The following is a 53571-nucleotide window of genomic DNA, read 5'->3' as shown; positions in this document are numbered from 1 at the left end:
CGGTGAGCTCAGAGACAGACGCGGACACGCCCTTCATTGCATCCTGCAGCGCCTTTTGCTGCGCCAATGCCTGGGCGTTGATCGAATCCCGCTCACGCTGGACAGCAGCCTGCAACGCGGAGAATGCGGACTTGGCAACGTCAACCGCTGACATCCCCATCGTGCCCATGACCGCGCCGACCGAATTGGCCAGACCAGCAAATCCGTCCTGGATGCCCAGCAGTGCCGCATAGGCACGCTGACCGGCCTCGGTCGTCAAATCCAGAGAATCCATGATTCCCCGGAACGCGGCCTTCATCTGGTCAGCGTTGTTGGTGACCGCCGGCATGACCAGCCCGACACTCTCGAACACGCGACCCAGGGATTCGATCTGCAGGGCCTGTTTTTCGGCTTCCGTGTAGTAGTTGTCGATGTACGACGCCTGCAGCTGCTGCAGATTCTGCAACCCCCCAGTGAGCTGGATGATGCTCATGTAGGTGTCGAGCGACTGGTTTTTCAGATTCTCGAAGGGCAGCAGCTCCATCGCTGCAGACAATGCCTGCGCGCCGACAATCATGTCATTGATCGTCGCAGCGAGCGTAGCTACACCGGTCTCGTCCAGGCTGCGGATGTCGATGCCGTCCAGCGCCGCGTTGATGGCCCTGGGCATCTCTGCGGCAGCCGCTTGAAACGCTTCCAACATCGTCATCTGCAGGTCAACCTGCAGGCGGGGCAGCACCGGCGCATCCGACCAGCCGCCGTAGCCGAACTGGGTGTCGTCCGAGCTGTGCGGGATGCCGATTTCGCGCCACTGACCGTTCACCAGGACAGCCCCGCCCGAAGATACCCCGTCACCCTTGCCGGTCTGCGAGATATCCGTGCGGGCGCGCAGGCTTTCCAAAGTGGCGTTGACGCCCAGCAGGTTGAAGGTGTTCTCGATCCCGGTGATGGCCGCCCGGGTCATGTCCTCGATGGACGAGTAAAACGCCTCGGATTGCTCGTCTTCGTTGTGTTTGCGGTACAGATCGAGTTCGCCGGTCATCTCGTAGACCGTGCTCTTACCGTGGCGGGTCTGGGGTTCACCGCCGAACATAGAATCCGCAAAGCTGCCAATCAGCCCACCGACAGCCGTGCCGATTCCCGGCATGATATAAGTGCCGATAGCCTGGCCGATGGCGCTGCCGTACTGGCCCTGGATGGCGCTGTAAATGGCGCTGCCATAGCCCAGGATTTGCCCGCCGTACTCGCCCAGGAACTGCCCGGCCTGGGTGCCGCCTGATCCGCCCTGCCCCATAAACGCCGCCGCCTGCGCATCCGTCAGCGCCCCGGTATAGGCGCCACTGCTCAAGCCATAGCCCACGCCGAAATCATTGCCGAACTGCATCATGGACGTGCTGTTTGTCCAGCTGCCCACGCGGCTGATGCCATCGCCCAGGTACTGGCCAATCGAGCTGCCGCCGCCGGGCATGTCGAAGCCCCCGCCCTGCTGCCCCGGCTGCTGATACCCCAGCAGACCGCCCAGCTGCTGCGTGACCATGCCCTGTAGGGCGCCCATCACCGGCTGCACCAGGATTTTCAACGTCAGCGCCTTGAAAATCGACTTGATCAGATCGCGCCCGGACTTGCCGCCCTCGAATAGGGCGTCGGTCAAGGACTGGCCCACCTGGTCGAAGATTTGGCCGATATCCTGCTGCCACTGATTCCATGCAGCCTTTTGTTTCTCCTGAATCTCGGTCTGTTCCAGGGCGACGACGCTGCGCTGGTGGGCCTCGATCAGGTGTTCCAGCGCGGCGATTTTGTCCTTGTCCGTGCCGATGGACTGGGCCGTGGCCAGCTCCGACTGCAACTGCGCAACAGTCAGCCGCTCGACCTGAACCTTGGTCAGCCCGAATTGCCGCGCCAGCTTCTCGTTCTGCCGTGCCTCGTCGTAGGCTGATTTCACCGCCGCGACAGATAGATCAAGCTGCTTTTTCTGCGAAGCAGCCAACATTTGCGATTGTTTAAGCTCGCTTTCGCCTGCTTTCAGTGTGGCAAGCATGACCGTGACCACATCGCGCTGAGATGCAGACAGCTTGAGTTTGCCGCTCGCAAGCTCTTGCGTGATCTTGATCGCCAGCTTGTCCGCTTCAGATGCTTTGTCGCCGGTGGCAATTTCCAGGCGCTGCTGTTCGATCTTGGTTTGTATGGAGGCGATTAGGGTTTGGTATGCGGAGTTCGCCTTTCCTATACCAGCGGGCGGCTCCACTGGAGGCAAGGTCAGATCCAAAAGCGCAACCGCATCAGAGGTGATGTGGATCGTGTTTATCGCCCGGATCGCCGCTTGCTCATACTTATTTCCCTGAAAATTTAATAACCCCTCAAGGGCCGTATTAAATCTCCGTATTTCAGCCTCTCTGGACTTAAGAGCATCCTGGTATTCTTGTTCCAGTTTGGCGGACTGCTCAGGTGCCACCATCTTGCTAATTGCATCTGGTCGGGCCAACCAGGCAAGCGCAACCTTGGTATCCGCAATCACGGCATTAAAGGCATAAATAACAGTACCAATCGAACGAACAACCAGCGCCGCAACATCAGCCACACGAGCCAGGCCCACCATTAGCGCGTCAGTCCATGTCTTAGCCGAGGTATCGCCGGTCAAGTCCTTGATGCCCTGCCACAGGTTGGCCACCTCGGCTTTCAGTTCGTCGGTTACTTTCTTTGCGTCGCCGTATATCTCGTCCCAAACGACGCCGAACGCTCGGGCAGAATCGGCCATCGCGTCGATTACTGGCTGCACGAAACCAAGTTGGTCGCTGAATGCCAAAGCCGCACCGGCGGCCACAGACAGGAGTTTGACAAGCTGCATGCCAGGAATAGCCAACATCGCTGCAGAAAGCGACCACAAGGCGCGCACAGCGGTAGGAATTGCAGTAGCGGCTATAAACAGCAGTGCACGCCCGATGCCGTCAATGTTATTGGCAAGGGCCATTATTCCGGCAGTGAGCGAGCTGACAACACCACTTGCCTGGGCCTGGGTACCGACAAACTCCATGACGGCATTGCGCAACACCGTCATTGCGCCGCTGATCGTGTACATCTCCTTGGCCTGGGTGCGCAGAGATTCCAGGTATGCCGAATCGGATAGGGAATCGGCCAGCACAGAGGCCGTGAGTTTCCCTTGCGCTGCCAGATCCTTCAGGGCGCCGAACGGCACGCCAATAGCATCAGCCACACGACGCATCACATTGGGCGATGCCTCCATCATCGTGCGGAATTCGTCGCCGTCCAGCTTGCCTTTACCGAAGGCCTGGGAAAGCTGCTGCATGGCGCTGGTGGTTTCCGCCACCGATGCCCCGTTGACCTTCAGGGCCAAGGCGACGGTCTCTGTGATATCCGCTATTTTCTGCTGCTGGATGCCGGTATCGCGCAGATTGTTTGAGAATCGTGCGTAGGCTGTGGCCACCCCCTCGATATTGGCCTGGGATGTGGTCGCTATTCGCCGGACATCAGACATTGCCTGCGCCAACTCAGCTTGGCTGCGCGTGGCATTCTTCAATTGCCCATGCAGGTTGATATAGGCGTCCGTCAGTTGCTGTGCTTGTCGCACCAATACGCCGAGGCCAACACCGACCCCAAGCGTACTGAGCGCGCGCTGCACCATGTCGATGTTGCGGCGCATGCTGGACATCGAGCGCTCAACAACGCCTTGGGCGCTACGCATATCGGTACGCAGGCGCGCGATGTTGGCAAGCAGCTCAATCTCAAGAGAGGCAACTTTCATGGATCACCAATAAAAGAGGCCCAGAGCAAAAGCGCTGGACCAGGAATGAAAAAGCCACCCGAAGGTGGCGATATTGCGGATTTGAAAGGTCGTTTAGTTGCTAAACCTTTCTTGGCACTTCAGGTACTGCTGACTCGAAAAATCCTTTATCAAGATATTGCGGCCTTCCTCTGTTTGCATCTGGGGAACCTCATAGGCTTCAAGCGTCATCGGGACAGTGAATTCTGATACAGGGCCATCGTTCTTTGCTCGTTCCATTGCCTCACGAACAGGCATACCCAGTTGCCTTAGCGTCATTACGCTGCCCGCAATCTTTGAAAAGCTCTGGCATGCTTCCAACACCATTACCCTTCGCTCTACATCTGTCTGGGCTATCGCTGACGGTGCAACCAAAACACCCAATGTCGCCAAGATCAAGTTGCGCCAAAAATACAGCCCGACCGTTTGTTTTCTCATGCCGCACCCTCCAATTACGCTCTGTAACTGAAGGGTACTGCAATCACCCCCGCAGCGCCTCCTTCATCCGCTTTGCGGCCACTGCCCGTTGATCTGGCTCATCGACTGGCTCAGGCCGCCACGGTATAGGGCAAGATGGCTGCTTGGCGTCTTCCAGCATGCCGAGATAGACCTTTGATAGGTCATGCAGCATGTGATTTTCCCAAGCAGACAGCTCAATGCCCTTTAACCGCTGCCACGCCTCGATCTCGGTGTATGAAAGCGGGACTGCCCCCATACCACCGAAACCGACAGGCCCCACATCGAAAAGCCATGTGACGAGATAACCAGCATCACAGGGCGGATGTTCCAAGTCCTCGATGCTGTCGCCAATTTCCTCACGGCGAGACATTGGCCGCACAACCGCCCCACGCTTGGTTTTCTGCAGCGCAGGGCGTTCGGGGGCCGCATCAAGCCAAGCGATGAAGCGGACGTATGTCCTTAATTCGTCTCCGAGTTCTTCGTAAAATTTGCGGCGTCGTGGACAAAGGCGTGGACCTGGTCAGCAATAAAGCGCAGCGTCGCGTCGCCATAGACCGCTCGGGCCAGCGCGTCGCCTTCCAGCTTGTCATATTCCAGGTTCTCGAAACGGTCCGTGATCGCCACCAGGAAATCGACACGCCATTCCTTTTGGTCCGCGTTTTTCTTCTTGCCACGCCGACCGGTCACGCTTTCAAGGACGCGCCGGCTGTTTTTGGTCTCAGCCGCTTCAAATTGCTTGCTGCCGGGGCCGTACAGGTGGACCTGAACGGGCTTTTCCTTTTTCGCGTCGGCATAGATCGGATCATCGTTTGCGTCGCACAGGTGCAAGACGGCGGTGGGGATCAGGGCAAGTTTACGGATATCCATGATATTTTTCCTTGTGATTGGGAAGAAAAAGCCCCTGGGGATCAGTCCAGGGGCCGGGGCTACAACGAGCACCAAAAGCGGTGCAGGGTTATTCAGGCAAGAACTCGGCGGTAACGGTTACATCGCCGGTCACGTTGACATCGGTGCGGGGATTGGCTTTGACGCCATCGGACCACTGATCAAACACAAAACCGAGATCAGCGACGGCAGCCACAGCAGAACCAGCCCCGCCTTCGTTGACTGTCTGCGGGGATACGCCGATCAGGGAGCCGTCAGCGCCAGCCGTATAGGTCAGCGTGAACGAGACGGGGGAATCAGGCCCGGCCTCGACCACGCCGACACCGTCTTTGCTGGTGGTGATTTCCAGATCCATGCTGGCACCCAGAACAGTGTCCACAGTGGAGGCTTGTTTTTGATACGACATCACCAGCGCCGGGAAGTAATCCTTGCTGCCATCCGGGTAGGTGACGCAGAAGCTGTATTCATCGTCTGAGTTCAGCGCCTGCTTGGCCAGGATTTGACCGGCATCATCGTCATCCAGCAGCATCTGGATGGACTTGGTGCCTTCGTTGAAAGACCCCTTGAATTTACGCGTTCCGCGCGTGGCGAGAATGTTGGCGGTCACGGCCTGGTAGACCCGGCCATGCGTGCCAGCGTCTGTAATTTCACCAATGGGGGTGTAGTTCAGGGCACCATAGCCGACGGCATCATACGTCGCCGGTTTTTGTGCGGAAAGGCCGATCTGTGTACCGGCTGCGGTAGAGGCTGCCATGTGTGGCTCCTAAAAGAAAAAGCCACCCGAAGGTGGCAGACGTAAAAACAAGGTTGGTTGAGTTACTGCAAATAGGTCACGTGGTAATCACGCGACCGGATGAAAATCTGTGGCTTGGGTATTTCCAGATCTGGCCCAACAGTGCTGGGCACGATGGATTGAACATTCAGGTCAGCAATCAGCCCGCGCGTGTTCGGTAGGGCGCGGTGCACAAGGTCCATGACTGCATCGAGGCTCGGATAAGTGGCCGCGTACACGGTTACCTGAATGCGTTCGCGCACCAGGCGCTGAGGCTCATGCATGCCCAGCGTGTTCTGCGGGATACCAGAAACTGTGGTGATGCCGATGGCCGGCAGCGCAACTTCCAGCGGCACCGCGCCAATGAAGACGCGTGCGGCAGGCACAGCAGTCGTCAGGATGGCATTGCCCGCCAGCAGGCTGCGAATCACAGGCACGGCGCTCATTGATCACCTACCTCAGGGGCGTCAGGCGTGCTGATGCCTTCCTTGGTCAGACGCTTGCGAATCTGGTTGCCAATTGCCTGAATGGCTTCGCCGGTTTTCTCATCGACAGCAGGCCGCATAAATGGTTTCGGTGCGGCGCCAGGGTGAAGCACCGATGCGCCAGCAAATCTGCCATCGATCACCAGGCTGCCGCGCGCGACCATTTTGTTGACTGTGCCCACGCTGACCTTTTTCGGGCCTCTGCGCGTCTTGCGTGTGGGTTTCGCTTCTTCGCTGACCTTGATGAAGTGCTGGGCGGTGCCAAATTCCACCATGTGGGCATAAAACGCGTTCACTTTCACGCTGGCCGCCACCTGGCCGCCCTTGGCGCTGCCGCTGACTCTCACGCTTTTGGCCAGGTCGCCAGACACGTTGCGGACATTCTCCTGGGCCGCCTTTTTGATGGCGTTGGCCCCCTGGCGTAGGGCAGAGCGCATGATGTTGCGCTCGACCTTTGCGGGCAGGGTGTCCAGAAATTTCTGCAGTTCAGCGCCGCCCTTGAAAGCATTCAGTGATGTGGCCATTACGCACCCCCCTGGGTTGAATATTCTTCGCACATGATCTCGATCCCCTGGCGGTTGCCCAGAATGGCCGGGCCGCCGATGATCTGCAGTGTGCGGTCGTCGGCGCCATGGACGATGACGCGCATGGCCGAGGTAATGCCAGGCCGGTAGCGAAATCGGACACGCGTGCGGTTGGCGGCAATCGCAAAGCCCTGCTCGACCGATTCAGCCCTGCTTGGTAGTGAATCTTGGACGTTGGCCGCGATGCGGGAATGGACAGCCACCCACGCGGCGGGCTGCGGGCCGTACTTGGGGTCAATAACGACGGTTTCAGCCTCAATGCTGATGCGATCGCGTAGGGTGCCGATGTTCATAGGTAAACCCGATAAGCATCTAGCAGCCGGTCTATACCCGGAATACTCGACACAGAAACGCCAGTCACGACCGCCTGACGATGCTCATAGAGCGTGCCAATCCGAATCAGCATCCAGGATTTGATGGCCTGCGGCACGTCTGACGCGGACGCATAGCCAGCCTGGTACCGGATCAGCACAGAACTGACTTGATCGCGAGCCTGCGGCCAGCTTGTGCCAAACGCAGGCACAAGACTGGCTGCCTGGCCATGATCATTGACGGCGTAAGCACTGCTATCCAACACCTGCATTACGCCACCACCATCAACATAAGAAACGCTTGTGACTGATGTGAGCGGCGGGCGTGGTAGCTGGATTTCAGGCGCAAAATCATCCAGCGAAAGCTCCAGCGTTTGCGGCATGAGCGCGCGGCCGGTCATATGCTCCGCGCCTTGGCGGGCAGCCACGATCAGCGACGTTATAAGCGCGTTCTCGTCGTTGCCGTCTACTCGCAGATGCAGCTTGGCCTCTGTGAGCGTGACAGGCTCAGTGGCGGGCGGCGTAATGACTTTTAGCGACATTCGATAGTCTCAAATGATGGGGCGACCCGAGAGCCGCCCCTGTTGCTTTAGACCGTTCCAGCCAGCGACAAGTCGCCCTTGACGATCACCGCGCCAGCGGCAATCGAGGTGCCGCTGTTCTTGGTGATGACCACGCGCACGTAGCGCTTGCCGCCGCGATAGCCGACCGCATACGAGGTGTCAGCCGTCAGGGTGGCAGGGAAGGCGCCCAGCAGGTCGTCCCCGCTGGCAGCGGCATCGCCGGACAGGTCGGAAGCATCGCCGTGGCGCAGGCTGATGGTGTAGTCACCGGAGCCAACGATGGCGCCCGTGTTCACGATGACCGTGGCAGAGCCAGCGCCCTGCAGGTCGATGATGGCTGCGTCTGCCTTGGTGGCAGCGTGCACCGCAGGAGCCAGGGCGGACACAACTGCGATGTTGTTTTTCAGATCGCTCATGATCTATCCTTTATCAAAAGAATCGAAAGGCCCCGAAGGGCCATTCCATTAGGCTGAGAACTTCAGGAACTTGACCGCCTCGAAGTTGATCGCGCCGCCGCCCGTGCGCTTCGTGGAGTAGAAGCGGATATAGGGTTTCGCGGTGTACGGATCGCGCAGAGTCCGCACGCCGATGCGGTCAACGATGGTGTACGCTTCCTTGAAGTCGCCAAACGCCAGGGACAGGGAGCCCGTGCCGATGGCAGGAATGTACTGATCAATGCGGGCGGCATAGCCAAGCAGGCGGTCAGGCTGGCCGGCTTGCAGGCTGGGCTCCCACAGGTAGCGGTCGTCGCTCGTGCCGGTCTTGAGCTTGCGGATCTTGGTGCGAACTTCGCGCCGCATGGCGAAGGTGGCGTTTTGCAGGTACTGGTCCTTAAACGCTCCAATCATGTCCTGCAGTGGGTCAATCTTCGTGGTGTGAAAATCGCCATTTGCGCCGGTCAGGACATGCTCGAACGTGCCCCATGCGCGGGAATCGTCAGAGGTTGCCGCAGTGGGATATGCAGCCAAGCCGCGAGGCTTGCCTACACCGTCGCCAGTCCAGAATGCCGAACCTTCGACGCGGGCGAACTTGTCACCAACCTTGTCAGCCAGCCATGCCTCGACGTTCGTAGCGGAGTCGTCAATCAGCTTCTGGGTGACCTTGGGCTGGGCGTACATTTCGTGAGCCTCGATCCGGTACTTGCCAACTTGCGGCGTATCGGTATCGTTGCGGGCTCCCATTTCCGAGACCCACCCGGCGTCGGCTTCGTCGTTATCAACAATGCCTTCCAGTGCGTCGGTGCTGATGGACAGCACGGTAGCCAATTGACGCATAGTGGATTGCTCGTACACCTTCTTAACCATGCGGCCAACAGTGGTAGGAGGAAGCAGATAGCCGCCGTCAGGATCGGAGCCTGCGGACATGGCCTTACGCTCGTCAGCCGAGAGGCGTTCGATATCGCCGTGGCGAATCAGGCTGAAAAATGCCGACTTGTACTGCGCGTACTGGTCAACAGAAATTTCAGCCGGGATGGCGCGGCCCTTGCTCTGGAAATCAGCGCGAAGCATGGCGTTCCAGCTCTTGGCCTCGGCTTCCAAGTCCTCGCGCTCCTTGTTGCCAGCGCCGGGACGCTGCGAAGCCAGGACGAACTTGTCGAAGTCGGCCTTCAATTCGGCCAGCTTGTCCATGTCCTCGCTGATTTTCGCCAGCTTGGTTTCCAGATCGCCAACAGCCTTACCGTCCGCCTTAGCGGCAATCAGCTCGTCGTTGGTTTTCTTGAATTGCTCCCAGGCGGTGCCCTGGTCTTCGATCACTTTCTTCAGTTCGATCAGATCCATTTGTAGCTCCAATAAAAAAGCCGCCTCAGGGGGCGGCATGCGGTTTGTGACGCTGGTATCAGCGCGGAATAGCTGCGTCTCGGCGTTTGACGGCCTCGAACAGGTCTGCCAACTCTGAACTGCCAGCGTCCCGCATGGCAATCAGGCTTTTAAAGCCCTGGTTGATAACAATCTGGGCTTCACTTCTCGATAGCCCAGCGTCTCGCGTGAGCAATCGTTCAAAATCTCGTTCCGTGAAATCCCCCTTGACCGAGGAAACGCGCGCTTTGCCGTTCATCGGGCGCGTGACCGGGGAAATCTCGATCAGATCAATGCGTTTTAGACGCCGCCGGGGTTCATCAGCATTGGTGCGCGGCTCCCATTCCTTGGCGATATAGCCAATGCTCATGCCATCGATTGCGGGGCGCGGACTCATTTTCATGAGCGTGTACATTTCACGACCGCGCGGCGTGTCGGCAAGCTGCCCTTCCACCTTCAGCCCGTGCCCGTCTTCAGCCAGGTCCGTCCACACGCCGATGGGAGTCATATCTTCGGCGCTCATTTGCCAGCCGCCATGTTGCGACAACATGGCTGGCCAGGATTGGCTGCCGGCCTTCACATCGGCCAGGAACTTTGAAAATGCGCCAGGCTCGATCAGGTCGCCGCCTGCATCCACGTTGCCAAATACGGCACCATAACCAGAAAAGGACATCGTGGATGCTCCTGCCTCATCCGGCGCGAATTTCAGCTCAAGTAGGTTGCACGTCAAGCTCTGCATGTTGATTTTCCTTGGGTGTATTGGTTGTGACTGGCAGCACAGCAGCGCTGCCGCCCATGGGATTCAGGTCTTCCAGGTCGCGCACTTCGTCCTGGGTCATCCAGGCCGGACTGCCACCTGAACCAAGCGCCCTGGCGTGTGCCTCAAAACGCTCTTTGTGTGACCCGCGCATGAGGCCCGCCCCAATAAATTTCACGAAATAGCCGTCATCACACTCTTTATCGGTCAATAACTGGCACTCTGCCGACTGCCCGATGCGCTCATACCACGGGTCCAGTGTGTGCACCTTGTGGGCCAGGAACATCTGCTCAGAACTGGCGTAAGTGGCCGCCTTGTCGTAATAGCCCACCATGATTGGCATGACGCGCAGCGCCCGGCACACTTCTTCGATTTGATGCTTGCGGGTTTCGAGCAGCTGCGCATCGATCCCCGTCATGCTCATTGGATAAAACTTGGCATTTCGATCAAGCAGCCGTGTGCGCCCAAGGTTCGCAATACCATCAAACTCCTTGTCCAGCCAACCCCGCAGCTGCTGGTACTGGGTGGGGTCAAGCTTGCCGTCAACCGAGTAGATGCCCGCCAGCGCCGCCCCAGATTGCTGCATTTTGGCGTGAGAGCCTTCTGTTGCCATGGCCAAGCCAATCGCTTCACGCGCCAGCTTGATAATATCCATGCCCATCACGCCGTCCCAGCTGGGTCCGCGCCAATGCCAGATGGCCGCCTGCGGGAACGCATGCCGCTTGCCATTGGGTGCTGTCACGATATAGGACAGGCTGTAATCGTCGTTTTGCGTGATTTCGACAGGTGCCGTGATGGGGATCAGCTCGCGAATATCACCCCGGATATCACGATTCACAAATGCAATGGCCGTGCCAGTCAGAGCGCAATGGATGGCCATGGTTTCACGCAACTCAAAGCTGGTCATCCAGCTATTGGGTTTGCGGTGCAGAACCCGATACAGCGGATGATCTATGGCTGGCAATTTCTTGTCGCCTTGCTGACGGTATAGCTTGAAGGGTACCTGGGCAATGCCTTCAGAGATGACGCGCACACAAGCCAGGACTGTGGTGACTTCCAGCGCGTTCTTGTGGTTGACCGATGCACCGCTTTTGGTTCCCATCCACCCCCCAAGCGCACGAAACAGGTCAAGCGAACTGCGTACGGAGTCGCCATTACTCGTTTTGCGCTCTGCTACGGACCGGGCAAGCAAACCCATTATTTACCCACCACGCGAGCGCACATAACGCCCGCAGCAAGGGCCAACAAGCCAGCAACCAAATAACCGGCAGGCTCGTAAATGAGCCACGCGCCATAGGAAACGCCAGCAGATCCAGCCAGCATGAGCGCATCAGGCAAAAGCGATGCAAGAAATTTCATTGCGTGGTCTCCCAAAAGGATTTCCCTTCGTCCTCAACCAGGCCGCCCGTGGCAAAAAATGCCATGCCAAGCGCCTGTATACCGTCTATCCGGCCCGTGGCCTTGTGTTTGTCGAACTTGCGATTGCCTGCCGGGTCCTTGGTGATCACGGCGTTGGCTGCGCACATGGTCAGCACCGGGTGATTGCCGTGAGCGATTCGACCATTCAATAGCTCTGATTCCAGCGTATCGATGGCTGGGCTCATGTCCTTGAATCCCTGGCCGCACTCGATCAGCGGCAGATCAATATCGATCCGCCCAAACTCTTTCTTCAGAAAATCAATGCGCCAGCGGTCAAAGGCAATGGACTGCACGTTCAGGCCCGCCAATATCTCAGCAATAGCAGGAGCCACAAACTCGTAATCGACGGTCGCGCCAGGCGTGGCGTTGATAAGCCCTTGCCTTACCCATAAATCGTAGGGCTGCCGGTCCTGCTTGGCCCGCTCATGCAAGCCGCCTTCGGGTGTCCAAAAGTGCGGCACCACATGCCAAACGCCATCCATCCTTCCAATCACCACCAGCGCCGTTAAGTCCTTGCGCGCTGACAAATCCAGACCAGCCCATACCGGCGCATCCCCAAAATCAAACACTTCAACGCCGCACGCATCCCAGACCGACTTGGACACGAACGGTGCCACAACCGATACCCGCTGATTCAGGTACAGGTTGCGAAACGTGTTTTCCGCACTGGGCATGCGCGCCGCCTGCTTGGCCATTTCCTCAAGGTCGCGCAGCGACCGAAAAAGACCAAGCGCCGGGTTGGCATCTTGCCAAGCCTTTCTGTCCATCACATCGGCGTTTTGCTTGGCCGCGTAAACGTGACTGACGATATGCGGGTCCTGGGACTTCTCAGCGTCATCCAGCCAAATACTGAACAGATCGGCATCGCTGGCCGCCTGGGTGCTGATCACGATCAGCAGTGGGTCTTCGTATGCTCCCTGGCTTGTGATAATCGCATCGATAAAATCATCCTGCGGTCCCTTCACTTGCCCGGTTTCGTCCAAAATGGCCAGCACAGGCGAACCGCCGTGTGCCGTCTTGGCTTCTGCTGATAGCGCTTGGTACTCGGTGCCCATGGGCAGCCCAAACAATTGCTTCTTGCTGGGTACGATACGCACCAGATCAGACAGTTCCTGCGAAAGCTGCACCGTCTTGGATGCGTACTTGAAAACCTGCCCGGCCTGGTCTCTGGACAGCGCACCGCTCTGTATGTGCGCGTTCTTCTTCGCCTCTGGCCCCACCAGATGCACCAGCACAATAAAACCAATGGTGGCGGTCTTGGCGTTCTTGCGCGCCTTGGACAAATAGGCCCGACGCGTGCCGTGCGGATTGTCGTACAGCGAGTAAAAAAACTTCTCCTGGAATGGGGCAAGTTTTACGCTTTGGCCAACCAGGTCGCCTTCAGGCACTTTGCAATACCGTTCTATAAAAAGCATGTTGCGTTCGGCGCGCGTGAGCTTTTCGGTGGGCCGACCGCGCCACTTGCGTAGCCTTGGCCTGGGTCCGCATTTAATCGGGCTGCTGGTTGCCACTACTTAACTACCCGAAGCCCTGGGATCAGATCAGCATCCGCTGAGTCGCTTGCATTTTTCGCCTCCGATTCGTTCTTCAATGCCTTGACTGCATCTTCGGATTTACCGACCGTCGCCTCGGCGTGAACGTGCAGCATGCGAGATAACGCCATGGCGCGACGGGTCAGGGTCTCCAGCAGCGTGTGCTTCGGATTGATGATCGGCGTGCCGCGCTCGTTCTTGACGATATCGCCATCGATGCCAATCTCTTTTTGGATGCGCTCGATGTCGGCTTTGGTGCGCGCCAGGTTGGCGGCATTCTCCAGATCGGCGCCGTTCCAGGTGTCCCTCGCGCGTGCGCGCACGATGGAGTCCCAAAAGGGCTGATCACCATCACGCAGAGCAATGTGATCAGGCGGCACAATGGGGCCAGCAGCGGCAGCTTGGGCGGCCTTCACGGCAGCTGTCACACTGTCTGATCGAATTCGTTTCATCGGTTTATTTTCGGTTAGCGCTCAAAGAATGGGTCAGGGGCGGTCTTGGGTTTCGAGCGCTCCAGACTTTTCACCCCCCGGGGTCATTTATTCCAGTGATGCTTCGGGTCCAGCGGCTGGCCGGTCTCGTCGCCGCCGATCCTGACGCCCCTGGCTTCTTCCCTGGCGATGGTGCTGTCGTGGTGGGGCTTGCATACTGCTGCCCAGTTGGATTCATCCCAGAACAGTTTCTGGTCACCCTGGTGCGGGATTACGTGATTGACGACTGTTGCAGCCTCTACCCTGCCGTCCTCTTGGCAATAGATGCACAGTGGATGGTCTTGCAGGTATCGGTCTCGCGCCTTGCGCCATGCTGCGGTGTAGCCGCGCTCATGGGCTGATCGCTTATCAGTGCGCCAGCTGGGTGTACGCAGCCTGGCCATCACACGCCACCGGCGCGCAACCCGCCCGGCGCCGCAATGCGCTTTCGTGTCCAGTCGCTGGCCATCAAGCCCAGCTTGGCCAGGGCAATGAAGAACTTATCCCACTCGCCATCGAAGACCGCGACCCGTTCATCAGTATTGAGCATTGCGGTTTCGTGTTCGATGTACGTCTCTGCATGATCCAGTTGGCCATTCAGATCGGCCACGGTGTCACGCATTTGCTTGACGGTCTCGGCATCCATGCCCAGCTGCTCAGCGTGGTAAATCTTGCGCAGGGCCAGGGCGGTAAGGTCGGCTTGCTTCATGACTTACCCCTGACCGCCCGGTTGAACGGTGCTGAACTTGACGGCATTCGAGAGGCCACCGCCGAAACCCTGCTGGGTCAAGTGCTGATCAATCCGTTCCAGCAATTCCACAATCCGATCCAGGCGTGGGTCGGGCTGCCATTGCAATGCTTCACCCTGGGCGGGCAGATCGGTCACGGTGCTGGCGTGCTCGGAACTCATGGCGGCAAGCTGGCGCTTAATCGGTTCGCTGGCGTTCTCAAACGCGCGGACCATCATCGCCTCAAGGTCTTCGGACAGTTTCGGAAGGGCTGCCACCATATCAGACGCATCGACCGTGATCTTCAGGTCCTTGGCAGGGTTATGGATGCCAGCCTTCAGGGCGGCTTGAAAATGCATGGAGCGACGAAGGTCGGCAATCTCTGCCCGCAGTTCCTCCCAGCTCTTTGCCTCCCTGTTGCCAGCACCAGCCTTGGCCACCAACTCAAACTCGGACAGCGTTTCGAGATCCGTCAGCGAGACAGGCGCGCCCTCGATCACATCAGGGATGCCCGTGCATTCGATCACGGGCGGCTTCCCGGCCTCCATCTTCAGCACCAGTTTCGTGGTCCTGTCAGGAATACCCGGCAGCACACGCCGCAGCACGTTGAACAGGGCTGCGGCGGCGTTGGGGGCTTCAGTGTTGGGCATGGATGGCTCCAATGAAAAGCCCCGCGAATCCTGGGACTCAGCGGGGCAACGAGAAGGCAACAAAAAATCTTGTGCAAATAAGCGTTGTGTATGGTGTGTATTGTGTGTATAATACACACATGGACAGCAAGGAACTCACCAAGCTTCTTGAACGGTCTGGATGGATACTGAGGGGAGTTAAGGGCTCACACCACATTTACCACCACCCAGACCGCCCCGGACACATCAGCGTCCCACACCCTAAAAAGGATCTCGGCATAGGACTTGTGAACAAACTTCTAAAACAAGCTGGACTGAAGTGAAACACAGCCCCGGAGAAATCCGGGGCCTACCTAGCGCCAAATATGGAGTGAACCATGAAATACCCCATCGCCATTGAACCCGGCAGCGACACCCAGGCATGGGGGGTTGTTGTGCCTGATCTTCCCGGCTGCTACTCAGCCGCAGACGACGGAATCGACCAAGCCATAGAAAATGCCAAAGAAGCCATCGAAGCGTGGATTGAGACTGCTATGGATTCTGGTGAGCCAATACCCAAGCCCGGCGATATCGCCTCTCATCAGAACGACCCCGGCTTAAAGGGCTGGATATGGGCCATTGCTGAAATCAATCCTGCCGTCCTCGATGAGACTGCAGAGCGGATAAATATCACCCTCCCTCGGCGCGTTCTCAAGCGTCTGGATGATCGGGCCCGCGCTGCTGGCGAAAGTCGGAGCGGCTTCATTGCTCATCTGGCTATGACGTCTTGACCTGGGGCGCGCTAGATCGTGTGCCCCATGCAGAAACGCAAAAACCCGCTCAATTTCTTGGGCGGGCTTTCTCTGGACGAACTTCTGCACTTGACAGATACTGCGTATTTTTACACTGTTTTTTTCAACAGTCAAGCGTTATTCGATAAAACCACCGCCGCGCAACACTTCTTCGGCCAGGGCGAATGCGGACACCTCGATACCCTGGGCCTGCGCTGGCTGCGATATCGTGCCGTCTTCCCGCTTAACCTCTGGCAATGCTTTGGGTCGCAGCAACCAGCCCAGGATCTTGCGCTTGCGGTTCGTGCAGGTGCCAAGCGGCATACCCAGGCTGGCGCCCACATCGGTCAGGGCAATCTTTTGGGCGCCGTATTCGCGCAACAACACCGCCGCCACATACCGCTGATCAACGTGTTCACGCGCAGGTAGCGCGTGGTACACGGCTTCACCGGCGACATCGGCAATTGCCGTGCGCCAGGTGGGATTGGTGCGCCAACCAGAACAGCAGTCGGCGCGGCATTCACAGCGCAGCTTGCTGGGCGCATACCGACATGCCAGCACCATCAGTTGCAGTGGCGTCAATCGTGCCTTCAGCATGGTCTCAGCCATCCCGATTTCAGCGGCACCATCCAGCCCAGCCAGGGGGCCAGGGTCGCCACGGCGTTTGTCGGCCATGCGCGCTGCCGGCGGACGGTCGCAAGACGCTCGGGCCGGGTCGAACAGAAACCGCAGCGCTTCCACTGCATGACGGAAAGGCGGGCGCTCGGTCATTGCTGCCCCCAGGGATAAATCGGCTGCGGCAGGCGCTGACCTTCTTCAATAGCGATCCAGCGGCGCAGGACGGCCACATCGGTTTGCGTGTGCTTCGAGCTCAATGCCCACCTTCCCAGCCAGTCTTCACGCTCTTGCCAAGCCATGCGCAGCAGGTGGCGCGCCAGCGCACGGTCCAGCACCGCCCGCTCATGAGCCAGCACCCCACCACAGCAGCGCCAGCATCGGCACGGCACATCCCCGGCGCCATGAGATTCGACCGTCGCAATGTGGCGGCGCACACCAGGGGCTACCTGAATCATCGGCTCCTCGATTTCATCCCAGATAGCGTCTGGATGGTCTGCGTAAGTCATGCGTTCTCCTTGTTCAACTTGTGTTGCCGTATCACTTCGTCTTCCAGATACTTCTGTGCTGCCTGGCCTCTGCGTTTGCCGATGCTGTCCAGCCAGGGCCTGCGTTCGGGCTTGGGCAGGCTCAGTACCCGCCTGGCTTCGCACTCTCGACGATGCTGTTCGACCGCTTCGGGCGAAATCGGCGCGAACACCCCATGTCTCTCCATAAACACCACCTCACCTAGTGCAGATACTTCACCCGAAGCCCCCCCCTACCCCCATTGAAAATTTGGGGATTGGAGAGGATTTCGGCTTCACCGCCCTTTCGGGCTCATCGACTTTGCGGCAGGACCGTTGCGACCCTTCCTGCCTCCCCCACGTCTCGATTCCAGCCAACGCCCAGGTCGTCACGGAGTTGCACCGCCGCCGCTTGCGCAGCTCGCCTGGTAACCCGTTTTGTGGAGCAACAGGGCTACGCTCCGTGTATCCGCCTCTGCCAGCCCATGCAGGCCCGTACATTTCCCCGGAGGCAAGGGTGCTGAGTGCTATGGCGACATGGCAATCCCTCGCAAGAGGTTCGCCAAGGCAAATACCCCGGCCTTCTGGTGATAGTCATTGGCGTCGGTGCCAACGTCTGGTGGCATCCCGTACGAACACCCAGCCTGACTGGCGTAACGCTCACTCACGCGGTTTTCGTCGTGATCTGCCACGACAAACTTAGGCCCTTGAATGCTGGCTGCTACGGTTCGGATATTGGCTGCTGAGAAGCACACAATCACCCTGGACTTGCGGTACATGGTGCGCAGTGCTGCCCGTATGGATAGGCCTGTTGCGTAGCCCTCGCACAACCAAGACTCAGGGCCGCTGCCTATGATGAATGCCGCATTCTTTGCAGCGCCGCCCGGCATGAATTTCTTGGTTCCATCGGCGTCGATCCATTGCAGGCTGACAATACGGCTATAGTTGCTGGCGTCCCGCATTGGGATGACAAGGCGACCATCAAAGTCGATCAGCCCAACATCTTCAGGGAATCCCTTCAGATCAAGATATGGGTGATGATCCGTGCGGCATTGGGCAACGATCTGCGCTGCCTCTTGCGCTTTTCTCTGTCGTCTGTGTGCCTCTTGGCGGGCAAGCGCTGCATCGCGCCTGCGGCGCTCGGCTTGGTCGCGCTCAGATATCCTGAGTCTTTCTGGGTCCTGTTCTCCATGGCCGCGATACCCATGCTGTCGCGCCAGTTTGAACAGGGACAAGATCGTTGTGCCGCCGTACGGCTTCACGCTTTTCCACACCGATCTGGCGTCAGCCGGGTTGTAGCCCTTCTCGTCTGACTGGCTCCACTTGTCCCAGATATCGAACCCGTCATTACCCAACTCGGATTTGACGGCCATCGCCATCAGCACCCAGGTCTCCCTGTTGTCGGCAGGTATGCATGCAATAGCAGCAGCAATATCGCTATGCATGTGCGGCCTTTTGCTTGGTTTTGTATTTTTTGATATCAGTCAGCACACGACGCTTCAGGGAGCTGCTGATTTCCTCTGGCGCTGTTTCTTGATACTGCCCATCAAAGAAATGCCCATACAGATTTCGGTATTGAGCTTGGGCAAACCTGCGCCCAGCCTCCAGGTCATCCTTTTTCCATGTCCTGGCCAGGCCACACAGCTGACGCCACACAGACGTCCTGTCTTGCAGGTACTTTGGTACTTTGGGGGCGGCGGGCTGCGCGTGCCCCACGGCCTCAAGTGTGCCAGGGACGTTTTCAACAAGATTGAGTCGGATGCGCTCTTTGCCGCAGCCCGGGCACACCTTTAAGCTGCGGGCAAACACATAGCCGCACGTACACGTCCAGTCTTCTTTTTCGCGCTCTGTGGGCTCCTTGCGCACGACGGAATCCCGCTTAATGCCATCCGCCAGCACAGACAGGCCGTTTTTGTAAATATCAGCGACGTCATCCTGGAAGCGCATGTAATTGCCGGAGTGATCCAGCCATAGCGCCCCTGTTTTCCCTGGCGACGTGCGCATCACGCGACCCATCTGTTGGATATGGCTAGACAGGCTTTTCCGATATGGGCGGGCGGAGATGCCGCACAGGATGTCCTGCACATCAAAGCCCTTGGTAAACACCTCGCAAGCCACTAAGCCCGTAATGACGCTATCGGGCTTTTTGAACTCATCAATCAAATCCTGGCGCTGCTCTCTGTCCCCGTCTTCGCCGGTCACTTGCTGGAAGTTGTAGCCGGCGGCATTGAACTGCCGACAAATTTCCTCGCCGTGCGCGACAGAGGCGGAAAAAACCAGCGTCTTCACAGGCCCGCCAAAGTGTTTTAGGGTTTTGTCCTGCCATTCGGCCACGATGTCACCCACGATCTGGATGCCGCGTGAAGTGACGTCCTCTTTTTTCCACTCGCCATCGGATGTGGATGCCCCGGACATATCAATGGGCTTGGCTGCATACGGAATCAGTCGCACCAACTCGCCAGCATCCAGCAGCTGGTCGGTGGTGCACACATTCACCAGATTGCTATATAGGTCACCCAGGCCCTTCTTGAAGGGCGTTGCAGACAGCCCAATGACCTTCATTTTTGGGCGCGACTTGATGATTTTCGAGACGAAGCTGCGCATGTCGTGGCATTCATCCACAATCAACAGATCAATCTCTGGAAAGGATTCTTGCTTCTCAAGGGTCTGCACTGAGCACACCTGAATGCGCTCGGCGCGGCGGCGGTGGTGGCCCGACATTTCGATGCCATGATCAATCCCGTAGCGAAAAAGAACCTTGCTGGTCTGATCCACCAGATTCACGCGATCCACGAAAATAGCTGCCCGCTTGCCGTTCTTGGCCGTCAAATCCAGTAAATGAGCCGCCACAATCGTCTTGCCGAACCCGGTTGGGGCCATCAGTATTTGTGTGCGATGCCCATCACGAAAGCCTTGGCGCAACGCCTCGACAGATGGCAGCTGGTAATCGCGTAGCCTCAAAATCTCAGGCATTGCCACCTCCTTGTTTGAGGGCTGCCAATTCCTTTTCCAGACGATCAATCTGACGTCCGGCTTTTTTAAGCTCCGACATGAGCTTGGCTTCGCTGGCCATCAAGTCGTCACGGCGCTGTTCCAATTGGGCGGCATAGGCTTGAGTCTTCTGGACCAGGGCATGCACCTCGGGGTCTACAGCAGTCAGCAGCGCCTTGTTTTCCGCTTCGATATCTTTGTTCAGTTCTTCCAGTGCGCGGTTGGCGTCTTCCAGGTTGGAAATGACGTCTCGCAATTCATCAATGATGGCTTGGTCTGCGCTCTTTTCTTGTGATGGCGATGCGGGCAATTTCGCTTGTGCGCGGTCGCCCGCTTGTTCCAGCCGTGTGGTGACGCGACGCCCTTCCTCCTGAACGCGTTCACGCCAATCAGCAACTTCTGCCTCGAACTCATCTTCAGGAACAGCGGCCAGTTTTTGGGAGCGACTGGATAGATCCTTGCTGATCCCTGCATCCGATAATGTCGGGATTTTCTGGCGGTCGTTGGTATCGACCGCCAGAGATTCACCGGATTCTGAGCGCCCCTGAAGCTGGCCGCGAGTGCCTTGGTTCATGCCTATTGCCTCTTTCTGCGCGGCAATCATTTCGCCAAGACGGCGCTCTGCGCGAATGCGAATTTCCGCCGCGTCGACCTCAAGCGATTTGTTTTTGGCCTGCATCGCGTAAATGCGCATAGCATCAGCCTTGTCACGAAGGTCTTTGACCTCATCGACCGCTTTGGCTTCAGCGAGAGCGTGGCGGGCAGCCTCATACTTAATAAGTGCCGTCATTCCGCCTCCGCCGGCAGATCAAAATACGAATCCGGCACCAGAAAGAAGGTTGACTCGTCCCAACGATCCCAGGACCAACCGCGCCCTTTCAGCCACGCAATGAATCCTTGATGCACCGGCCCGTCGTATTCGTCCGGGTCCGGGCAGCCCATCGCAAATATGGGCATCCCGCCCGGCATTTCAGGGCCATCATCACTGCCTGTCCAAATACCCTCGCTGCGCTCAAACCGCGGGGAGAATTCCCGCAACGGACGCATCCAGAGGGTCGGGAACACGATGCGCAACTCGTGCATCATCTGTTCGGTATCCAAGCGCGCATCAGCCATCAGAACTCCCCTTCGAGCTTGACGACAAAGGCGGAGTCGTTCAGCAGCCGGTGGCGCTCCTTTGGATCATCAGGCAGGCCCTCAGCAGGGCCGGCATATGTCACCACGGCCTCAGTGAAGTACGTCGTCTCTGCGCTGTTGAGGTTCTTCTTGATGCTCTCTTGCGCCCAGCCGTCACCGGGGCGTTTCTGCTTGGCCTGCACCCTTCCCCGCCACCGCTTACGACCGCGCCACTGCTGAAAGGACACCAGCAGCCAGCCCGCCAGCAGAGCCAGGAGCACTGCAACGATGAAGGCTGTAGGGATGGCCATCATGGTGGCGGCGAAGGCAAGGAAAAAGGTGGTGGTGGTCATGCGTCACCCTTTGGCAGGCCACCATCACCGCCTGCATTGGCGCGGGTTTCGGGGGATTTGCTATCGCCCAGGTGGCCACCTGTTTTGATATGCAGGGCGCGGCCCTCTCGAAGACCTTTCGAGTAGTTCAGTTCACTCTCGGCCACTCGCAGTGCTGCCTCCGCACGGGAAATAAGCACGAAGACAAGGACAAACAGGATGCAGACGGTGATGAAGGTCACCAAGTTGATACCGCTCATATCAGCAGTCCTCCGGGCCGATCTGGACCTTGCTGGGCCTGCCTTCCGCGTACACCTGCAGCGCATCGGCCTGACGCTGCAGCGCTGCTGCAATGGCCCGCTCCCCAGCAATGGCCGCGTCGAGTTCCGCATCTGTCATCTGGCAGGGCTGCTTATGGACGATTTCGCCAGAAGGCAGGCGCACTTTGTATGTGGGCCGCAGGAGGTTATCGAGGGGTGTGGGGTTAGGCATGGACTGATCCTTCCTGTTCGACGCCCGCCGCATACTCCGGCCAAATTTCATGCCAGTCGTCAGGCCTGAGGTCGCGACGGCTTACCGCGCCGTTTGTTGCGCGTTCAATGGGGATGCACCGCCCTATCGGCACCGGGCGTATGTGATGTGCCCACTGATGAATAAGCTGAGGATCGACGCCTATGGCCTTAGCCAGCCGGGTCTGCTCTCCATGCTTTATGTTGGTGTATTTGATTAGTTGCATAACCGAATATTAAGCATATCTCTTAATATCAGTCAAGCATTTGCTTTATGTTGTGCTTAATATTGATATTTTTAAGCAATACGCTGTATTATCTAGACATGAAAACGACCGCCGAAATCCGTCTGGATAATCTTGAGGCTCTCATCCAAGAAGCCGGAACAGCCACAGCCCTTGCGCAGATGTGCGGCTTGTCGCACATCTATCTAAGCCAAGTTAGGCGCCGAACTGCCGACGCGAAGACCGGCAACCCACGCAACATTGGCGAAAAGATGGCACGCGCCCTCGAATCGGGGACCGGCAAGCCAAAAGGCTGGATGGACACTCCACATGATGAGAGTCATCGCAGCGCATCGTCCCAGCCGCCCACTACCGACATCACCATCCACCAATATGATGCCGCTGGCTCAATGGGGCACGGCCTGGATCTACCTGACCAGCCGGGGGTGATCCAGAACCTACGTGTCAACAAAGAATGGCTGTCAAAGAACATCAGGGCCTACAGCGCGGCGAAGAACCTGTGCGTGGTAACCGGGTTCGGGGACTCCATGCAGCCCATGTTCAACCCAGGCGACCCGCTGCTGGTGGATCTAGGCGTCACATCCGTGGAATTCGATGCGGTGTACTTTTTTCGCGTGGACAACCTGGGGTACGTCAAGCGCCTGCAGCGCATCCCCACCGAAGATGGTCTGGTGATCCGGGCAATCTCTGAGAACAAGGATGCCTATGGGCCATTCGATATCACCGAAAAGATGGACTTCCATGTGATCGGGCGCGTGCTGAAGGTGTGGCGCAGTCAGGAGTTTTGAGTCCGCCGGCACAAGCGCGGGCAGTTTTATTTACTAAGTAACAAAACCTTATTATTAATGTGGATATGTGAGGAGAACCATGAAAAAGATCATCGCAGCCGTCGCGCTGACCATCTTCGGCATCACCGCTGTAGCGCCGGCCTGGGCACATGGCGGGCGTACCGACAAGAACGGATGCCACATGGACCGGAAGGCGGGGACGAGGCATTGCCACTGATAATACTAAAGAAAACGCACGCATTCACACCTTGCCAATAACTCGCCATATAACGTAAGGAAGCAAGAAAAATTGAGGGAAGAAAATCATGGCCGCAATACCCCAGAAAAAAGAAGGCACTCAACCCACAACCAAAAAGAGTGGTACTGACAACGTTAAAGGAACCTACACCCCTGAACTCGTGATAGCACTTTGTGGTCCAATTGGATCACCCATGCACGATGTAGCAGATACATTAGTGTCGCAATTAGCAAACTTTAACTATACATGCACACGCATCCGATTAAGCAAATACATCGAAGAACATGCCTCAAAGGCTGATTCTTCAATCGACACCACATCAGAGCATCTTAGAATAAGGTCTCTCATCGCTGCGGGCGACGCACTAAGAAAAAAATACGGCCACAGCGTGCTAGCACAGCTAGCTATACATAAGATTCGCATAGGACGAGAGAAGCACAAAAGGGAACTGAACCCAGATACACATTCCTACCCAACGCGCCGCGTCTGCCATATTATTGATTCAATAAAGAATCAGGATGAATTAGATCTTTTGCGGACGGTATATGGCGAAATGTTATTTGCCATTGGCGTTTTCTCGCCCATGGAACTTCGCGAACAGACACTTGCGGCTCGCGGGCTGCGCCGCAACGAGATTTTCAATCTAGTAGAAGAAGACTCCGGCGTCGGAAGCGATGAAGGGCAAACAGTACGGAAGACGTTCCCCCATTGCGACATGTTCTTACGGATTGAGAAACGCACTGACTCACATCTGGAAGAGCGCGTAGCGAGGTTTATCAATCTGATGTTGGGCGTCAAAGTCGTAACCCCTACCAGAAATGAATCCGCCATGTATGCCGCAGCCATGGCTTCGGCCAACTCAGCGTGTCTATCACGGCAAGTAGGCGCTTGCATAACAGACTCTGAAGGTAATGTCCTCAGCGTAGGCTGGAACGACGTTCCATCACCGCACGGAGGGCTATATGGAGATGTGCCGCCAGATAATGACTATCGCTGCTGGAACCATGGAGGGTTCTGTGCGAACGATCGAGAAAAAGACACCTTGGCTGGCGAAATTCTCAAAGCCCTAGGCAAGGTGATAGCGGTTGGGCAAGAGGAAGCCGCACGGAAAGCCATCATCAGTTCTACACGCCTGGGAAGTTTAATCGAGTTCTCCCGAGCGATCCATGCGGAGATGCATGCCATCATCAATGCAGGTCAAGCGGCAGGCAGCCGGCTTAAGGGAGGCAAGCTTTTTGTCACCACATATCCTTGTCACTCCTGCGCTCGGCACATCATCGCAGCAGGGATCTCGGAGGTGTATTTCATTGAACCCTATCGCAAGAGCCTGGCACTAAAACTACATAGTGATGCCATCACAGAAGACGAAAATGATACAGAAAAAGTTCGGATTTTGGCGTATGATGGCGTCGCTCCAGTACGCTTTCTATCGCTCTTTCGAGTCCCGCAGGACTCTAGGAAAGCCAACGGGCGGATGGTTGTGGTAGACAAGGCCAGAGTGCGGCCACGTACGCAAAAGAGCATGGAAGCTCTTGATGCGTTGGAGGCTTTAATCGCAGGCTCCTCCGACATAGAAGCACTCGTCGCCCCAGGAGGCATCCATGAATGACTCATACACCCAGTTGAAGCTAAATTTCGAGCCCGTTCAGACACGGGCCCAACACAACGAAGAACGGCCCGTGGTCAGAAAAGGCGCATCCTCCGGCAATGTTGTCCAGCTAAGAAACGTGCGGGACCAGCGTGAACGTGCCAAACAGATCGAAGACGAGCGCATGTTGATGGAAATGATCCGCGCACGGGTGGCACATCTTCAAGCCTGAGAACTATGCTGGCACATAGCCCTCTCCGGAGGGCTTTTTCATGCCCAGCGAACCCTCCATGGCAAAGCGGGTTTTGTCACACCCTCTCTGGACGCTTTACTGCCCCCCCGGCAAGCCGAGCGGATATAAACCCCTCATCCGCTAAAGAATGAATGATCCCGCGTATGAGGTAGCTACTAGATAGTCCAGCGTGATAGATCCGTGATCTCTCTGTGATCGGCACCAACATTCGGCTCTCCACAAGCTTGGCAATTCGGCGGGTTCGTTGTGGTGCTGTGAGGTCAGGGAGGGCCTCGGCCAGGTCTCCCGATTTCACTTGGCCTGTTTCTGAGGTTAAGACAACAGCCAGAATCCTTGCTTCTTCCGTTGTGATGTGCTCCCTGTCTAAGGCATACCGGATTGCTGGCTTGAAAATGCTGTCGATCAGGTAAGTGTAGTTGGTGAGCCTGTCAACTTTTTGCAGCTCCGTCAAAACACCTGCGAGCACGTAAGTACACCACTGCTCAAGACTTTCATCAGTTCCTTGATCTGCCACGCCTAGCATCTCGTAATATTTATCACGATCGTTACAAAACACCGCCGTTGGATTCAACAGTCGGCCGCCAGCTTTGACATTGAACCCATACTTCATCATAAGAGCATACGTCAGGAGGCGCACCACCCTCCCGTTGCCGTTTGAAAAAGGGTGAATCCATCCAAACCGATGGTGCGCCAAGGCGACCTTCATTAAGTCATACTTTTGAGGATCGTCCTTGTTGATGAAAGAAATGAGCTCTCCCATGTAGGATGGAACCAGCACAGACTCCGGAGGAAGGTGCTTGGACTGCGCAATCGACACAGCGCCCTTTCGATACGCGCCAGGTGTGCGATCCCCTTCTTGGTGAACGGGGAGGCCGCCAACCGTAAGTGAATGTAGCTCACGCACAAAGTGCTCTGTAACTTGCTCTCTCGGCCCTATCGTGTCCTCGATAAAGTCCATGGCGCTTTCGATGTTTTCTATCTCTTTTAAATGGTCTATGCCTCCTCTTTTCTCCGGGCTAAGCTTGTGATCAACGTAATCAGCCAATGTAGTGTGGTTGCCCTCAATTCGCGCTGACCCCAGGCTTTCCAGAATGTGAAAAATATCCTTCAACTGGAAGAAGATCGGGGCTGGCGTAGACCCGCCCACACGGTGGCGCCGTAGGTAGCTCAACTCCTCCAAGGTGTCCACTAAAGGTGAGTCAAATGATGGATTTAGGAGCCGGAGCTCATGATGGACAAATTTCGCCATATTGGCCTTTATTTACCAAAAAGTAAATGTAAAAGTGCAAAAAATGAGAAAATTTCTTTGTGAATCAATGGATTATAAACTCATTAAACGAAGTTTATCTACGCAGAGAAGTAAAATTATCTTCGCCTAACTTTTCTCATTTCTTCGCCGCACCGACTCGCTAACGCCACCCCCCCACCAGCCACCCGGACGACAGGCTTTAGCTTGCTAAATTCTGGTTCTAGGGGTTTACCCTAGAAATTCTATCAGTGCCCTTTTAGGGCACTTTCAGTCGCTCACCTTGCGCAAGGCATAGATAAGATGCTCATAAGGTTACTTGAAATAATTATGCATAATGCTTGACTTGATATAAAGCATTCGCTTAATATTCTTTCACTGATGCTCTATTCCAGACAATGGATAGAACAAAACCCCCAACAGCACAGGCTGAAGGGGGCCTCGCAAGACCGGCTGTTGACGCAGCCGCCCTTTATCGGACTTTTGGGAGATAACCATGTCCAAGAAGATCGCCCCTACACGGGGTGAGGGGATTTCTACGCCTCAGATCATAGCAGAAGCAACACAATCAGGGAATACCTTCTCTGTCGCCGCGTTCGCCAAAACGCTCGACACCAAGATCCTGGATCATGCGGTCGAACCCATGCAGACGGCCGTCGATGCTTTCAGCTGGATATCAACCTTGGCATCGATTGCCAAGCAAAAACACGTCGATGACAAAACCGTCGCCGTTAGTGATCTCCTGGAGATCATCTCGTACATCGCGGATGACATCGGAAACTTCACCGATTGTGAGCGCGAAATGCTCCGCGACGACCACCTCCCCCGCCTGCTGGCATCCCTGCCGAACGGGGGTGCGTCATGAATGCCCTCACCTTCACCCTGCCCGCCCTCATCGGCTCAGACCTGGGCGGCGGGATCTACGTAGGCCCGCACTTCCAGCCTGACGGGTCGGTGCGGCATCTGATCGCTGCAGCCGATTCCCTGGGCGATCACGCGTGGGAAGACGCCCGGGTCGCAGCCAGCAAATATTGCGGCGGCGGCCACGACGACTGGCGGCTGCCCACCAAGGATGAGATGACGGTCGCCCTGCTGAACATCCGTCACAGGTTCAATAAGACGGCCATCCATTGGACATCCACGGCCAACGCCGACGCCTGGGCCATGGACTTCGGGAGCGGCAGTGCGTGCGCCTGCCACCGCGACCGCAAGCTTCGCGTCCGCCCTTTCCGCATCCACCAGAACTTAGGTGCCGTGCGCGCCGAATACGTTGAGCTGCTTACCAGCCAAGCCACCAAAACAGACGCCTACGACGTGTATGTGAATCACAGCCAGCCCGCTATGGCCATGCTCGACCTGATCACTGGCAGCGGCGGGGATGAGGCTTTTTACTGCCTCACACAAGAGCGCCAGCAGGGCTATCTGCTGACCTTGCTCAATCACGTCACGGCCATGGATTTGACGCTTGCCGAAATTGGAGGGGTCAAGCCATGAGTAAGCCAACTACCCCCAAAGGCCCCGGCGCCTATCTGCACTGCATAGATGGCGTCGGCCTGGTAAAGCATGAAGATCTATGCACTCAGCCGCCTGTGGTGATTTCCGAATCAGCGCCAGTCATCAATCTGATCGACGCTGGCCTGACCAGGATATCCAGGGTGCAGTACATCCTCATGGCGCTCGCACAAGCAGATGATGGCGGCGACCAAACCGTCATGTACGGCCATCTGAACGGCATGCTGGACGAAGCGTACATGCTACTCAATACGGCGGGCATCCGCACGGGAGGCGAGTCATGACTATCGTCCCCCGCATCGAGCATGTCCACTGGCAGGGCAGCATCTACAGCACGAATTTCTACGGCGAACGCGAAGCCCTGGAGCGCTCGGACTTCCTGCGCCCCCTGTTGCCACCCGAAGGCCGGAGGTATATCAAGTACCGCCAGGCATTCCTTGACGGGGAGGCCGTCTCCAACCGCATCAATAGCTGCCACCGCAAGCACGGCGGCATCCTGGTTCGCGTCGGCTGGGCCACCTATAGCTGGGATTTGCCAATTCGCGTCCTGACCAAGGAAGAAATCATCGACCTGGCCCGCCGCGTCATGGCCGAAATCCAAGATCAACCCCAGGTCAACGCCGCCCCGGCCGACTGGCCATTCCCCGTCTGGAGGGCTGCAGCATGAATACCATCAAACTTTCCCTTCAGATCGCCATCGCAGAAAAGGCCGTCGAACTGTACCGCCTGGAGGAATCCTTGCGCTCGGCGTCCGCGGACTTGCGCAACGCCTGCAGCGAGTTTCGCCACAAGCACAACGGCGGCAACTACGTCCAGCGCGACAGCGACATGCACGAACAGATGCGCGAAGTCACGGGCTTGGAATTCGAGACCTACAACGAAGCCAAGCGCAACGTGCGCAACGCCAAACGTCGCCTGGATACCGCCATCCGGGCCTCCCTGGGCAAAGGAGTGCGGCCATGACGCTACCTGTCAAAGAGTATGCCAAGGCACTGGACTCCCTGGCCTTCATTTGCCTGCACGGCGACCGCCAGCAGCAGATTGAATCGGCAGCTGCTGCCCAGGAAATCCTGAAGATCGGCGGGCACCCCGTCAAACGCGCCCACATGCTGCGCTTCGATGTTCAGGTGCGCGCCGCCGACGGTCTGCACTGCTGGACCGCCATCACCCACAACAGCATCGACGCCCTGCTTGGCGCCCTTGAGAAATTCGAGGGTCAGCAGGTGGCTGTCACCGTCAAAGCGGAGGGTCGGAAATGATTACGAAAGAACGGATGAAGTACGAAGCGAACAGGGCGTTCGCCCTGGCCGAACTGATCGACACCACATACACCATCGCATTCAACTGCCTGAATGAGGGTGGAGATCATGAGGGTGAGCTACAGCGAGTCAAGGAATTGCTGTTCGCGGCTCACGAAGTGGCCAGCAGCGCAGCCAACGACCTTAGCGACCTGTTCGGCGAATGCGAGACATCGCAGGCCAATGACGCGGGCCTGGCGGAGGTGCAGTCATGATCCATCAAGACAACCAGCAGCTGCGTGAACTGCTTTCACTGCCGCCCATCCAGCCCAGCGCCAGCACGGCCATGGCCATCCCTGAAATGCCGCCCCAAGAGGTGGTGACAGGCGATCAAGAGATTGATACCGTCCTGTGGCTGCAGAAGGTGGTGGCCACCGGCAACCGGGGGCTGATCGACAAGGCCCTGGAAGCGGCCAAGCAGATCAAGACGCCCATGAAAGACCTGGGCATGCGATATGCCAACCATATTGCCAAAGCCACAGGGAATGCCTTTGGTGCGGCCTTTGCGTCCTTTGGCTTCGGTGAACTGGAGGATCAGGCAAAACGATCTATCCAGCGCGCCGCCCTCCGCCACGAAGCAATATCCCGATTCAGCACTGAGGAAGCGTTATTCGCGGAATTGCCTGCCGAACGCGCCTGCCGGCTGGCACTGAAGCGACTCAAGCGTGATGACTTCGGCATGTACGACGACGCCCACGCCCGAGCCCAGTTCGAGAAGCGCTCGGAACTGGTGCCCGGCACGATCAGCGACTGCCTGTACGCCATCGAGTTCTGGGGCCACCTGTACAGCCTTCGCAACGCGGTTGACTGGAATTTCAGCGATCTCCCTCGGGGCGCCTACGCGCACGAGTGCTATGCGTTCTTCATGCTGGCCGACATCCGGCCGCGCAGCCGAGAGGAAGCCATCGCAGCCTTCGAGCATGTGTTGGGCAGCAGCCGGGGAGACTGGGCCGAGACGGATTCTATCCTGCGCAATCTGGTGGTCAGCGGGTGGCGCGGCGCAGCAAAGGACTTTGCCAATCGTCTGATAAACGACTTGGCCTCCCTGGATGACTGCTACCTCAGCCGCGAAAGCGTGGAACGAGCGGTAGAGGACGTTGTTCAATCCTTCACCGCCGGTACAGCGCAGGAGGCAAGCCATGAAACGATCTGACCTGAACCACCTTCGCCGCCTGGTCGCCTGGGTGCGTGGCGCAATCGGCCAGGACCCGGCCGAGATGCAGAAGACCATGATCGACATCGCCGACAAGATCGGCCACATGGGGATCAGCGACGAGGGTAAAGCCCGACTGGTGGAAAGCTATCGCCGTGCCGAAGCCGTGCCGCAATACGTCCGGGATGCCGTCAAGATGCTGGATCGGTACGTTCGATCGTCTGGGCAAGGCGGCGGGCCGGAGAAGCCGCGCGCCGACGAGGAAACCCGCGTGGATACTGACGTCGACGGCGGGCCCGATCATGCAGGCGCGCCAACGCCGGATGGTTATGCCCTCTACCTTGGGTGCGCCCGAATGGGGTTGGCGGGGGCCAGTGGTGACCTGCAAAGCATGATCGGCTGGATGCGCCGACGCCAGGGCTGGCCCAGCGTCCTTATAGCGGGATGGATGGCTGGCGACATAGCAGACATGCTGGAGCGCCTGCAGGCGCCTGGGCAAGTTGCTGATGGTGCCAGCCTATCTGGATGGCAGCCCATTGAGACAGCACCGAAAGACGGCACGTGGATTCTCGCATGGCGGGGACCAGCCACAGGCGGCTACTGGGACCCTATGGTGATCGTCCGTTGGTACGAATGGGAAGACGACCCAGGGAACGGCACATGGGTATGGCCCGATGATCGCTATGACGTCTGGACACCAGAAGGCCAGCAAAGAGCTGACGCCATGCTGGGCGACGGGTCACTGTTTGAGGACAACGGCTTTACCCACTGGATGCCACTGCCCCAGCCACCGAAGGAGGGCGTCAGCCATGAATAACCCCAGCGACCACATCCGCCGCCACGGAGACGAGTATCTGTTCAGTCCGGCGGCAACCCTCTCTTTTGTCAGTGACGCGATCAACAGCCCTGACGCCACCGATGAGGGAAAAGTTCGCGCCTTCCGCATCATCGACGAGATGCTTAAGGAAGGCCGCGTCAAGCGGTTTCCACGAATCGACGTCTTGGAGACGGTGCTCCTGCGCCCATCCGATCCCAGGCGACGCCTAGAGGTGTGCGACAGCTTCGTCAAACACATCGGCAACGACGAGTACATGGCAGTGCTGGAACGCGCTGGTTTCACTTTTGACCAAGGGAGTCAGGCATGAGCCAAATCATCACTATCAACAATGTCGAGCTGCCGGTGGTCGAATACCGTGGGCAGCGTGTCGTAACCCTTGCCATGATCGACCAAGCGCATGAGCGCCCGAAAGACACGGCGCGCCGTAACTTTAATGAGAACCGCCGGCATTTCACTGAGGGGGAAGACTTCTTCCAAACAACGCCTTCCGAGCTGCGCGAGCATATCGTACGAGGAACGTCCGAAATCCCCGCCAATAAACTCGTTCCCTTGCAGGGGCGTGGCGTCACGCTTCTAACCGAATCGGGCTACCTGATGCTCGTCAAGAGCCTGCAGGACGATCTCGCATGGCAGGTTCAGCGCCAACTGGTGAACAATTACTTTCGCAGGGATACGGCAGCCCCAATAAAGAGGCCTTCTGCACCCACCAGCGTCCTACCCGGCCCAGCCCGCGAGTTCCGCGCAGCCCATGGCATTGCCAAGCTGATCGGGCTGAAGGGCAACCAAGCCACGCTGGCCGCCAACAAGGCGACCCTGCGGATCACCGGGCTGAACATGCTGCAGGCGCTGGATGCTGAGAAGCTGATCGCTGACGATACCGAACCGCACATGACCGTCACCGAGATCGGTTCGCGCTTTGGCAGAAGGGCGGCATTCATCAACGACCTGCTGATTGCAGAGGGCTATCAGACCCGCACTTCCTCCAAGATTCGCGGCAAAGTCCGCCACCGCTACACCCCGACAGACAAGGGCAAGCGGTACGCGGTGCTGGTCGATATGGACAAGGCCCACGTTGCGGGCAAGCCCATTCAGAACCTGGAGTGGAAGGCCTCGATCATGCCGCACCTGGCGCTGGCGCTGGGTGGGGAGGCGTCATGAAAACAGCAATGCTAAATGCCGCCACCATGCTTGCCGGACTTGCTGTGGGCTATGCCATGCATGCTGAGCCGGGTCCCCTGTTTATCTTCGGGTTGGTTTTGGTGGTCGCTGCGGGCACTTGTGGCCATGCAGTGCAGGAGGATCGATCATGACCCCGCAGAACCTGATGCGCATCGAAACCAGCCTGCGTGACCAGATGCTCAATCGCTTGGCCAGCCGGTGGCCCAAGGCTGCAGCCTACATCCCTTCAGGCACCACCAGAGTGCAATGCACCGGCAAGCTGCGTGAAGACGAACAGGAGAACCTGGATCTGTACGTGCTGGCCTACGAGGAAGCAATCGTGGACTTCATGCGGATGCTGGATAAGGACGACGGCCGGCCAGCACCAGCAGCGAATCCAGCCTTCCCGGATCGGCTGCCGCCTCGACGCGCCCCTAAGCCGGAGCGGGCGCCGCGCAAGCCTGCGCCAGGCCGGGGGGTTCGCCGGAATTCAGCAGCACGCCAGCGGCTTGAAGACCTGTTCCGTGGAGGTAACGATGAAGTATGATCGAATTGCCCTCGGACCAACGGGGGCCGGGAGTAGAAACCCGAAATGCAAAGGCGCACGTTGGCCGCGCCATGTCTTGTTGCGGCCTTTTCGTGCCCATCGTCCCTGCACGTCTATGGCAGTGCCGGGCGGGGCCAGTTTCGACTGGGCCGGTTTGCCTTTGCGTCCGGTTTTCTACCCCCGCCCGTGCGCTGCCGCCCTCAATGCGGCTGCGCCCCATCCAATCAGGAGGGGCGAGCTGTGACCATGCAATTAAATTTTCGCCCCGTCATCTGGGTCACGCTGGAAAAGGCATCTGAGTACACCGGTCGCTCGGTGAGCTCTTTCAGTAGCCTAATTCAGCGCGGCAAGCTGGTGGAAGGTATCCACTGGAAGTGGTCACCCGACAATCGCCAGCACATTAACCTTGAGGGGTACGACGAATGGGTATCAAAAAGCAAATCGAGGGGGTCCGCGCGAGGGAGGCGTCCATCCTCATCGACTTCAGGTGGGGGAAAAACCGCTTCAGAGAGCGCGTCGAGCTAGCACCCACGGTCGCTAATCTGCGCGTAGCCCAAAGGATGCGCAATGAAATACTGGCGGCCATTGCCATCGACAAGTTCGACTGGGACGATTTTTCCCGATATTTCCCGAATTCCTGCAGCCTACCCAAGGGCAGCGACACAGAGTTGCTGCCGACTTTCCGGGATGTTGCGCAGACCTGGATCAAACTCATTGCCCCAAACGTGGCAAGCACCACACTGAAGGAATACATCAATGCCCTCAATCGGTACTTTTATCCAATATTCCAAGATAAGCCGATTGCACACATTGAGTACGAGGACTTCGCTGTATATATAGCAAGCCTGCCCATCAAGTCAGCAAAGACCTTCAACAACGTCATGACGCCAGTCCGGGGGGTATTTGCTCTGGCACAGAAAACAGGCAAGGTGAGCCGGGACATTACCCGCGACATTCCAAGCCGCAAAGGACAAAAGGCGAGTCCTGATCCTCTGAACCTGGAGGAGGTGGAGCTTGTGCTTCATCACGTCTCCAGCAGGTACGGCGACCAGTGGCTTAATTATTTTGAGTTCGCCTTCTTCTCTGGCTGTCGGCCATCAGAGATCATTGCGCTGCAGTGGCCAAGCATGGACCTGCGCCGAGAACAGGTGCGAATAGAGCGCGCCAGGGTCAGGGCAACGGATAAAGACACTAAGACTCATTCGGCCAGGGACATTGACCTGCAATCAAGGGCGCTACAGGCCATCGCGCGGCAAAAGGCACACACCTTTCTTGCTGGCGCGCATGTGTTTCTGAACCCAACCACCGGCGAACGATTCACCGACACATCCGCCCCCTTAGATATAGTGTGGCGTCCCACACTCAAAGCGCTGGGCATCCGTCACCGTGACGCCAGGCAGACGAGGCACACCTTTGCCACCATGTGCCTGACGGCCGGCATGAATCCGGCTTACGTATCGCGCCAGATGGGCCACACAAACCCGAGGATGTTCTTTGAGGTCTACAGCAAGTGGATCGATGGCGAGGCCAGCGACAGGGAAAAGGCCAAGATGGATGCCTTATTTACGCCTCAAAACCGGGTAAAAACGGCTTCATGACTTTGTGTTTTGGGCACAAAGTGGGCACAAATCATAGCTAAGTCATTGATTTTATGGCGCGCCCGACAGGAATCGAACCTGTATCAGAAGCTTCGGAAACTCCCATTCTATCCATTGAACTACAGGCGCAGCATATAACTTATTGATTTATTATAATTTTTTATAAACAACACCAAGAAGGCATCGCTTAAGGGTGTCATTCTACCACCGAACCAGCGGGTTTATCCGAAGCCTGCAGTCCGATGGGGGTATCGCTATAATTGAAGGTTGAGGCCTGCAGCAGAAACCACCAGGCACATGCAAGACAGAATACCGGCGGCCAGCCGCACCCACTCTCCCAGGAAACCACCATGAGTCTCCCAGAACACGCAGAAAACGGGCACAAAAGTGCCGTCAAATCACCAAAGCAGCTGCTGATCACGGTCGTGCTGGCATTCCTGATCCCCATTGCCATCATCGTCCTGCTGTTCAATCTGCTCAACAACCTCATCGTCACCAACTACGGTTCCGACGCCCTCTCCGAAGAAGCGATCGCCAAGCGCATCCAGCCTGTGGCGGGCTTCAAGCTGGTCGACGCCAACGCGCCCAAGGTCTTCAAAACCGGCGAAGAAGTCTTCCAATCCACCTGTTCGGCCTGCCACGGCACCGGGGTGGCGGGGGCGCCAAAATTCGGCGACAAGGACGCCTGGGCTTCCTACATCAAGCAGGGCTACGAAGACCTGCTGAAAAACGCCATCAATGGGATAGGTGCCATGCCGCCGCGTGGGGGCAATTCATCGCTGGACGATTTTGAAGTGGCCCGTGCCGTGGTCTACATGACCAACCACTCCGGCGCCGATTTCCCCGAGCCCGCCGAACCCAGCGGCGACCAAACGGCGGACGCCGCGCCTGCCGCCGAAACCGCCCCGGCAGCCGATGCGGCGCCCGCCACCGACGCGGCCCCGGCGGCCGATACCACCCCGGCGGCGGACACCGACGCAGCGCCAGCACAGGACGATTCCAAAAAAATCACCTCCGACAACGCCGTGGGCGAAAAGCTCTACAAATCGGTCTGCATCACCTGCCACAGCTCCGGCATAGCGGGTGCGCCCAAGTTCGGCGACAAGGCGGCCTGGGCCCCGTTCGTCGAAACCGGCGAGGACACCATGCTGAAAAACGCCATCTCCGGTGTGGGCGCCATGCCCCCGCGCGGCGGTTCGCAAGCGACGGACGACGAACTCAAAGCCGCCATCCAATACATGCTGGACGCCAACCAATAAACTGATTGCGGCATCCACACCACGAAGCCAGGGCCATGCCTCGTCATGCCCCTGGCTTTTTTGCGTCCACCTCGCGGCCTGCAGGCCGCTCCGATTCGACCGGCACAGGACAGTCCTCAAGGGACTGTCCTGTGTCCGGTCTCATCCCTCTTTTTTCAAACGATCGTTTGATTTAGAATAAGGAGATTATTCAACAGGAGACAGCCCCATGCCCCACCCCCTTGCGGCCTCGTTGCACCAATCCATGGCGCTGCCGGTCATGGCAGCCCCCATGTTCATCGTATCCAACCCGGAACTGGTCATCGCCCAATGCGCCAGCGGCATCATCGGGTCGATGCCTGCCCTGAACGCCCGCCCTCAAAGCCAGCTGGACACCTGGCTCAGTCAGATCGAGGACGGCCTGGCCGCCCTGCGCAGCGCCCACCCGGATCGCCCCATCCCGCCCTACGCCATCAACCACATCATCCACCAATCCAACGACCGCCTGCAGGCCGACCTGGAAACCTGCGCGCGCCACCAAGTGCCGCTGATCATCACCAGCCTGCGCGCGCCCAACCAGGTGGTGGACGCCGTGCATGCCTGGGGCGGCAAGGTCTTTCATGATGTCACCACGCTGCGCCACGCGCAAAAAGCCATCGAGGCCGGGGTTGATGGCTTGATTCTGGTCTGCGCCGGGGCCGGCGGGCACGCGGGCACCCTGTCGCCCTTTGCCCTGTTGGGCGAAGTGCGGCGCATCTTCGATGGCCCGATCTGCCTGTCCGGTGCCATCAGCCGGGGCCAGGACGTCCTGGCGGCACGCGCCATGGGGGCGGATTTCGCCTATATCGGCACGCGCTTCATCGCCAGCACCGAGGCCCACGCCCAGCCCGAATACAAGCAAATGATTGTCGACAGCGCCGCCGCCGACATCGTTTACACCCCGTATTTCACCGGCATCCCCGGCAACTACCTGAAGCCCTGCATCCGCAACATCGGGCTGGACCCGGATCACCTGCCCGAAGCCCAAGGCACGAATTTCGGCAGCGACAGCAAAAAAGCCTGGCGTGACATCTGGGGCGCGGGCCAGGGCGTCGGCAACATCGACCGCACCCTGCCCACGGCGGACATCGTCGCCCAGTTGCGCGACGAATACCAACAGGCCCTGCTCTCCGTACAGGATCACTTTACGACCAAGGAGCGCGCATGATCCGCCTGAATCAAAACGGTCCGATCCTGGAAATCCAGATCGACCGGCCCGAGCGGCGCAACGCCCTGACCGATGCCATGTACCGCGAAATCGACCAGGCCCTGCAGGCGGCGCATGCCAGCCCCGATTGCGCGGCGGTCATCCTGCACGGCGCGGGCGGGCATTTCACCGCCGGCAACGACCTGGCCGAATTCCAGACCCTGCCCAGCACCAAGGACGTGGGCTCGATCGCCTTTCTGCATACCCTGGCGCGCATCGACATCCCCGTCATCGCCGCCGTGCAAGGCCAAGCCGTGGGCGTGGGCGTCACACTGCTGGCGCACTGCGACTTCGTCTATGCCGACCGCAGCGCCACATTTCATCTGCCCTTCGTCCCGCTGGGCCTGTGCCCCGAAGGAGCATCCAGTGTCCTGCTGCCCCGCCTGGCTGGCGCCCGGCGCGCCGCCCGCTGGCTGCTGCAGGCCCAGCCCTTCGACGCCGACGACGCCCTGGCCGGGCAACTGCTGACCGCTATCGCGGACGACGCCCTGGCCGCCGCCCGCGCTTGCGCCCAGTCGCTGGCCGCCCAGCCCATCCAGGCCGTCCGCGCCAGCAAGCGCCTGCTGCGCGCCCCCGACCGCCCCCAAGTGCACCAGGTTCTGGATGCCGAAGCCAATGTGTTCTTCGAACGCATCCAATCCGCCGAGGCCCAGGCCGCCTTCCGGCGCTTCTTTTCCCGCAAGAAACCCGCCTGACGCCTGCGGGGCGCGCGCCGCGCCCCGCGTCCACACGCTTTCCGCCGCAGCGCAGCCATCCTGTCATGACCACCCTTTTCAGCCTGCCATGACCGGGGCGCTGGCGGCACGACCGCCACTCCCGCATCGCAATGCCGCTTCGCCAAGACACCCGTCGCCAAGAAAACAGTCGTTTCTTTCCCACATTTTCGGCCAGAAACACAAGACTAGGGTTTACCCCTAGTTTTATTCTAGGGTTTACCCTATACTGTCCTTGTTGAAACCCGAAGCTTCTGAAACAGGAGTCTGTTGTGAATATTGTGACCACCCCTTCCCTGATGATGTCCGACGCCCTCGAACGCGCCTACGCCCACACGATCCTGAGCGAATCCCAGCCCCTGTCCCTGAAAAAGGGGCTGTCCGCGGTGGGCCGCACCCTGCGCCGGGGCGCCAAGGCCTTCGCCCGCGGCACCGCCGCCGTCATCAACGCCCAGGCCGAAGCACGCGCCCGCAGCATGCAATACACGCGCAGCCCCTGGTAAGCGCATCACCCCCGCGCGCCCGCGCGGCGACAAAAAAGCGGCATCGGCAGACCTGATGTCGCTTTTTTCGTTCCGAGCCCCGCTCTGGGCACCTGCACCTCCGCCGGCCCGGCCCCCGCACTCAGCGCTTCAGCAGGTTCTTCAGGCTGTTGAGCGTCCGATCCGGGTCCATCTCCGGCGCCTGGCCCGGCGCATCCGCCTGGGCCTGCAGACCCATCTCGGCGATAAACCGCGACGGTTCGCACATGACATCCTCGCGCCCCCGGCGGCGCTTGCGGCACCAACTGATCTGCAGGCTGCGCTGCGCCCGCGTAATCCCCACATACATCAAGCGGCGTTCTTCCTGGATGCGGCGCACCCGCGCCGCCATGGCGGCTTCGCTGGCATCGCCCTCGTCGTCCCCGCCGCGATGCGGCAATAGCCCTTCCTCGACCCCGATCAAATATACATGCGGGAATTCCAGCCCCTTGGACGCATGCAGGGTGGAGAGCTTGACCGCGTCTGGCTCCTCGTCGTCGGCGCGTTCCAGCATGGTCACCAGGGCCACGTGCTGCACCAGTTCCAGCACGGTCAGGTGATCCTCATCCGCCTTGCGCTTCAGCCACTCCACCAATTCCAGCACATTGCCCCAGCGGGCCTGCGCCTGACGTTCGTCCAGCAAATCGTACAAATGACGCTCGTAATCCATGGCCGCCAGCAAATCATCCAGCACGCGGGCGGCGGAATCCTCCCGCGCACCGTCGATGCCAACGGCCGCCCCGCCCAGGCCGGGCATCCGCTGCGCGGCCGGGGACGACGCCGCCGGCCCGCCGGCCTCGGCGGCCCCAAAAGCCGCATCGCCATCCACCGCCCCTGCCCGACTGGGCGCGGGGTCGGGATCAAACGCGGGTTCCAAATCGAAGGCCAGCAAGTCCCCCTGAACCGCCGCCCCCGGCAGCGCCGGGATCGCGCCGCCGCGGCGCGCGGCGCGGGCCTGGAAATGCCGCACCAGCTGGACAAAAGACTGCACCGCATGGCGCTGCCGCGCCACCGGCAGCAGGCCCTCGGTCGCCTGCGCGGCCACGGCGAACAGCGACACCCCCAGACGGGCGGCTTCGGTGCCCAGGGCCTGCAGGGTGTTCTGGCCGATGCCCCGCCGCGGCGTGGTGACGGCGCGGATAAAGGCGGGATCTTCGTCCTCGTTGGCCACCAGGCGCAACCAGGCCAGAATGTCGCGGATCTCGGTCTTGTCGAAAAAACTCTGTCCGCCAGACACCGTATAGGGAATGCGCAGCGTGCGCAGGGCCTGTTCCATCACCCGGGCCTGGTGGTTGCCGCGATACAGCACGGCGAAGTCCTTCCATTGCGCCTGGCGCTCGAAACGCGCCGCCGACAGGCGCATGGCGATGGATTCCGCCTCGATCAAATCCGAACCCATGGGGGTGACGCCGATGGGGTCGCCCACGCCCAATTCCGACCACAAGGTTTTGTCGAACGTTTTGGGATTATGGCCGATGACCTGGTTGGCCGCCTGCAGGATGCGCTGCACCGAACGGTAGTTCTGTTCCAGTTTGATGACCCGCAAACGCGGATAATCGCGCTCCAACTGGGCCAGGTTCTCGACGGTGGCCCCCCGCCAGGCATAGATGGCCTGATCATCGTCGCCCACCGCGGTGAGCATGGCGCGATCGCCGCACAACAGGCGCACCAGTTGGTACTGGCAGGCATTGGTGTCCTGGTACTCGTCCACCAGCAGATACTGCACCCGGGCCTGCCAGCGCTGGCGCACGGCATCGTCTTGCTGCAGCAGCTGCGCGGGCAGGCGGATCAGGTCATCGAAATCAACCGCCTGGTACGCCTTCAGCGTGGCTTCGTAACTGCGAAACACCCGCACGGCCTCGGCTTCGTCGGGCCCCACGGCGACGCGGGCCGCGGCGTCGGGGTCCAGCAAGGCGTTTTTCCACAAGGAAATCGTTTGCTGCACAGCCCGCAGACGGGCGCGGTCGGTGGTGGCCAGCAGTTCCTGGACAATGCCCTGGGCATCGGTGGCATCCAGAATGGAAAAGCCGCGCTTCAGGCCCAGATGGCTGGCTTCCTCGCGCATGAAACGCAGGCCCAGCGAATGGAACGTGCCCACGGTCAGGCCGCGCAGCAGCTTGGGGTTCACCAGGGTGCGCACGCGCTCGTTCATTTCGCGCGCGGCCTTGTTGGTGAAAGTCAGCGCCACCACGTGGCGCGCCTGATAGCCGCACTCGCGCAGCAGATACGCCATTTTGCGGGTGATCACCCGGGTCTTGCCGCTGCCCGCTCCGGCCAGCACCAGGCAGGGGCCGTCCAGGTACAAGACCGCCTCGTTCTGCCGCGCGTTGAGATCCATCCTCAGATTTCCTGCGGGTCGATCTCGACCCCCCAGCGCACGGCGCGGGCGGCGGGCAGACCGTCCAGCCGAGGCAGCAAGTCCTGCAGCAAGGTGTGCAGGGCCCGCCGTTGATCGGATTCGATCAACAGTTGGGCCCGCTCGACCCGGGCCACCCGCACCACCCGCAAAGGCACGGCATCGTACAGGCGCACGCCCGCCGCCTGCGGCAAGGCTTGGGCTTCTTCCAGCACCGCCCGCAAAAACCCCAGCGCATCGGCCAAGTGTGCGGCCTGCGCCGTCAGCAAGGCCTGATGGGAGAACGGCGGCAGCGACAGCGCCTGGCGCTCGGCCAACGCCGCCTGGGCGAAGCGCTGGTAATCATGCTTCAGCAAGGCCTGGTAGACCGATTGTTCGGGATAGTCCGTCTGCACCAGGACATCGGCCCCCGCCAGGCGCCGCCCCGCCCGCCCGGCCACCTGCATCAGCTGCGCGAACAGGCGCTCGGGCGCGCGAAAATCCTGGGCGAACAGCATGGCGTCCGCATTCAGCACCCCCACCAGGCCCAGACGGGCGAAATCGTGGCCCTTGGACACCATTTGCGTGCCCACCAGGATATCGGCCCGGCCATCGTGCACTTGGGCGAACAGGGCCTGGGCGCTGCCTTTGCGCCGCGTGGCATCGGCATCGATGCGCACGATCCGCGCCCGGGGATAGCGCTCGGCCAGGAATTCCTCGACCCGCTGGGTGCCGCGCCCCATGGGCTGCAAGTCCTGATCGCCGCACACCGGGCAGGCGCGCGGCACCGGCTGCGCATCGCCGCAGTGGTGGCACTGCAGCACCGGACGGCGCCCCGGCGCCCGGTGCAATACCGTATGGGCGGTGCACTGCCGGCACTGACTGACCCAGCCGCATGAGGCGCAGCGCAGCACGGGCGCATAGCCCCGGCGATTTAGAAACACCAGGCTTTGCTCGCCCTGTGCCAGCCGCTGATCCAGGGCCTGCAGCAGCTGCGGCGTAAACCCTTGTTCGAGCTGCGCCCGGCGGGTGTCCACCAGGCGAATGGCGGGCAGCGCCTGGGCCTGGGCCCGGTGCGCCAACGACACCAGCCGGTATTCGCCGCGCTGCGCCTGACGCCAGGATTCCAGCGACGGCGTGGCCGACCCCAGCACCACCGGAATGCCCAGGTCATGACCGCGCCAGACCGCCAAGTCGCGGGCGGAATACCGCAGGCCGTCCTGCTGCTTGTAGGACGGATCGTGTTCTTCGTCCACCACGATCAGGCCCAGGCGCGGCATGGGCGTCATCAAAGCCAGGCGCGTGCCCAGCAGCAGCCCCGCCTGGCCGCGCACCACCCGCAGCCAGGCGCGCAGCCGTTCGCCGTCGGCCAGGCGGCTGTGCAGCATGGCCAGGCCGCCCGGCCCCAGATCCAGGCGGGCGCGCACGACCTGTTCCAACTGCGGGGTCAGATTGATTTCGGGCACCAGCAGCAGCACCTGGCGGCCCTGGGCCAGCACTTGGCGGGCCAGGCGCAGGTAGAGTTCGGTCTTGCCGCTGCCGGTGACACCGTGCAGCAGCGCCACCCCGCGGCCCTGGGCCAGCAGGGCCTGCAAAGCCGCCAGGGCCTGCCGCTGGCCGGGCGTGAGCGTCGGGGGCGGAACGGCCGCCGGCTGGCCCGAAGCCGCCGTGCCCGGACGCCGGTCGGCCCGGCACACCGGCCCGCCGGCCGCCCGCGCACCGGTATAAGCGGCAGGCTGGCGCAGGCTGGGCGGCAAGGCGGGCAAGGCAACCTCGCCCAGGGGGCGGTGATAATACCGGGCGGCAAAATCCACCAGGCGCAGCCAGTCGCCGTCCAAGGGCGGCAGATCGTCCAGCACGGCCTCGATGGCGCGCACCCGATCCGCCGCCACCTGCGGGCCGGCCCGCACAGCCCAGACCAGGCCCACCATCATCCGCCGGCCAAATTGCACCCGCACCCGCACGCCCGGGGCCACCGGCGCCTCGTGCCAGTAGTCGAACAGCCCGGGCAGCGGCACATCCAGGGCCACCGCCAGATAGACTCTGGCCTCAGTCATGACATCCCGATTCAGCATACGGCGCCGGGACCGCCTGTGGATAACTTTGTGGAGAACATGGGTGCAATAACACCAAGTGCGTGATCACGCGAACGTCAAGACCTGATATAAATACAGTGTTTGAAGAATATCTGTTATTAATCAGATAGATATAAATAAAAAACAGAATGGTTCACGAATTGTCGGTATAAACCCTAGCTGATTGAAAATTGTGCATAAACACGGCAATTGCAGCCGCGGATTGCGGATCCGGCCGGGACGCCCCCAAGGAACGCCCTCCGGGCGTCCTGGCCAGGACACTAGGCGTGATACGCCCTGCTGGCGGCATGCACTTCATCGACCAGCGACAGCACGGCGTCCGGCGGCGTGAACTGGGAAATCCCGTGGCCCAGATTGAACACGTGCCCGCCGCCGCCGACGGCGCCAAAATCGGCCAGCACCCGGCGAACCTCGGCGCGAATGGCGGCATCGCCGCCAAACAGAGCCATGGGATCCAGATTGCCCTGCAGGGCGACTTGGTCGCCCACCAGCCGGCGGGCCGTGGACAGCCGGGCGGTCCAGTCGAGCCCCACGGCATCGCAACCCGACTGGGCGATATCGGCCACCCATTGCCCGCCGCCCTTGGTAAAGACAATGGCGGGAATGCGCTGGCCTTCGTGTTCGCGCAACAGGCCATCCAGCACCTGGCGCGTGTAGTGCAGCGAAAACTGCTGGAACAGGCCATCGGCCAGCACCCCGCCCCAGCTGTCGAAAATCATCACCGCCTGGGCGCCCGCGCGGATTTGCGCATTGAGATAGGCCTGCACCGCCTGGGCGTTGACCTGCAGGATGTGCTGGAGGAGATCCGGGCGCTGATACAGCAGGGTCTTGATCTGACGGTAATCGGTGCTGCCCTGGCCTTCGACCATGTAACAGGCCAGGGTCCAGGGGCTGCCGGAAAACCCGATCAGGGGCACCGCGCCGTCCAGTTCGCGGCGGATCAGGGATACGGCGTCAAACACATAGCGCAGGTGATCGAGATCGGGCGCCTGCAAGGCCCGGATGGCGGCCTCGTCGCGCAAGGGGCGCTCGAAGCGCGGGCCCTCGCCCGCCACGAACTGCAGGCCCAGGCCCATGGCGTCCGGGATGGTGAGGATATCGGAAAACAGAATGGCCGCGTCCAGGGCAAAGCGGCGCAGGGGTTGCAACGTGACTTCGCAGGCGTATTCCGGGCTTTGCGCCAGATTCAGGAACGACCCGGCCTGGGCGCGCGTCTGGTTGTATTCGGGCAGGTAGCGGCCCGCCTGGCGCATCATCCAGATGGGGGTGTAGGGAACAGGCTGGCGCAGCAGCGCCCGCAAAAAAACGTCGTTTTTCAGTGTGGTCACGTGGGATTTTCCTGTGGCCTATTGCATGAGCCATGCAATATCGGCTGGGTCATGGGGGTGAACCCTGGATTTTACCCGCCCTGGACGGGAACGGGCCATCGTCTTCGATCCGATAGGGCGCCGCGTCGATATTGTGCTTGCGCATCAGCGTCCAAAACGCCCGCCGGTGCTTCTGGGCCATGCGGGCCGCCAGGGTGACATTGCCCCCGTGGCGACCCAGCGCCGCCCGGATATAGGCCCGTTCAAAGCGGGCCACCACCTGGTTCTTGGCCTCTCGGAAAGAGTCCTGGGTGGTGGCCCGCTGCATGGCCAGGGCCACGGCATAGGCTTCCAGTTCGGCCCCGGAGCGATCCAAGATGCTGCGGCACAGATCGGCCTCCGTCAGGGCTGGATCGGCCAGCCGGGCCGTGGCCTGGCCGTAATCCGGCTGGGGCTCGGCGATGCGCACAGGCGCCAGCCGGTGCAGGGCCGCCTGCAGACGGGCGCGCAGTTCTTCCGGGCAAAACGGCGGCCGGACAAAATCGGCCACCCCCAGGGTGATCAGGTCGTGCACGGCCTGAGCGCGCAAACCCACCGCATACGCCAGCAGCACGGCGGGCAGTCGGCCCGCCCGGGCGGACAGCACGGTGCGCCAGGTGGACAGCGAGGTCTCGTCGGCATACAGCAGCCCGGCGTCGTAGCGCCCTCGCGCCAAGGCGGGATCGGCCAGCAAGGCCTGGGCGGTTGTCTGCTGCGGCTGCAAGGCATGCAGGTGCAGCCGCCCCCCGAGATGCGCCCCCTGCAGCGCGTGAACCCAGTCTCCCCGACCCGGGGCCAGCAAAGCGCAATCCAGTCGTTCTCGCATGTCCAGTCTCCCTTTTGTCCTGTGTGCAATGGAAAACCACAGGATAGGCAAGCACGCGACAGGGCAATAGTCGCACAACTACGTCAGTGATAACCCTAGGTCAGCAGATGAATCCACCGGATTCAGTGAAAACTGCTGGATTTCGATAATTTTCAGAATTTCTCACTGAAACCACGGTGATAGCATGGCACCAATTTTTAATCGGGTACGCAGGAGATTCACTTGGAAACCCTTACTTCTCTGGTCAACCAGATCAATGGCCTGGTCTGGGGCCCGCCCATGCTGGTGCTTATCCTGGGCACAGGCTTTTTCTTGATGGTTCTGCTGAAATTGATGCCGCTGCGGCGCATCGGCACGGGGTTCGCCATGATCTGGCGCGGCCGCCGCCGAGGCGACAAAAGCACCGGCGAAATCAGTCCCTTCGAGGCGCTGATGACCTGCCTGGCCGCCACGGTCGGCACCGGCAACATCGCCGGGGTGGCCACCGCCATCGCGCTGGGCGGCCCGGGCGCTTTGTTCTGGATGTGGTGCACGGCGCTGGTCGGCATGGCCACCAAATACGCCGAAGTCGTGGTGGCGGTACATTTCCGCGAAAAAGACGAGCACGGCGAACATTCCGGCGGCCCCATGTACGCCATCAAGAACGGCCTGGGCCGCAAATGGCTGTGGCTGGGTTTCGCCTTCGCCATTTTCGGCGGCTTCGCCGGCTTTGGCATCGGCAACATGGTGCAAGTCAACAGCATGGCTCTGGCGCTGGAATCCACCTTTTCCGTGCCCACCTGGATCACCGGCGTGGTCACCATGGTGCTGATCGGCCTGGTGATTCTGGGCGGCATCAAGCGCATCGGGGCCGTGGCGGCTTCGCTGGTGCCGACCATGTGCGTGGCCTATGTGGTGGCCGGCCTGGCGGTGCTCATCGTCAATGTGGATCGCATCCCCGGCGCCCTGGATCTGATCTTCACCCACGCGTTCTCGCCCATCGCCGCCACCGGCGGCTTTGCCGGGGCCGCCGTGATGGCCGCCATCCGCTTTGGCGTGGCGCGCGGGATTTTCTCCAACGAAGCCGGCCTGGGGTCGGCCGGGATCGCCCAGGCGGCGGGCACCACCAGCAACGCGGTGGAATCGGGCCTGATCGGGATGATGGGCACCTTCATCGACACCATCATTATCTGCAGCATCACCGGCCTGGCCATCGTGTGCTCGGGGGTCTGGAGCTCGGGCGAAAGCGGCGCGGCCCTGTCGGCGGCGGCCTTCGAGGTTTCGCTGCCCGGCATCGGCGGCATCATCCTGACGCTCTCCCTGGTCATCTTCGCCTTTACCACGATTCTGGGCTGGAGCTACTACGGCGAAAAATGCTGGGAATTCCTGCTGGGCGCGAAATCCACTCTGCCTTATCGCATCGTGTGGGTGGTCGCCATCCCGTTCGGCGCCATCACCCAACTGGACTTCGCCTGGCTGCTGGCCGACACCCTGAACGGCCTGATGGCGCTGCCCAACCTGGCCTCGCTGATCCTGTTGAGCCCGCTCATCGTCAAGCTCACGCGCGATTATTTCCGGGGCCAGAAAACGGCACTCAGCGCCCAGGCCCGGTAAAGCCCGCGATCCATCCGCCGCCCTCGGGCGGGCGGATCGGGTTCGATCCTTGAAACCATGCGGCCACTAGGGTGATTCCGGGTGCAGCCCGCCGACGGGGACTGTTAACATCCCCAGTCTGTCTCCGCTGCACTTTAAGGAATACACACCATGAAAATGACCCAATGGCTGGCCACCGCGGCCCTCGCTGCGGCCACTGTGGCTGCGGGTGCCGCCCACGCCGACACCAAATTCATCAATATCCTGACCGGCGGCCAGAGCGGGGTGTACTACCCCATGGGTGTGGCCTTGTCCCAAATCTACAACAAGCAGATTCCCGACGCCAAATCCACCGCCCAGGTCACCAAGGCCTCGGCCGAAAACATGAATCTCATCCAGGCGGGCCGCGGCGAACTGGCCTTTGCCCTGGCCGATACCGTATCCGATGCCTACACTGGCAACACCGAGGCCGGCTTCAAGGCCCCGCTGAAAGACCTGCGCGGCATGACCGCCACCTATAACAACTACATCCAGATCGTGGCCAACGCCGAGTCGGGCATCAAGACCCTGGCCGACCTCAAAGGCAAGCGCATTTCCGTCGGGGCGGCCCGCTCGGGCACCGAACTCAACGCGCGGGCCGTGCTCAAGGCCGCCGGGCTGTCCTACGACGATTTCTCCAAGGTCGAATACCTGCCTTTCGGCGAATCCGTCGAACTCATGAAAAACCGCCAACTGGACGTGACGCTGCAATCGGCCGGCCTGGGGGTGTCCTCCATCCGCGACCTGGCCACATCGGTCAAGATCGCCGTGGTGCCCATCCCCGCCGATGTCGTCGCCAAGATCAACAATCCGGCCTATCAGCCCGCCACCATCCCGGCGGATACCTATGAAGGCATGGCCGACAGCGTGCCCACCGTCGCGGTGCCCAACTTCCTGATCACCTCGGCCGCAGTGCCCGACGACCTGGTCTACCAGATGACCAAGGTCTTCTACGAGCAGCTGGACACGCTGAAAGCCACGCACAATTCGGCCAAGACTATCGAACGCGCCAACGCTCTGAAGGGCATGCCCGTGCCCGTGCACCCCGGCGCGGAGCGCTACTACAAAGAAGTCGGCCTCATCCAATAAGACCGGCCCCCTGCACCGCAAGGCCCCCGGCCCCCTCTGGACACCCGCCCGAGGGGGCTTGTTCAGTCTCCATCCCCAGGAACCCGAAACATGAGTTCTGCTCACGATCTTGCGGACAAACCCATGTCGCGCAGCATTTTCTGGATTGCCGTCGCATTTTCCTGCTTCCAGATATGGACCGCCGCTTACAGCCCGCTGTCCAGCCAGGTCATCCGCGCCATCCACGTCGGTTTCGTCCTGCTGATGATTTTCACCCTGTACGCCCGCAGCGGGCGCTTCGGGGCCGCCATCGGCTGGACGCTGGGGACGCTGGGCTTTGTCATCAGCCTGTATCACTGGGTCTATGAATCCGACCTCACCGCCCGCGCCGGCCAGATGACGAACGAAGACATGGTGGTGGGGATCATCACCATCGCGCTGGTGTTCGAGGCCACGCGCCGCATGATGGGCTGGGCGCTGCCCATCATCTGCGGCCTGTTCCTGGCCTACGGGCTGTTCGGCCAATATATCCCCGGGCCCTTCATGCACCGCGGCTACGGGCTGGATCAGATCGTCGGCACCCTGAGCTTCGGGGTCGAAGGCATCTACGGGACCCCCACCTACGTCTCGTCCACCTACATCTATCTGTTCATCCTGTTCGGGGCTTTCCTGGAGCAGGCCGGGATGATCCAGCTGTTCAGCGATTTTTCCATGGGCCTGGTGGGCCACACCCGCGGCGGTCCGGCCAAGGTCTCGGTGGTCAGTTCGGGCCTGATGGGCACCATCAACGGCTCGGGAGTGGCCAACGTGGTCACCACCGGACAGTTCACCATCCCCCTGATGAAACGCTTCGGCTATTCACCCGCCTTTGCCGGCGGGGTCGAGGCCACAGCCAGCATGGGCGGGCAGATCATGCCGCCGGTGATGGGGGCCGTGGCCTTCATCATGGCGGAAACCCTGAACATCCCCTACGTCGAGGTCGTCAAGGCCGCCATCATCCCGGCCATTCTGTATTTCGCCACCGCTTTCCTGACCGTCCACCTGGAAGCCGGACGCCGCGGCCTGCACGGCCTGGCCAAGGCGGACTGCCCCAACCCCTGGGCCGCCGTGCGGCGGCAATGGTATCTGCTGCTGCCCCTCATCGGCCTGGTGGTGCTGCTGTTCTCGGGCTATACGCCGCTGTTTTCCGGCACGGTCGGCCTGGGGCTGACCGTCATCCTGATCTTCGGCGCCGCCGTGATCCAGGGCGCCCGCCCGCCGCTGCTGCGCTATCTGTTCTGGCTGCTGCTGGGCATCGCCTGCGCCGGCTTCGTCCAATTCGGCGTCACCGACTTTTTCGTCATCGTGGCGGTGCTGACACTGATCCTGCTGGCGCGGCGCTCCGGGCACGGCACCCTGAAGCTGGCGCTCAACTCATTGGCCGAGGGCGCGCGCAATGCCTTGTCCGTCGCCTGCGCCTGCGCCCTGGTCGGGGTCATCATCGGCATCATCAACCTGACCGGCGTGGCTGCCGAATTCGGCGGCCAGGTCATCGCCATCGGCGAAGACAGCCTGTTCCTGGCCCTGTTCCTGACCATGCTCACCTGCCTGGTGCTGGGCATGGGAATACCCACCATCCCCAACTACATCATCACCAGTTCGCTGGCGGCGCCCATCCTGCTGAACCTGGGGGTGCCGCTGATCGTTTCTCACATGTTCGTGTTCTATTTCGGCATCATGGCCGACCTGACCCCGCCGGTGGCGCTGGCCGCTTTCGCCGCCGCCCCCATCGCGCGCGAGAACGGCCTGAAGATCAGCATCCAGGCCTTGCGCGTGGCCGCCGCAGGCTTCGTGGCGCCCTACATGGCGGTGTACGCCCCCGCCCTGATGCTGCAAGAGGGCACCCTCTGGGATACGGCCTACATCGTGTTCAAGGCCCTGCTGGCCATCACCCTGTGGGCGGCCGGGCTGACGGGCTATCTCAAATCCCGCCTGCACTGGGCCGAACGCCTCTACATCGTCCTGGCCGCCGCGTTCCTGGTGGCCGCCAGCCCCCTGAGCGACGACATCGGCTTTGCCGCCACGGCCGTGTTCCTGGTCTGGCACTGGCTGCGCAGCCGCCGCCAAGGGCCCGACATCCAGGCCGCCTGATGCCTCCCGGCATCCTGGGCGTTTGCCTGACGCTGGCGGCGGCCCCGGCACTGCCGCCACGCGTCATCCCCGTCCAGGCCTTTACCCTGGCCTGGACCCACTCCATCGAGAAAACCCGCTGGGAAGAAGACTACCGCGTACAGCGCGACGCGGCAGGCCTGCCGGTTCTGGTGGCGGGCCAGGCGCGCATTCTGGGATCCGGGGCGGGGATGGATCCGCCGCCCGACGCCGTGCACCATGCTGATGGCTGGTACAGCTACCAGCCCAAAACCGCGCCATTGCGCCAGCTGCGGCTGACCCGATCGCCTTATACCGCCGATTACGACTGGTGCGTGCAAGGGCGCTGCGTGCCGCTGCGGGCGCTGATGCCCACCGACGGGGACGTCACGCTGCTGCGGCCCTGCGCGCTTGAACGTCCCCCCGAAAACTCGGAGTAAGCCGGTTTTTGCACACCGCGTACCCCTGGCTTTAAAACTCGGTATCATCAACTTTTTCAGCTGATTGCTCGTTATGGAGTCTGCCGCCGCCCTCGCGCCCGCCGGGTCGCCATTGCACCAGCACTGGCAGGCTGAGGCCGTGCGCCTGCGCGAAGCCCACTGGGGCCCGCTGGAAGACACTGTCGCCTGCCAACAAGCCCTGCGCCAGCCCGCCGACCTGCAGCAGCGCATCCTGGCGCGGGCCGCCTGGCTGGCCGGGCAAGGCCCGCTGCAGGCCAGCCTGCGGCAATGGACAACGGCCGCCCGCTGGGCCCTGGCGGCGCTGTGGCTGGGGGCGGTGCTGGCCGGGGCCGGGGCCGTCCTCGGCGTGCTGGGCCGCCCCGACGGCACGGTCAATCTGGCCCTGGCCCTGCTGGGCCTGCTGGGCCTGCACACCCTGATGCTGCTGATCTGGCTGGCCAGCTGTCTGCCCGGCCTGCCCGCCACGGGCACCACCCTGTCGCAGGGCTGGCTGTGGCTGACCCGGAAAATCGCCCGGGGCCCCGATGCCGCCCTGGCCGCGCAGGCGTTTCTCTCCCTGCTGTCGCGCACGCGGGCCTGGAAGCCCGCGCTGGGCCTGTTCAGCCACGGCGCCTGGACGGCATTCTTCGCCGGCGCCCTCCCCTGCCTGTTGCTGCTGCTCAGTACCCGCAGCTATACCTTTTACTGGGAAACCACCCTACTGTCGCCGGATACGTTCCTGACCCTCAGCCATTGGCTGGGCAGCGTGCCGCACGCGCTGGGGTTTCCACTGCCCAGCGGCCAGTCCGTCGCGCAAAGCATGGCCGCCACCTCGGCGCCCGCCCCGGTGCAGGCGCAGTGGTCCTGGTGGCTGATCGGCTGCCTGACGGTCTGGGGCCTGCTGCCCCGGGTGATTGGGCTGGCAGTTTGCGGGCTGTGGCTGCGCCTGCGCATCCGCCGGCTGCGCATCGACCCCGACTTGCCCGGCTGGCTCGAACTGCGCGAGCGCCTGCTGCCCACCCACCAGGCCCTGGGGGTGGATCGCCCGGCGGGACGCCCCGATGCGCCGCTGCCCGGTCAGGGCCGTGCCCGGCAGGCCGCCCGGCACGCCGCCGTCCTGGCCTACGAACTGGGCGCGGACATCCCCTGGCCCCCGGTCGGCCTGCCGGACGCCATCGACGATCTGGGCCGCTGCGACAGCCGCGCGGATCGCGCCCGCATCCGTCAACAGCCACCGGCCCGGCACCTGCTGCTGGTCTGCGACGCCCGCCTGACGCCGGATCGCGGCGCCGCCGCCTGGTTCAACGAATTGCGCCACACCAGCGCCGACTTCCAAATCCTGTGCCTGGCAGGCAGCCCCTCGCGGCGCCTGGTCTGGCAACAGTTCTTGTCCCAACACGCCTTGCCCCAGGCCGCCGGTTTCGACAGCTGGCTGGCGCATCTCGGAAGTCCCGCCCATGACTGAAACCCCCGCTCCCATCGACCTAGCGGTCGTTGGCCATACCAACACCGGCAAGACATCGCTGTTGCGCACCCTGCTGCGCGACGAACAGTTCGGCGAAGTCGCGGACGAGCCCGGCACCACCCGGCATGTCGAAAGCGCCCGGCTGCTGTCCAGCAACGGCCAGCCCATGCTGATTTTGCGCGACACCCCGGGGCTGGAGGACGCCATGGGCGTGCTGGACTACCTGGATCAGCTGATCGCCCCCGACGAGCGCCTGGATGGGCCCGACCGCATCCAGCGCCTGCTGGACAGCCCCGAGGCCGCCGAACGCTTCGAGCAGGAATGCCGCGTGCTGGCGGCGGTGCTGTCCGTCGACGCGGCCCTGTATGTGATCGACGTGCGCGACCCCGTGCTGCCCAAGCACCGCGACGAACTGGCCCTGCTGGCGGCCTGCGGACGCCCCATTCTGCCGGTGCTCAACTTTACCCGCAGCCCCCTGGCCAACGTCATCGACTGGCGCGACGCCCTGGCGCGCCTGGGCCTGCACGCGACGGTGGACTTCGATACCGTGGCGCCCGCGCTGGACGGCGAAAGCCAGTTGCTCGACCGTCTGGCGTTGATGCTGGATCAGCAGGCGCCCGGGCTGATGGCCCTGCGCACCGATCTGGGCCAGCAGCGCCTGAAGCGCCTGCAGGACGCCACCCGCCTGATCGCCGAGTTGCTCATGGATGCCGCCGCCCTGCGCCTGCCCAGCCTGCACGACCCCGCCGACCTGGCCACCATGACGCTGGTTCTGCGCAAGCGCACGCGCGAACGCGAGCAAAGCTGCGTCCACGCGCTGCTCAAGCGTTATCGGTTCAGCAAGTCCACTTTCCCGCACCACCCCCTGCCCCTGGAAGGCGAACGCTGGGGCATGGATCTGTTCAGCCCACTGGCGCTGCGCGAGTTCGGCATCAAGGTCAGCAAGGGCCTGGCCACCGGCGCCGTGGCGGGCGCGACGGTGGACGTCCTCACCGGCGGCCTCAGTCTGGGCACGGCCACCCTGCTGGGGGCCGCCATCGGCGGGGTCTGGCAGGGCGCCAACCAATGGGGCAAGCGCCTGATCGGCAAACTGGCCGGCCAAGTGGAAATGACCGTGGACGACCCCGTGCTGCATCTGCTGGGCTTGCGCCAGCTGGCCCTGGTGCGCGCCCTGGAATGCCGGGGCCATGCCGCCATGCGGCCCATCAGCCAGGATCTGATGGCCCGAACCGACCCGCCGGGCCGCGCCCCGGAAGGCGACCCGGCGGCGGCCGGCGACGACGAGGCCGCGCCCGAGCCCCCCAACCACCTGCCGCCCGCCGTGCAGACCATCCTCAACGAGGCCCGCAGCCACCCGGGCTGGTCCACCATCGGCGAAGCCCCCACCCCGGATCCGCAGCGGGAATTGCTGATCGGCCAGATGGCCCACGCTTTGTTCCTGACACTCTGACGCCCGGCGGAGAAACGCCGCTGAATCCGGGCGTGCGCCGCCCGGGCGCAGCGCACTCACCAACTGCCGGATGCGCCGCCCCCGCCGCCACGGCCACCGCCGCCGCCCCCTCCGCCGGAACCGCCTGAGCCCCCGCCAAAACCGCCCCCGCCGAAACCGCCGCCAAAATCATCGTCGCGCCCGCCGGCACCCCGGCGGCGCAGCCGCTTCGTGATCCCCAGCAGCCGAGCAATCGCCCCCACCAGCACCCCGGCCAGCGCACCCAGCACGGCCCACCCGAGGCTTCCCGTCAGCAACCAGACAAACCCGCCCGCCAGGGCCGCCGACAACCATAGCGGCATGACCAGCGCCATCACCAGCAAAAACCCCGCCATGACCAATTCCGGCGCGCCCTCGTCGTCCGTCTGATCCGGCGCGGGCAGGTCTTCGCCCCGGATCAGGGCCTGCAACGCCGACACCCCGGCCTGCAAACCGGCGTAGACCTCGCCCTGGGCGAACTGCGGCGCGATCTGTTCGCGGATGATGCGCCCCGATTGAACATCGGTGACCGCGCCTTCCAGGCCATAACCCACCTCGATGCGCACCCGGCGATCCTGCACGGCCACCAGCAGCAGAACCCCGTCATCCAGGCCGCGACGCCC

66 protein-coding genes and 1 tRNA gene (2 of these 67 cut by a window edge) are annotated in these 53571 nt (G+C 60.8%); 30 read left to right on the top strand and 37 right to left on the bottom strand.

The genetic code is table 11. The features are described from left to right. From ACMHYJ_RS05475 to ACMHYJ_RS05385, 19 genes are all read right to left on the bottom strand, one after another. Window positions 1-3739, bottom strand: part of the annotated coding region (locus tag ACMHYJ_RS05475) for a tape measure protein (protein WP_414245192.1) (this coding region is incomplete at its 3' end). Its footprint begins 610 nt before the window's first position; 3739 of its 4349 annotated nt are in view. A 93-nt stretch (window positions 3740-3832) separates the two neighbouring features. Continuing rightward, on the bottom strand, window positions 3833-4195 hold the full coding sequence (locus tag ACMHYJ_RS05470) for a hypothetical protein (protein WP_414245191.1): 363 nt from the start codon (window positions 4193-4195) through the stop codon (window positions 3833-3835). A gap of 43 nt (window positions 4196-4238) precedes the next feature. Next, the gene (locus tag ACMHYJ_RS05465; RefSeq protein WP_414245190.1) at window positions 4239-4586 is read right to left on the bottom strand and encodes a hypothetical protein; all 348 of its coding nucleotides are present in this window, start codon (window positions 4584-4586) and stop codon (window positions 4239-4241) included. A gap of 89 nt (window positions 4587-4675) precedes the next feature. Beyond that, window positions 4676-5083, bottom strand: coding sequence for a hypothetical protein (locus ACMHYJ_RS05460; RefSeq protein WP_414245189.1), 408 nt, complete (start codon window positions 5081-5083; stop codon window positions 4676-4678). A gap of 88 nt (window positions 5084-5171) precedes the next feature. Further along, the gene (locus ACMHYJ_RS05455; RefSeq protein WP_414245188.1) at window positions 5172-5855 is read right to left on the bottom strand and encodes an InlB B-repeat-containing protein; all 684 of its coding nucleotides are present in this window, start codon (window positions 5853-5855) and stop codon (window positions 5172-5174) included. A 62-nt stretch (window positions 5856-5917) separates the two neighbouring features. After that, complete coding sequence (gene gp17, locus ACMHYJ_RS05450) at window positions 5918-6319, bottom strand: tail completion protein gp17 (RefSeq protein ID WP_414245187.1); 402 nt, start codon at window positions 6317-6319, stop codon at window positions 5918-5920. Further along, a complete protein-coding gene (locus tag ACMHYJ_RS05445) occupies window positions 6316-6882 on the bottom strand; it encodes an HK97-gp10 family putative phage morphogenesis protein (protein ID WP_414245186.1) in 567 nt (188 codons plus the stop codon). Before ACMHYJ_RS05445 ends, gp17 begins: the two co-directional genes overlap by 4 nt. After that, entirely contained in the window at window positions 6882-7235 is a 354-nt protein-coding gene (locus ACMHYJ_RS05440; protein WP_414245185.1) for a head-tail adaptor protein, read from the bottom strand. The genes ACMHYJ_RS05445 and ACMHYJ_RS05440 overlap by 1 nt, the downstream gene beginning before the upstream one ends. Then, window positions 7232-7795, bottom strand: coding sequence for a head-tail connector protein (locus ACMHYJ_RS05435; protein ID WP_414245184.1), 564 nt, complete (start codon window positions 7793-7795; stop codon window positions 7232-7234). The genes ACMHYJ_RS05440 and ACMHYJ_RS05435 overlap by 4 nt, the downstream gene beginning before the upstream one ends. A gap of 47 nt (window positions 7796-7842) precedes the next feature. After that, complete coding sequence (locus ACMHYJ_RS05430) at window positions 7843-8232, bottom strand: hypothetical protein (RefSeq protein ID WP_414245183.1); 390 nt, start codon at window positions 8230-8232, stop codon at window positions 7843-7845. A gap of 48 nt (window positions 8233-8280) precedes the next feature. Continuing rightward, window positions 8281-9594, bottom strand: coding sequence for a phage major capsid protein (locus tag ACMHYJ_RS05425; protein ID WP_414245182.1), 1314 nt, complete (start codon window positions 9592-9594; stop codon window positions 8281-8283). A 58-nt stretch (window positions 9595-9652) separates the two neighbouring features. Then, the gene (locus tag ACMHYJ_RS05420) at window positions 9653-10351 is read right to left on the bottom strand and encodes an HK97 family phage prohead protease (RefSeq protein WP_414245181.1); all 699 of its coding nucleotides are present in this window, start codon (window positions 10349-10351) and stop codon (window positions 9653-9655) included. After that, window positions 10323-11471 (bottom strand): phage portal protein, encoded by a 1149-nt coding sequence (locus tag ACMHYJ_RS05415; protein WP_414245180.1) that lies wholly within the window; start codon window positions 11469-11471, stop codon window positions 10323-10325. The genes ACMHYJ_RS05420 and ACMHYJ_RS05415 overlap by 29 nt, the downstream gene beginning before the upstream one ends. 95 nt (window positions 11472-11566) lie before the next feature. Then, entirely contained in the window at window positions 11567-11728 is a 162-nt protein-coding gene (locus ACMHYJ_RS05410; protein WP_414245179.1) for a hypothetical protein, read from the bottom strand. Next, window positions 11725-13203 carry a terminase large subunit gene (locus ACMHYJ_RS05405; RefSeq protein WP_414245178.1) on the bottom strand — a complete coding sequence of 493 codons (1479 nt, stop codon included), beginning with the start codon at window positions 13201-13203 and terminating at the stop codon, window positions 11725-11727. The genes ACMHYJ_RS05410 and ACMHYJ_RS05405 overlap by 4 nt, the downstream gene beginning before the upstream one ends. Window positions 13204-13298: 95 nt before the next feature. Further along, on the bottom strand, window positions 13299-13772 hold the full coding sequence (locus ACMHYJ_RS05400) for a TerS protein (RefSeq protein WP_414245177.1): 474 nt from the start codon (window positions 13770-13772) through the stop codon (window positions 13299-13301). An 83-nt stretch (window positions 13773-13855) separates the two neighbouring features. Next, on the bottom strand, window positions 13856-14194 hold the full coding sequence (locus ACMHYJ_RS05395; RefSeq protein ID WP_414245176.1) for an HNH endonuclease signature motif containing protein: 339 nt from the start codon (window positions 14192-14194) through the stop codon (window positions 13856-13858). Beyond that, window positions 14194-14499: a hypothetical protein gene (locus tag ACMHYJ_RS05390; RefSeq protein ID WP_414245175.1), complete on the bottom strand. Its 306-nt coding sequence runs from the start codon at window positions 14497-14499 to the stop codon at window positions 14194-14196. The genes ACMHYJ_RS05395 and ACMHYJ_RS05390 overlap by 1 nt, the downstream gene beginning before the upstream one ends. A 3-nt stretch (window positions 14500-14502) precedes the next feature. Beyond that, a complete protein-coding gene (locus ACMHYJ_RS05385; RefSeq protein ID WP_414245174.1) occupies window positions 14503-15168 on the bottom strand; it encodes a hypothetical protein in 666 nt (221 codons plus the stop codon). A 119-nt stretch (window positions 15169-15287) separates the two neighbouring features. On the opposite strand from ACMHYJ_RS05385, the gene ACMHYJ_RS05380 reads away from it, so the two are divergent. Together ACMHYJ_RS05380 and ACMHYJ_RS05375 are read left to right on the top strand one after the other, a co-directional pair. After that, complete coding sequence (locus ACMHYJ_RS05380; RefSeq protein ID WP_414245206.1) at window positions 15288-15470, top strand: type II toxin-antitoxin system HicA family toxin; 183 nt, start codon at window positions 15288-15290, stop codon at window positions 15468-15470. Between the two features lie 54 nt (window positions 15471-15524). Next, window positions 15525-15917 (top strand): type II toxin-antitoxin system HicB family antitoxin, encoded by a 393-nt coding sequence (locus ACMHYJ_RS05375; protein WP_414245173.1) that lies wholly within the window; start codon window positions 15525-15527, stop codon window positions 15915-15917. A gap of 138 nt (window positions 15918-16055) precedes the next feature. On the opposite strand, the gene ACMHYJ_RS05370 is transcribed toward ACMHYJ_RS05375, so the two are convergent. The 11 genes from ACMHYJ_RS05370 to ACMHYJ_RS05320 form a co-directional block, all read right to left on the bottom strand. Further along, on the bottom strand, window positions 16056-16592 hold the full coding sequence (locus tag ACMHYJ_RS05370; RefSeq protein WP_414245172.1) for a hypothetical protein: 537 nt from the start codon (window positions 16590-16592) through the stop codon (window positions 16056-16058). 92 nt (window positions 16593-16684) lie between these two features. Next, window positions 16685-17041: a hypothetical protein gene (locus ACMHYJ_RS05365; RefSeq protein WP_414245171.1), complete on the bottom strand. Its 357-nt coding sequence runs from the start codon at window positions 17039-17041 to the stop codon at window positions 16685-16687. Next, window positions 17038-17232, bottom strand: a complete 195-nt coding sequence (locus ACMHYJ_RS05360) for a hypothetical protein (RefSeq protein WP_414245170.1) — start codon at window positions 17230-17232, stop codon at window positions 17038-17040. Before ACMHYJ_RS05360 ends, ACMHYJ_RS05365 begins: the two co-directional genes overlap by 4 nt. A 333-nt stretch (window positions 17233-17565) precedes the next feature. Continuing rightward, complete coding sequence (locus tag ACMHYJ_RS05355) at window positions 17566-18483, bottom strand: PriCT-2 domain-containing protein (protein WP_414245169.1); 918 nt, start codon at window positions 18481-18483, stop codon at window positions 17566-17568. Beyond that, window positions 18476-20011: a DEAD/DEAH box helicase gene (locus ACMHYJ_RS05350; RefSeq protein WP_414245168.1), complete on the bottom strand. Its 1536-nt coding sequence runs from the start codon at window positions 20009-20011 to the stop codon at window positions 18476-18478. Before ACMHYJ_RS05350 ends, ACMHYJ_RS05355 begins: the two co-directional genes overlap by 8 nt. Continuing rightward, window positions 20004-20819 carry a hypothetical protein gene (locus ACMHYJ_RS05345; protein WP_414245167.1) on the bottom strand — a complete coding sequence of 272 codons (816 nt, stop codon included), beginning with the start codon at window positions 20817-20819 and terminating at the stop codon, window positions 20004-20006. The genes ACMHYJ_RS05350 and ACMHYJ_RS05345 overlap by 8 nt, the downstream gene beginning before the upstream one ends. Beyond that, on the bottom strand, window positions 20816-21145 hold the full coding sequence (locus tag ACMHYJ_RS05340; protein ID WP_414245166.1) for a hypothetical protein: 330 nt from the start codon (window positions 21143-21145) through the stop codon (window positions 20816-20818). The genes ACMHYJ_RS05345 and ACMHYJ_RS05340 overlap by 4 nt, the downstream gene beginning before the upstream one ends. Continuing rightward, window positions 21145-21498, bottom strand: coding sequence for a hypothetical protein (locus ACMHYJ_RS05335; protein WP_414245165.1), 354 nt, complete (start codon window positions 21496-21498; stop codon window positions 21145-21147). The genes ACMHYJ_RS05340 and ACMHYJ_RS05335 overlap by 1 nt, the downstream gene beginning before the upstream one ends. After that, window positions 21495-21737, bottom strand: a complete 243-nt coding sequence (locus tag ACMHYJ_RS05330) for a hypothetical protein (protein ID WP_414245164.1) — start codon at window positions 21735-21737, stop codon at window positions 21495-21497. The genes ACMHYJ_RS05335 and ACMHYJ_RS05330 overlap by 4 nt, the downstream gene beginning before the upstream one ends. 1 nt (window position 21738) lies before the next feature. Next, window positions 21739-21969 (bottom strand): hypothetical protein, encoded by a 231-nt coding sequence (locus tag ACMHYJ_RS05325; RefSeq protein ID WP_414245163.1) that lies wholly within the window; start codon window positions 21967-21969, stop codon window positions 21739-21741. Further along, the gene (locus ACMHYJ_RS05320) at window positions 21962-22213 is read right to left on the bottom strand and encodes a transcriptional regulator (RefSeq protein ID WP_414245162.1); all 252 of its coding nucleotides are present in this window, start codon (window positions 22211-22213) and stop codon (window positions 21962-21964) included. The genes ACMHYJ_RS05325 and ACMHYJ_RS05320 overlap by 8 nt, the downstream gene beginning before the upstream one ends. 98 nt (window positions 22214-22311) lie before the next feature. On the opposite strand from ACMHYJ_RS05320, the gene ACMHYJ_RS05315 reads away from it, so the two are divergent. The 4 genes from ACMHYJ_RS05315 (at window position 22312) to ACMHYJ_RS05300 (ending at window position 25077) form a co-directional block, all read left to right on the top strand. After that, entirely contained in the window at window positions 22312-23019 is a 708-nt protein-coding gene (locus ACMHYJ_RS05315) for a helix-turn-helix transcriptional regulator (protein WP_414245161.1), read from the top strand. 79 nt (window positions 23020-23098) lie between these two features. Next, on the top strand, window positions 23099-23236 hold the full coding sequence (locus ACMHYJ_RS05310) for a YHYH domain-containing protein (RefSeq protein WP_414245160.1): 138 nt from the start codon (window positions 23099-23101) through the stop codon (window positions 23234-23236). Window positions 23237-23324: 88 nt separating this feature from the next. Further along, window positions 23325-24866, top strand: a complete 1542-nt coding sequence (locus ACMHYJ_RS05305) for an anti-phage dCTP deaminase (protein WP_414245159.1) — start codon at window positions 23325-23327, stop codon at window positions 24864-24866. After that, complete coding sequence (locus ACMHYJ_RS05300; protein WP_414245158.1) at window positions 24859-25077, top strand: hypothetical protein; 219 nt, start codon at window positions 24859-24861, stop codon at window positions 25075-25077. The genes ACMHYJ_RS05305 and ACMHYJ_RS05300 overlap by 8 nt, the downstream gene beginning before the upstream one ends. 76 nt (window positions 25078-25153) lie before the next feature. On the opposite strand, the gene ACMHYJ_RS05295 is transcribed toward ACMHYJ_RS05300, so the two are convergent. Beyond that, window positions 25154-26347: a Fic family protein gene (locus tag ACMHYJ_RS05295; protein ID WP_414245157.1), complete on the bottom strand. Its 1194-nt coding sequence runs from the start codon at window positions 26345-26347 to the stop codon at window positions 25154-25156. A gap of 493 nt (window positions 26348-26840) precedes the next feature. Between ACMHYJ_RS05295 and ACMHYJ_RS05290 the strand changes: the two genes are divergently transcribed. The 14 genes from ACMHYJ_RS05290 (at window position 26841) to ACMHYJ_RS05225 (ending at window position 34448) form a co-directional block, all read left to right on the top strand. Then, window positions 26841-27209, top strand: a complete 369-nt coding sequence (locus ACMHYJ_RS05290; RefSeq protein ID WP_414245156.1) for a hypothetical protein — start codon at window positions 26841-26843, stop codon at window positions 27207-27209. Next, a complete protein-coding gene (locus tag ACMHYJ_RS05285) occupies window positions 27206-27838 on the top strand; it encodes a hypothetical protein (protein ID WP_414245155.1) in 633 nt (210 codons plus the stop codon). The genes ACMHYJ_RS05290 and ACMHYJ_RS05285 overlap by 4 nt, the downstream gene beginning before the upstream one ends. Beyond that, window positions 27835-28140: a hypothetical protein gene (locus tag ACMHYJ_RS05280; RefSeq protein WP_414245154.1), complete on the top strand. Its 306-nt coding sequence runs from the start codon at window positions 27835-27837 to the stop codon at window positions 28138-28140. The genes ACMHYJ_RS05285 and ACMHYJ_RS05280 overlap by 4 nt, the downstream gene beginning before the upstream one ends. Continuing rightward, complete coding sequence (locus ACMHYJ_RS05275; RefSeq protein WP_414245153.1) at window positions 28137-28523, top strand: hypothetical protein; 387 nt, start codon at window positions 28137-28139, stop codon at window positions 28521-28523. The genes ACMHYJ_RS05280 and ACMHYJ_RS05275 overlap by 4 nt, the downstream gene beginning before the upstream one ends. After that, on the top strand, window positions 28520-28819 hold the full coding sequence (locus ACMHYJ_RS05270) for a hypothetical protein (RefSeq protein ID WP_414245152.1): 300 nt from the start codon (window positions 28520-28522) through the stop codon (window positions 28817-28819). Before ACMHYJ_RS05275 ends, ACMHYJ_RS05270 begins: the two co-directional genes overlap by 4 nt. After that, a complete protein-coding gene (locus ACMHYJ_RS05265) occupies window positions 28816-29115 on the top strand; it encodes a hypothetical protein (RefSeq protein ID WP_414245151.1) in 300 nt (99 codons plus the stop codon). Before ACMHYJ_RS05270 ends, ACMHYJ_RS05265 begins: the two co-directional genes overlap by 4 nt. Beyond that, entirely contained in the window at window positions 29112-29369 is a 258-nt protein-coding gene (locus ACMHYJ_RS05260; protein WP_414245150.1) for a hypothetical protein, read from the top strand. Before ACMHYJ_RS05265 ends, ACMHYJ_RS05260 begins: the two co-directional genes overlap by 4 nt. Next, complete coding sequence (locus ACMHYJ_RS05255; protein ID WP_414245149.1) at window positions 29366-30307, top strand: hypothetical protein; 942 nt, start codon at window positions 29366-29368, stop codon at window positions 30305-30307. Before ACMHYJ_RS05260 ends, ACMHYJ_RS05255 begins: the two co-directional genes overlap by 4 nt. Continuing rightward, window positions 30294-31124 carry a hypothetical protein gene (locus ACMHYJ_RS05250; protein ID WP_414245148.1) on the top strand — a complete coding sequence of 277 codons (831 nt, stop codon included), beginning with the start codon at window positions 30294-30296 and terminating at the stop codon, window positions 31122-31124. The genes ACMHYJ_RS05255 and ACMHYJ_RS05250 overlap by 14 nt, the downstream gene beginning before the upstream one ends. Next, window positions 31117-31452 (top strand): hypothetical protein, encoded by a 336-nt coding sequence (locus ACMHYJ_RS05245; RefSeq protein ID WP_414245147.1) that lies wholly within the window; start codon window positions 31117-31119, stop codon window positions 31450-31452. The genes ACMHYJ_RS05250 and ACMHYJ_RS05245 overlap by 8 nt, the downstream gene beginning before the upstream one ends. Then, window positions 31449-32303: an ORF6N domain-containing protein gene (locus ACMHYJ_RS05240; protein WP_414245146.1), complete on the top strand. Its 855-nt coding sequence runs from the start codon at window positions 31449-31451 to the stop codon at window positions 32301-32303. Before ACMHYJ_RS05245 ends, ACMHYJ_RS05240 begins: the two co-directional genes overlap by 4 nt. After that, window positions 32300-32455, top strand: coding sequence for a hypothetical protein (locus ACMHYJ_RS05235; protein ID WP_414245145.1), 156 nt, complete (start codon window positions 32300-32302; stop codon window positions 32453-32455). Before ACMHYJ_RS05240 ends, ACMHYJ_RS05235 begins: the two co-directional genes overlap by 4 nt. After that, entirely contained in the window at window positions 32452-32850 is a 399-nt protein-coding gene (locus ACMHYJ_RS05230) for a hypothetical protein (RefSeq protein WP_414245144.1), read from the top strand. Before ACMHYJ_RS05235 ends, ACMHYJ_RS05230 begins: the two co-directional genes overlap by 4 nt. Window positions 32851-33272: 422 nt before the next feature. Beyond that, window positions 33273-34448, top strand: a complete 1176-nt coding sequence (locus ACMHYJ_RS05225) for a tyrosine-type recombinase/integrase (RefSeq protein WP_414245143.1) — start codon at window positions 33273-33275, stop codon at window positions 34446-34448. 54 nt (window positions 34449-34502) lie between these two features. Here ACMHYJ_RS05225 and ACMHYJ_RS05220 read toward each other — a convergent pair. After that, window positions 34503-34577: transfer RNA gene (locus tag ACMHYJ_RS05220), tRNA-Arg, on the bottom strand. A 221-nt stretch (window positions 34578-34798) separates the two neighbouring features. Between ACMHYJ_RS05220 and ACMHYJ_RS05215 the strand changes: the two genes are divergently transcribed. From ACMHYJ_RS05215 to ACMHYJ_RS05200, 4 genes are all read left to right on the top strand, one after another. Continuing rightward, window positions 34799-35707: a c-type cytochrome gene (locus ACMHYJ_RS05215; RefSeq protein ID WP_414245142.1), complete on the top strand. Its 909-nt coding sequence runs from the start codon at window positions 34799-34801 to the stop codon at window positions 35705-35707. A 208-nt stretch (window positions 35708-35915) separates the two neighbouring features. Further along, the gene (locus ACMHYJ_RS05210; RefSeq protein WP_414245141.1) at window positions 35916-36893 is read left to right on the top strand and encodes an NAD(P)H-dependent flavin oxidoreductase; all 978 of its coding nucleotides are present in this window, start codon (window positions 35916-35918) and stop codon (window positions 36891-36893) included. Beyond that, window positions 36890-37627: an enoyl-CoA hydratase/isomerase family protein gene (locus ACMHYJ_RS05205; RefSeq protein WP_414245140.1), complete on the top strand. Its 738-nt coding sequence runs from the start codon at window positions 36890-36892 to the stop codon at window positions 37625-37627. The genes ACMHYJ_RS05210 and ACMHYJ_RS05205 overlap by 4 nt, the downstream gene beginning before the upstream one ends. A 290-nt stretch (window positions 37628-37917) precedes the next feature. Next, on the top strand, window positions 37918-38148 hold the full coding sequence (locus tag ACMHYJ_RS05200; protein WP_414245139.1) for a hypothetical protein: 231 nt from the start codon (window positions 37918-37920) through the stop codon (window positions 38146-38148). 121 nt (window positions 38149-38269) lie between these two features. Here the strand turns inward: ACMHYJ_RS05200 and ACMHYJ_RS05195 are convergent, their stop codons facing one another. The 4 genes from ACMHYJ_RS05195 to ACMHYJ_RS05180 all read right to left on the bottom strand — a co-directional run bounded on the left by ACMHYJ_RS05195 (window position 38270) and on the right by ACMHYJ_RS05180 (window position 44769). Then, window positions 38270-40504, bottom strand: a complete 2235-nt coding sequence (locus ACMHYJ_RS05195; RefSeq protein ID WP_414245138.1) for a UvrD-helicase domain-containing protein — start codon at window positions 40502-40504, stop codon at window positions 38270-38272. Window positions 40505-40506: 2 nt separating this feature from the next. Next, complete coding sequence (locus ACMHYJ_RS05190) at window positions 40507-42558, bottom strand: primosomal protein N' (RefSeq protein ID WP_414245137.1); 2052 nt, start codon at window positions 42556-42558, stop codon at window positions 40507-40509. 299 nt (window positions 42559-42857) lie between these two features. Then, on the bottom strand, window positions 42858-43925 hold the full coding sequence (gene hemE, locus ACMHYJ_RS05185; RefSeq protein WP_414245136.1) for a uroporphyrinogen decarboxylase: 1068 nt from the start codon (window positions 43923-43925) through the stop codon (window positions 42858-42860). A gap of 49 nt (window positions 43926-43974) precedes the next feature. After that, window positions 43975-44769 carry a helix-turn-helix domain-containing protein gene (locus ACMHYJ_RS05180; RefSeq protein WP_414245135.1) on the bottom strand — a complete coding sequence of 265 codons (795 nt, stop codon included), beginning with the start codon at window positions 44767-44769 and terminating at the stop codon, window positions 43975-43977. A 279-nt stretch (window positions 44770-45048) separates the two neighbouring features. On the opposite strand from ACMHYJ_RS05180, the gene ACMHYJ_RS05175 reads away from it, so the two are divergent. The 6 genes from ACMHYJ_RS05175 to ACMHYJ_RS05150 all read left to right on the top strand — a co-directional run bounded on the left by ACMHYJ_RS05175 (window position 45049) and on the right by ACMHYJ_RS05150 (window position 52930). Next, window positions 45049-46362 carry an alanine/glycine:cation symporter family protein gene (locus ACMHYJ_RS05175; protein WP_414245205.1) on the top strand — a complete coding sequence of 438 codons (1314 nt, stop codon included), beginning with the start codon at window positions 45049-45051 and terminating at the stop codon, window positions 46360-46362. Between the two features lie 150 nt (window positions 46363-46512). Next, window positions 46513-47469, top strand: a complete 957-nt coding sequence (locus ACMHYJ_RS05170) for a TAXI family TRAP transporter solute-binding subunit (protein ID WP_414245134.1) — start codon at window positions 46513-46515, stop codon at window positions 47467-47469. Between the two features lie 90 nt (window positions 47470-47559). After that, the gene (locus ACMHYJ_RS05165; protein WP_414245133.1) at window positions 47560-49578 is read left to right on the top strand and encodes a TRAP transporter permease; all 2019 of its coding nucleotides are present in this window, start codon (window positions 47560-47562) and stop codon (window positions 49576-49578) included. Next, entirely contained in the window at window positions 49578-50015 is a 438-nt protein-coding gene (locus ACMHYJ_RS05160) for a DUF1850 domain-containing protein (RefSeq protein WP_414245132.1), read from the top strand. The genes ACMHYJ_RS05165 and ACMHYJ_RS05160 overlap by 1 nt, the downstream gene beginning before the upstream one ends. A 73-nt stretch (window positions 50016-50088) precedes the next feature. Beyond that, window positions 50089-51480 (top strand): DUF2868 domain-containing protein, encoded by a 1392-nt coding sequence (locus ACMHYJ_RS05155; protein WP_414245131.1) that lies wholly within the window; start codon window positions 50089-50091, stop codon window positions 51478-51480. Then, window positions 51473-52930 (top strand): GTPase/DUF3482 domain-containing protein, encoded by a 1458-nt coding sequence (locus ACMHYJ_RS05150; RefSeq protein WP_414245130.1) that lies wholly within the window; start codon window positions 51473-51475, stop codon window positions 52928-52930. The genes ACMHYJ_RS05155 and ACMHYJ_RS05150 overlap by 8 nt, the downstream gene beginning before the upstream one ends. A gap of 56 nt (window positions 52931-52986) precedes the next feature. Here ACMHYJ_RS05150 and ACMHYJ_RS05145 read toward each other — a convergent pair whose 3' ends face one another. Then, a protein-coding gene (locus ACMHYJ_RS05145; RefSeq protein ID WP_414245129.1) for a TPM domain-containing protein crosses the window boundary here: on the bottom strand, window positions 52987-53571 show its 3' portion. 414 nt of this gene lie beyond the right edge of the window; 585 of the gene's 999 nt are visible here — the last part of the coding sequence; the start codon falls outside the window, past its right edge; its stop codon occupies window positions 52987-52989.

Origin of the sequence: Castellaniella hirudinis (assembly GCF_047468865.1) — a bacterium.
Taxonomy (GTDB): Bacteria; Pseudomonadota; Gammaproteobacteria; order Burkholderiales; family Burkholderiaceae_B; genus Castellaniella; species Castellaniella hirudinis_A.
Note: the sequence above shows the minus strand (reverse complement) of the source record. Positions and strands in the feature narration are given on the sequence as shown.

Bases quoted from the DNA above. Each gene is read 5' to 3' on its own strand.
- ACMHYJ_RS05375 (WP_414245173.1), top strand. From the start codon at position 15,525: ATGAAATACCCCATCGCCATTGAACCCGGCAGCGACACCCAGGCATGG.
- ACMHYJ_RS05420 (WP_414245181.1), bottom strand. From the start codon at position 10,351: ATGCAGAGCTTGACGTGCAACCTACTTGAGCTGAAATTCGCGCCGGAT.
- ACMHYJ_RS05425 (WP_414245182.1), bottom strand. From the start codon at position 9,594: ATGGATCTGATCGAACTGAAGAAAGTGATCGAAGACCAGGGCACCGCC.
- ACMHYJ_RS05400 (WP_414245177.1), bottom strand. From the start codon at position 13,772: ATGAAACGAATTCGATCAGACAGTGTGACAGCTGCCGTGAAGGCCGCC.
- ACMHYJ_RS05295 (WP_414245157.1), bottom strand. From the start codon at position 26,347: ATGGCGAAATTTGTCCATCATGAGCTCCGGCTCCTAAATCCATCATTT.
- ACMHYJ_RS05385 (WP_414245174.1), bottom strand. From the start codon at position 15,168: ATGCCCAACACTGAAGCCCCCAACGCCGCCGCAGCCCTGTTCAACGTG.
- ACMHYJ_RS05235 (WP_414245145.1), top strand. From the start codon at position 32,300: ATGAAAACAGCAATGCTAAATGCCGCCACCATGCTTGCCGGACTTGCT.
- ACMHYJ_RS05470 (WP_414245191.1), bottom strand. From the start codon at position 4,195: ATGAGAAAACAAACGGTCGGGCTGTATTTTTGGCGCAACTTGATCTTG.
- ACMHYJ_RS05335 (WP_414245165.1), bottom strand. From the start codon at position 21,498: ATGACCACCACCACCTTTTTCCTTGCCTTCGCCGCCACCATGATGGCC.
- ACMHYJ_RS05330 (WP_414245164.1), bottom strand. From the start codon at position 21,737: ATGAGCGGTATCAACTTGGTGACCTTCATCACCGTCTGCATCCTGTTT.
- ACMHYJ_RS05260 (WP_414245150.1), top strand. From the start codon at position 29,112: ATGATTACGAAAGAACGGATGAAGTACGAAGCGAACAGGGCGTTCGCC.
- ACMHYJ_RS05445 (WP_414245186.1), bottom strand. From the start codon at position 6,882: ATGGCCACATCACTGAATGCTTTCAAGGGCGGCGCTGAACTGCAGAAA.
- ACMHYJ_RS05380 (WP_414245206.1), top strand. From the start codon at position 15,288: ATGGACAGCAAGGAACTCACCAAGCTTCTTGAACGGTCTGGATGGATA.
- ACMHYJ_RS05305 (WP_414245159.1), top strand. From the start codon at position 23,325: ATGGCCGCAATACCCCAGAAAAAAGAAGGCACTCAACCCACAACCAAA.
- ACMHYJ_RS05465 (WP_414245190.1), bottom strand. From the start codon at position 4,586: ATGTCTCGCCGTGAGGAAATTGGCGACAGCATCGAGGACTTGGAACAT.
- ACMHYJ_RS05165 (WP_414245133.1), top strand. From the start codon at position 47,560: ATGAGTTCTGCTCACGATCTTGCGGACAAACCCATGTCGCGCAGCATT.
- ACMHYJ_RS05255 (WP_414245149.1), top strand. From the start codon at position 29,366: ATGATCCATCAAGACAACCAGCAGCTGCGTGAACTGCTTTCACTGCCG.
- ACMHYJ_RS05190 (WP_414245137.1), bottom strand. From the start codon at position 42,558: ATGACTGAGGCCAGAGTCTATCTGGCGGTGGCCCTGGATGTGCCGCTG.
- ACMHYJ_RS05340 (WP_414245166.1), bottom strand. From the start codon at position 21,145: ATGGCTGATGCGCGCTTGGATACCGAACAGATGATGCACGAGTTGCGC.
- ACMHYJ_RS05320 (WP_414245162.1), bottom strand. From the start codon at position 22,213: ATGCAACTAATCAAATACACCAACATAAAGCATGGAGAGCAGACCCGG.
- ACMHYJ_RS05245 (WP_414245147.1), top strand. From the start codon at position 31,117: ATGAATAACCCCAGCGACCACATCCGCCGCCACGGAGACGAGTATCTG.
- ACMHYJ_RS05265 (WP_414245151.1), top strand. From the start codon at position 28,816: ATGACGCTACCTGTCAAAGAGTATGCCAAGGCACTGGACTCCCTGGCC.
- ACMHYJ_RS05430 (WP_414245183.1), bottom strand. From the start codon at position 8,232: ATGAGCGATCTGAAAAACAACATCGCAGTTGTGTCCGCCCTGGCTCCT.
- ACMHYJ_RS05275 (WP_414245153.1), top strand. From the start codon at position 28,137: ATGACTATCGTCCCCCGCATCGAGCATGTCCACTGGCAGGGCAGCATC.
- ACMHYJ_RS05180 (WP_414245135.1), bottom strand. From the start codon at position 44,769: ATGCGAGAACGACTGGATTGCGCTTTGCTGGCCCCGGGTCGGGGAGAC.
- ACMHYJ_RS05325 (WP_414245163.1), bottom strand. From the start codon at position 21,969: ATGCCTAACCCCACACCCCTCGATAACCTCCTGCGGCCCACATACAAA.
- ACMHYJ_RS05205 (WP_414245140.1), top strand. From the start codon at position 36,890: ATGATCCGCCTGAATCAAAACGGTCCGATCCTGGAAATCCAGATCGAC.
- ACMHYJ_RS05210 (WP_414245141.1), top strand. From the start codon at position 35,916: ATGCCCCACCCCCTTGCGGCCTCGTTGCACCAATCCATGGCGCTGCCG.
- ACMHYJ_RS05395 (WP_414245176.1), bottom strand. From the start codon at position 14,194: ATGGCCAGGCTGCGTACACCCAGCTGGCGCACTGATAAGCGATCAGCC.
- ACMHYJ_RS05250 (WP_414245148.1), top strand. From the start codon at position 30,294: ATGAAACGATCTGACCTGAACCACCTTCGCCGCCTGGTCGCCTGGGTG.
- ACMHYJ_RS05230 (WP_414245144.1), top strand. From the start codon at position 32,452: ATGACCCCGCAGAACCTGATGCGCATCGAAACCAGCCTGCGTGACCAG.
- ACMHYJ_RS05390 (WP_414245175.1), bottom strand. From the start codon at position 14,499: ATGAAGCAAGCCGACCTTACCGCCCTGGCCCTGCGCAAGATTTACCAC.
- ACMHYJ_RS05155 (WP_414245131.1), top strand. From the start codon at position 50,089: ATGGAGTCTGCCGCCGCCCTCGCGCCCGCCGGGTCGCCATTGCACCAG.
- ACMHYJ_RS05405 (WP_414245178.1), bottom strand. From the start codon at position 13,203: ATGCTTTTTATAGAACGGTATTGCAAAGTGCCTGAAGGCGACCTGGTT.
- ACMHYJ_RS05280 (WP_414245154.1), top strand. From the start codon at position 27,835: ATGAGTAAGCCAACTACCCCCAAAGGCCCCGGCGCCTATCTGCACTGC.
- ACMHYJ_RS05350 (WP_414245168.1), bottom strand. From the start codon at position 20,011: ATGCCTGAGATTTTGAGGCTACGCGATTACCAGCTGCCATCTGTCGAG.
- ACMHYJ_RS05435 (WP_414245184.1), bottom strand. From the start codon at position 7,795: ATGTCGCTAAAAGTCATTACGCCGCCCGCCACTGAGCCTGTCACGCTC.
- ACMHYJ_RS05285 (WP_414245155.1), top strand. From the start codon at position 27,206: ATGAATGCCCTCACCTTCACCCTGCCCGCCCTCATCGGCTCAGACCTG.
- ACMHYJ_RS05455 (WP_414245188.1), bottom strand. From the start codon at position 5,855: ATGGCAGCCTCTACCGCAGCCGGTACACAGATCGGCCTTTCCGCACAA.
- ACMHYJ_RS05410 (WP_414245179.1), bottom strand. From the start codon at position 11,728: ATGAAATTTCTTGCATCGCTTTTGCCTGATGCGCTCATGCTGGCTGGA.
- ACMHYJ_RS05370 (WP_414245172.1), bottom strand. From the start codon at position 16,592: ATGGCCGACAAACGCCGTGGCGACCCTGGCCCCCTGGCTGGGCTGGAT.
- ACMHYJ_RS05345 (WP_414245167.1), bottom strand. From the start codon at position 20,819: ATGACGGCACTTATTAAGTATGAGGCTGCCCGCCACGCTCTCGCTGAA.
- ACMHYJ_RS05355 (WP_414245169.1), bottom strand. From the start codon at position 18,483: ATGCATAGCGATATTGCTGCTGCTATTGCATGCATACCTGCCGACAAC.
- ACMHYJ_RS05460 (WP_414245189.1), bottom strand. From the start codon at position 5,083: ATGGATATCCGTAAACTTGCCCTGATCCCCACCGCCGTCTTGCACCTG.
- ACMHYJ_RS05195 (WP_414245138.1), bottom strand. From the start codon at position 40,504: ATGGATCTCAACGCGCGGCAGAACGAGGCGGTCTTGTACCTGGACGGC.
- ACMHYJ_RS05175 (WP_414245205.1), top strand. From the start codon at position 45,049: ATGCTGGTGCTTATCCTGGGCACAGGCTTTTTCTTGATGGTTCTGCTG.
- ACMHYJ_RS05440 (WP_414245185.1), bottom strand. From the start codon at position 7,235: ATGAACATCGGCACCCTACGCGATCGCATCAGCATTGAGGCTGAAACC.
- ACMHYJ_RS05160 (WP_414245132.1), top strand. From the start codon at position 49,578: ATGCCTCCCGGCATCCTGGGCGTTTGCCTGACGCTGGCGGCGGCCCCG.
- ACMHYJ_RS05290 (WP_414245156.1), top strand. From the start codon at position 26,841: ATGTCCAAGAAGATCGCCCCTACACGGGGTGAGGGGATTTCTACGCCT.
- ACMHYJ_RS05150 (WP_414245130.1), top strand. From the start codon at position 51,473: ATGACTGAAACCCCCGCTCCCATCGACCTAGCGGTCGTTGGCCATACC.
- ACMHYJ_RS05315 (WP_414245161.1), top strand. From the start codon at position 22,312: ATGAAAACGACCGCCGAAATCCGTCTGGATAATCTTGAGGCTCTCATC.
- ACMHYJ_RS05170 (WP_414245134.1), top strand. From the start codon at position 46,513: ATGAAAATGACCCAATGGCTGGCCACCGCGGCCCTCGCTGCGGCCACT.
- ACMHYJ_RS05215 (WP_414245142.1), top strand. From the start codon at position 34,799: ATGAGTCTCCCAGAACACGCAGAAAACGGGCACAAAAGTGCCGTCAAA.
- ACMHYJ_RS05365 (WP_414245171.1), bottom strand. From the start codon at position 17,041: ATGACTTACGCAGACCATCCAGACGCTATCTGGGATGAAATCGAGGAG.
- ACMHYJ_RS05225 (WP_414245143.1), top strand. From the start codon at position 33,273: ATGGGTATCAAAAAGCAAATCGAGGGGGTCCGCGCGAGGGAGGCGTCC.
- ACMHYJ_RS05270 (WP_414245152.1), top strand. From the start codon at position 28,520: ATGAATACCATCAAACTTTCCCTTCAGATCGCCATCGCAGAAAAGGCC.
- ACMHYJ_RS05310 (WP_414245160.1), top strand. From the start codon at position 23,099: ATGAAAAAGATCATCGCAGCCGTCGCGCTGACCATCTTCGGCATCACC.
- gp17 (WP_414245187.1), bottom strand. From the start codon at position 6,319: ATGAGCGCCGTGCCTGTGATTCGCAGCCTGCTGGCGGGCAATGCCATC.
- ACMHYJ_RS05415 (WP_414245180.1), bottom strand. From the start codon at position 11,471: ATGGGAACCAAAAGCGGTGCATCGGTCAACCACAAGAACGCGCTGGAA.
- ACMHYJ_RS05300 (WP_414245158.1), top strand. From the start codon at position 24,859: ATGAATGACTCATACACCCAGTTGAAGCTAAATTTCGAGCCCGTTCAG.
- ACMHYJ_RS05240 (WP_414245146.1), top strand. From the start codon at position 31,449: ATGAGCCAAATCATCACTATCAACAATGTCGAGCTGCCGGTGGTCGAA.